This window comes from Accumulibacter sp. (assembly GCF_023806625.1).
GTDB lineage: Bacteria > Pseudomonadota > Gammaproteobacteria > Burkholderiales > Rhodocyclaceae > Accumulibacter.
This window is the reverse complement of record NZ_JAMTDX010000012.1, coordinates 1-41,448: the sequence shown is the minus strand read 5'-3', so window position 1 is coordinate 41,448 and position 41,448 is coordinate 1. Positions and strand designations below refer to the sequence as shown.

The 41,448-nt window shown below is 68.0% G+C and carries 23 protein-coding genes and 2 pseudogenes; 8 read left to right on the top strand and 17 right to left on the bottom strand.

Features of this window, described 5'->3' with window-relative positions; genetic code table 11:
• Window positions 1-19: 19 nt before the first annotated feature.
• From NFW05_RS03770 to NFW05_RS03750, 5 genes and pseudogenes are all read right to left on the bottom strand, one after another.
• Window positions 20-1,828: a hypothetical protein gene (locus NFW05_RS03770; protein ID WP_295302901.1), complete on the bottom strand. Its 1,809-nt coding sequence runs from the start codon at window positions 1,826-1,828 to the stop codon at window positions 20-22.
• Window positions 1,729-4,278 (bottom strand): AAA family ATPase, encoded by a 2,550-nt coding sequence (locus NFW05_RS03765; RefSeq protein ID WP_295302900.1) that lies wholly within the window; start codon window positions 4,276-4,278, stop codon window positions 1,729-1,731. Before NFW05_RS03765 ends, NFW05_RS03770 begins: the two co-directional genes overlap by 100 nt.
• 817 nt (window positions 4,279-5,095) lie before the next feature.
• Entirely contained in the window at window positions 5,096-5,557 is a 462-nt protein-coding gene (locus NFW05_RS03760) for a putative toxin-antitoxin system toxin component, PIN family (protein WP_295302899.1), read from the bottom strand.
• Entirely contained in the window at window positions 5,521-5,760 is a 240-nt protein-coding gene (locus NFW05_RS03755) for an AbrB/MazE/SpoVT family DNA-binding domain-containing protein (RefSeq protein ID WP_295302898.1), read from the bottom strand. Before NFW05_RS03755 ends, NFW05_RS03760 begins: the two co-directional genes overlap by 37 nt.
• Window positions 5,761-5,927: 167 nt before the next feature.
• A pseudogene (locus NFW05_RS03750) lies at window positions 5,928-6,194 on the bottom strand (type II toxin-antitoxin system RelE/ParE family toxin); the annotation flags it as partial.
• A gap of 47 nt (window positions 6,195-6,241) precedes the next feature.
• On the opposite strand from NFW05_RS03750, the gene NFW05_RS03745 reads away from it, so the two are divergent.
• From NFW05_RS03745 to NFW05_RS03735, 3 genes and pseudogenes are all read left to right on the top strand, one after another.
• On the top strand, window positions 6,242-6,472 hold the full coding sequence (locus tag NFW05_RS03745) for a DUF433 domain-containing protein (protein WP_295302897.1): 231 nt from the start codon (window positions 6,242-6,244) through the stop codon (window positions 6,470-6,472).
• Window positions 6,469-6,843: a DUF5615 family PIN-like protein gene (locus tag NFW05_RS03740; RefSeq protein WP_295302896.1), complete on the top strand. Its 375-nt coding sequence runs from the start codon at window positions 6,469-6,471 to the stop codon at window positions 6,841-6,843. The genes NFW05_RS03745 and NFW05_RS03740 overlap by 4 nt, the downstream gene beginning before the upstream one ends.
• Window positions 6,844-6,849: 6 nt before the next feature.
• A pseudogene (locus tag NFW05_RS03735) lies at window positions 6,850-7,371 on the top strand (recombinase family protein).
• 201 nt (window positions 7,372-7,572) lie between these two features.
• Here the strand turns inward: NFW05_RS03735 and NFW05_RS03730 are convergent.
• The 12 genes from NFW05_RS03730 to NFW05_RS03675 form a co-directional block, all read right to left on the bottom strand.
• Window positions 7,573-15,600: a DUF4062 domain-containing protein gene (locus NFW05_RS03730; protein ID WP_295302902.1), complete on the bottom strand. Its 8,028-nt coding sequence runs from the start codon at window positions 15,598-15,600 to the stop codon at window positions 7,573-7,575.
• 610 nt (window positions 15,601-16,210) lie between these two features.
• Window positions 16,211-16,705 (bottom strand): hypothetical protein, encoded by a 495-nt coding sequence (locus NFW05_RS03725; RefSeq protein ID WP_295302895.1) that lies wholly within the window; start codon window positions 16,703-16,705, stop codon window positions 16,211-16,213.
• Window positions 16,706-16,944: 239 nt separating this feature from the next.
• A complete protein-coding gene (locus NFW05_RS03720) occupies window positions 16,945-17,376 on the bottom strand; it encodes an NUDIX domain-containing protein (RefSeq protein ID WP_295302894.1) in 432 nt (143 codons plus the stop codon).
• 20 nt (window positions 17,377-17,396) lie between these two features.
• A complete protein-coding gene (locus NFW05_RS03715) occupies window positions 17,397-17,945 on the bottom strand; it encodes a YbjN domain-containing protein (RefSeq protein ID WP_295302893.1) in 549 nt (182 codons plus the stop codon).
• Window positions 17,946-17,962: 17 nt separating this feature from the next.
• On the bottom strand, window positions 17,963-20,224 hold the full coding sequence (locus NFW05_RS03710) for an AAA family ATPase (protein WP_295302892.1): 2,262 nt from the start codon (window positions 20,222-20,224) through the stop codon (window positions 17,963-17,965).
• Window positions 20,215-20,496, bottom strand: a complete 282-nt coding sequence (locus NFW05_RS03705; RefSeq protein ID WP_295302891.1) for a hypothetical protein — start codon at window positions 20,494-20,496, stop codon at window positions 20,215-20,217. The genes NFW05_RS03710 and NFW05_RS03705 overlap by 10 nt, the downstream gene beginning before the upstream one ends.
• On the bottom strand, window positions 20,493-21,950 hold the full coding sequence (locus tag NFW05_RS03700) for a transglutaminase domain-containing protein (protein WP_295302890.1): 1,458 nt from the start codon (window positions 21,948-21,950) through the stop codon (window positions 20,493-20,495). The genes NFW05_RS03705 and NFW05_RS03700 overlap by 4 nt, the downstream gene beginning before the upstream one ends.
• Before the next feature lie 336 nt (window positions 21,951-22,286).
• Window positions 22,287-24,185 (bottom strand): hypothetical protein, encoded by a 1,899-nt coding sequence (locus NFW05_RS03695; RefSeq protein WP_295302889.1) that lies wholly within the window; start codon window positions 24,183-24,185, stop codon window positions 22,287-22,289.
• 208 nt (window positions 24,186-24,393) lie between these two features.
• Complete coding sequence (locus tag NFW05_RS03690) at window positions 24,394-26,808, bottom strand: hypothetical protein (RefSeq protein WP_295302888.1); 2,415 nt, start codon at window positions 26,806-26,808, stop codon at window positions 24,394-24,396.
• A 43-nt stretch (window positions 26,809-26,851) separates the two neighbouring features.
• Window positions 26,852-29,860, bottom strand: a complete 3,009-nt coding sequence (locus tag NFW05_RS03685; protein ID WP_295302887.1) for a tubulin-like doman-containing protein — start codon at window positions 29,858-29,860, stop codon at window positions 26,852-26,854.
• Window positions 29,861-29,897: 37 nt separating this feature from the next.
• A complete protein-coding gene (locus NFW05_RS03680; protein WP_295302886.1) occupies window positions 29,898-32,123 on the bottom strand; it encodes a vWA domain-containing protein in 2,226 nt (741 codons plus the stop codon).
• A gap of 272 nt (window positions 32,124-32,395) precedes the next feature.
• Window positions 32,396-32,749: a hypothetical protein gene (locus tag NFW05_RS03675; protein ID WP_295302885.1), complete on the bottom strand. Its 354-nt coding sequence runs from the start codon at window positions 32,747-32,749 to the stop codon at window positions 32,396-32,398.
• 520 nt (window positions 32,750-33,269) lie between these two features.
• On the opposite strand from NFW05_RS03675, the gene NFW05_RS03670 reads away from it, so the two are divergent.
• The 5 genes from NFW05_RS03670 to NFW05_RS03650 all read left to right on the top strand — a co-directional run bounded on the left by NFW05_RS03670 (window position 33,270) and on the right by NFW05_RS03650 (window position 41,284).
• The gene (locus NFW05_RS03670) at window positions 33,270-33,782 is read left to right on the top strand and encodes a hypothetical protein (protein WP_295302884.1); all 513 of its coding nucleotides are present in this window, start codon (window positions 33,270-33,272) and stop codon (window positions 33,780-33,782) included.
• A complete protein-coding gene (locus NFW05_RS03665) occupies window positions 33,779-34,459 on the top strand; it encodes a hypothetical protein (protein ID WP_295302883.1) in 681 nt (226 codons plus the stop codon). Before NFW05_RS03670 ends, NFW05_RS03665 begins: the two co-directional genes overlap by 4 nt.
• 189 nt (window positions 34,460-34,648) lie before the next feature.
• On the top strand, window positions 34,649-36,460 hold the full coding sequence (locus NFW05_RS03660) for a MotA/TolQ/ExbB proton channel family protein (protein WP_295302882.1): 1,812 nt from the start codon (window positions 34,649-34,651) through the stop codon (window positions 36,458-36,460).
• Between the two features lie 60 nt (window positions 36,461-36,520).
• Entirely contained in the window at window positions 36,521-37,936 is a 1,416-nt protein-coding gene (locus NFW05_RS03655) for a tetratricopeptide repeat protein (RefSeq protein ID WP_295302881.1), read from the top strand.
• 39 nt (window positions 37,937-37,975) lie between these two features.
• Window positions 37,976-41,284, top strand: a complete 3,309-nt coding sequence (locus NFW05_RS03650; RefSeq protein WP_295302880.1) for a hypothetical protein — start codon at window positions 37,976-37,978, stop codon at window positions 41,282-41,284.
• Window positions 41,285-41,448 lie beyond the last annotated feature (164 nt).

Below are 41,448 nucleotides of genomic sequence, written 5' to 3'. Positions count from 1 at the left end.
CCTCGGCCAGAGCGCGTGATCAGGTTTGCTGAACATTGTGGCTAATCATGTGGACCATTGACGTCTGCCCACGCGGGACCCGGGGATGCGCGTAAACGCTGCAGCAGACCGCTTTGGCAGCATGGCCTTCGGGGACGGGGGGCGCCGGCCGCCGTGGAAGCATGCGAAGACGGTCGAACAAAGCTGCACGAACCCTCCGAATGGGAATGAAAATCGGGACTTCGGATGGCGTTGCGCGGCTGAAAAGCCGCCGAAGACGGCCGAACAATCCTTCTCGGGCGTTCCGGCCGGGCAAGTCTACGTCTTCAAGGTCGCGGTGATCCGACTCGCACGAGCGGCAGGCTGGAAGCACGATGGACGCACGGTACTCGATCGAATACAGGGGTCCCTCCTCTTCGCATTCACTCTCACTGCCCTCGGGATCGAGCCGCGCCAGGCGCTCGGCGATCGCGAGGCTCGCCCGGTACGCCGCGCCGGCGCCGGACAGATCCCCCTGCGCCGTCAGCAGGTCGCCGATCTTGTTGTGCGACACCGACAGGTCGCGCTGCCACAGGGCGTTCCCCGGGTCGGACGCCGCCAGGCGCTCGGCGATCGCGAGGCTCGCCCGGTACGCCGCGCCGGCGCCGGCCAGATCCCCCTGCGCCGTCAGCAGGTCGCCGATCTTGTTGTGCGACACCGACAGGTCGCGCTGCCAGCCGGCGTTCCCCGGGTCGGACGCCGCCAGGCGCTCGGCGATCGCGAGGCTCGCCCGGACCGCCGCGCCGGCGCCGGCGAGATCCCCCTGCGCCTGCAGCAGGTCGCCGATCTTGCTGTGCGACGCCGCCAGGTCGTGCTGCCACTCGGTGTTGGCCGGATCCATCGCCGCCAAGCGCTTGGCGATTGCGAGGCTCGCGTCGTACGCCGCGCCGGCGCCGGCGAGATCCCCCTGCGCCGTCAGCAGGTCGCCGATCTTCTCGTGCGACACCGACAGGTCGCGCTGCCAGTCGGCGTTCCCCGGGTCGGACGCCGCCAGGCGCTCGATGATCGCGAGGCTCGCCCGGTACGCCGCGCCGGCGCCGGCCAGATCCCCCTGCGCCGTCAGCAGGTCGCCGATCTTGTTGTGCGACACCGACAGGTCGCGCTGCCAGCCGGCGTTCCCCGGGTCGGACGCCGCCAGGCGCTCGGCGATCGCGAGGCTCGCCCGGTACGCCGCGCCGGCGCCGGCCAGATCCCCCTGCGCCGTCAGCAGGTCGCCGATCTTGTTGTGCGACACCGACAGGTCGCGCTGCCAGCCGGCGTTGCCCGGGTCGGACGCCGCCAGGCGCTCGCGGATCGCGAGGCTCGCCCGGAACGCCGCGCCGGCGCCGGCGAGATCCCCCTGCGCCGTCAGCAGGTCGCCGATCTTCTCGTGCGACACCGACAGGTCGCGCTGCCAGTCGGCGTTCCCCGGGTCGGACGCCGCCAGGCGCTCGATGATCGCGAGGCTCGCCCGGTACGCCGCGCCGGCGCCGGCGAGATCCCCCTGCGCCTGCAGCAGGTCGCCGATCTTGATGTGCGACACCGACAGGTCGCGCTGCCAGCCGGCGTTCCCCGGGTCGGACGCCGCCAGGCGCTCGGCGATCGCGAGGTCCGCCCGGTACGCCGCGCCGGCGCCGGCGAGATCCCCCTGCGCCGTCAGCAGGTCGCCGATCTGGTTGTGCGACACCGACAGGTCGCGCTGCCAGAGCGCGTTGCCCGGGTCGGACGCCGCTAGGCGCTCGCGGACCGCCAGGCTCGCCCGCAACGCCGCGCCGGCGCCGGCCAGATCCCCCTGCGCCTTGAGCAGGTCGCCGATCCTCTCGTGCGACACCGACAGGTCGCGCTGCCACAGGGCGTTGCCCGGGTCGGACGCCGCCAGGCGCTCGAACGCGCCGCGGCTCGCCTCGAGCACGCACCGGCGCCGGCCAGATCCCCCTGCGCCTGCAGCAGGTCGCCGATCCGGTTGTGCGACGCCGCCAGGTCGCGCTGCCAGACGGCGTTGGCCGGATCGGAGGCCGCCAGGCGCTCGAGCGCGCCGCGACTCGCTTCGAGCACCCGCCGGCGCGGCGCCAGCGGCGCCCGCGGTTCCAGCGCATCGCCGAGGTCGAAGATCAAGCGCTCGCCCAGCCGCGCCAGTGCCCAGGGCGCGAGCGGCTGCTCGCAGAGTCCCGCCACCCAGCCGGCGCCGGTCTCGCCCGCCTGCAGCACGTGTTCGGCGAGCGCCGCGGTCGCTCCGGCGAGTTCGCCGGCGGTGAGTTCGCCGCCATGGAGTGCCGCCGCGCCGGCCGGGTCGTCGGCGCCGATCAGGTGCGCCATCGTCTCGCTCTGGTGCAGCGGGTCGTCGGCGTCGAGGCCGCCGAAGTGCCGGGCGAGCTGCGCGTGCCCGGCTTGCCGCTGGCTCTCTTCGGGCAGGTAGCGCGTCCGCGCCGCCTCGCGCATCTGCGCGTGCGTGAAGTCCCACTGGCCATTCGCGCCGCGGGCGATGACGTGCGCGCGGAAGCTGCGGCGCAGCGCGGCGAAGGCGAGCGCTTGCAAGGGTTCACCGGTGAGCGTCGGCCAGAGGCCGGCGAAGTCGGCTTCGCGCAGGCCGCTGCGCGCCAGCGCCAGCGACGCGGCGAAGGCGCGGCAGCGCGCTTCGCCGTGGATGGCTTCGGCGCGCCGCAGCAGCCACTGGTACGCCGGGCCGACGGTCGCCGGGAGTTCCTCGGCGATACCGATCAGGAAGCGCGTCAGCCGCTCGGCGGCGGGCAGGGTCTGGTCGGGATGGAGGCGCTCGGCGCGGGCGAAGTCGGCGGCGTCGAGCAGGTTGAGTTCGTCGACGGCGAGCGTCAGCCACAGGGGGTTGCCATGGGCCGCGCGACCGTCGGGCAGGCGGCGGCCGAGGAGTGCCTGCACGATGCGCTCGTTGAGCGTGCGGTGATGGCGCGCGCAGAGCGCTTCGACGATGCGGCGGGCGGCGGCTTCGTCGATCGGTGCCAGTTCCTCGCCGGCGAAGCCGGCCTCCGTGGCGGCCGCGCTCGCGGCGCCGGGGAGCGCGCTGGCGATCAGCCGGACGTTGTCCGGCAGCCGCGCCGGCAGCCAGGCGAGCGTCGCGCGGGCGGCGCCGCTGCCACCGACGAACTGGTCGAGGGCATCGATCAGGAGAACGACGCGCCGCCCGGCGGCCGTTCGCCGCAGGAGGTCGTGGAAGGCGCGGCGCAGTTCGTCGCTGGCGGTGCGTTCGTCGATCGCTTCGGGGATGCCGAGCGCTTCGGCGAGTTCGCCGACCCAGCGGCGGACCATCGCGTCGGCCTGCCCGGCGCGCGGGCTGACGCCGGCGGCGTGCACCAGCAGCAGCGGCGATGCGGCCGCGAAACGGGCGCCGGCGGCGCTCTCCAGCCGCTGCGCGAGCGCGGCGAGGAGCGCGCTCTTGCCGGCGCCGGCTTCGCCGGTGAGGCACAGCGCTTGCCCGTCTGACCCGGGGTCGAGGCACAGGCGTTCGAGCCGTTCGAGTTCGGCCTGCCGTCCGATGAAGCCGCTGGCGCGCCAGTCGAGGAATTCCTGCAGCGTCTCGCGTTCGCTTTCCTGCCAGGTCGGCGCCGGGGCGCCGATGCGCTCGCGGGTCTCCCGATCGAGTTCGCGCCAGAGGTCTTCGAGGACCTGTTCGCCGAAGGCTTCAAGGCCGCTGACGGTCTCGCCGGTCCAGGTGGCGCGGTAGCTCCGCAGGCGGTCGGGGAGTTCTTCGGCGAGGCGCGCCTTGAGCGCGGCGAGTTTGTCGGCGCGCTCGGGCGCGCCGGCGTCGCAGGCGAAGGTCTCGGCGTAGTCGGCGGCGACCGCCGGGTCCATCTCGCCGCAGGGCAGCGCCTCGCGCAGGTAGAAGTAGGAACGCCGCTGCTGCGCCGGGCTGGCGAGGACGCCGTAGGCGATTTCGAGTTCGGTGACGCTCTTGCCGGCGACTTCGCCGGTGAAGCCGGCTTCGGCGGCGGCGGCCTGCATGCGCTCCGGCGGCGGGATCCAGCCGTAGCGTTCGCCGATCAGGCCGATCAGGAAGGGGCGGCTGCGCTCGATTTCGGCGAGGCACACCTGCAGGACCTGCAGCTCGCGTTGGCCTTCGTCGGCGATGGCGGCGGTGTCCACGCCGAGGCGCAGGTCGATCGGTTCGAGGATCACCCGCCGCCCGCGCAGCCGTTCCTGGAGTTCGGGGAAGACGTGTTCGCGCAGCCAGTCGCGCTCGGCCTGCAGATCGCGGAAGGTGCTGGTCAGGAAGATCGGCCGGCTGAGCCAGGTTCGCGCGGTGGTCATCGTGCTCTCCTGTGGGGCGGCTGGCCCGTGCTGGGGACGGGGCCGGACGTTGGCGGGCGCAGTGTGGGGCAGTGGGTGGTTTTGCCCGGGATGGACTGCATTATAGCCATACGGTGAGGGCGGTTAAGCCTTGCCAACTGAAAGCGCGGCGAACGTGCAGGCGTCTGCGCTGCGCCGTTGGGGCTGCGTCGGAGGCCGTCGCACAGGTCGTGTGTTCCGCAAGCGAGTCGCTTCATCGTCCAGCTCCGTTTTGACGTCGCCGCGACGCGCCCGGGACACTTCCGGGCGTGCGAGGCCCGTCGGGCCCGCGAGCAGGGTGAAGCACCTCCCCGCATGTGCCCAGGACAGGGAATCTGCGTGACTTCGCCGCAACGGGTTGTACAAGAACGGCTTCACCCTCTCGCTCGATCTCGGACGTTTCGGCACCCTGCTCGCCTCGCTGGTGGAGCAGGGCGACCGCAACCTCAGCCGGATGGCGCACGAGATCGGCGACCTGATCGCCAACAAGTTGAACACGGCTTCTGTAACCTCGCGCGCCTGCACGACGGCTGGCGCAACCGCTCGCGCAACCACGCCGGCAAGCCCTACAACCCGCTTCACACCATGGGGCCAACTGCGCACGGAAATGAACGAATGGGACCGTTCCGGCTTGCGCGCCGTCGGGAAGTTCCTGGCCAGCGGCCGGGCTCGATGTCTATCGACGTGGGGACGACGGAAAGGCGCCGGAATAGTGCCGTCCTTATCGACGCAGTTTCACTTCGGGGTTGCGACCGACCTCCCCATGCTGATGCCTGACTGCGCACACAAGGCGGTCGGCTCAGGTCGCTGCGAGCGACGCCAGGAAGGCACCTGGCGTGACGATCGGGCAAGGGAGTTCGAGTTCGAGACTCAATAGATCGCGGTCACCGGTTACCAGGAAATCCGCCTTGCCCGTCGCGGCAAGTTCCAGGAAGCGCACGTCGGCCGGATCGCGGCACGACGGAAATTTGGGCGGTCTGGCGGGCACGCGCACGGCAGCGCAATACGGCAGGTAGTCGGCGAGAAGTTCCCGCTGTTCGACGGTGGTGAGCCTGAACCTGGGGTAGGCGAGCGAGCGCATCAGTTCCGACATCGTCGCATTCGACACGAGCGGAACGAACAACGCGCTCTGCCAGGCGGAGCGGAGCGGGGCGACCCGGCCGTTGACGAAGACCAGCGCCGAGAGCACGACGTTGGTGTCGAGCACGACGCGCAGGGCCACGTTCAGGTGCTGGATTCGCCGGCGGACTGGCGCGCCCACGCCACCGCGTCGGCGACGTCCTGCTCGTCGAGATCGAGTTCGGCGAGCTTGGCCCGTACAGCGTCCCCGCGCTGGATGCGCACCGGGGTCAGGATGATCTGTCCGTCGCGCGCCTGGACGTCGAAGTACTCCGCCGGCCCGATGGCATTCGTGACCGCCTTGGGTAGCGTCAATTGGTTCTTGGCGGTGAGCTTGGCAAGCATGGGAAAATCAATGAATCGCACAGTAAGGAATCCTTACTATAGTCGTTCCGCTCCGGAACCTCAACTCGCCAGCGATCGGCGCTGAGGCCCTGCGGAAAGTCGCCCAGGCGGTCAAGCGAGAGATTGCCGTGTGCAAGGTCGTCGCAGACGCGCTCGGCCCAACGGACTGGCACTTGCTGCGCCGCGTGCTTCACTCTTAGGATCTGGACGGTTCGTGTCTCGGCGAGCACTCGGTAAAAGACGACGTAGTTCGGATGTGCCACCAGTTCGCGCGCGTCGGCAGGCAAACCCGGACGACCCGCGCGACCAAGCTCTGGATGTAGCGCAAGCTGCCTGGTCTTGTCGCGTATCTCCTGCCCGAAGTTTCGGGCGCGGGTTTCTCTCCCTCGCAAAAGGTAGTCCGACCTTTTTTCCCAGGTAGTTCTGGAAACCATATTCTCAAACGGCTACCATGACCAGAAGTTTCGCGAAGGAGCAGAGCATGGGACCACTGAATCGCATTACCCAGCAGCCCGACGTGATGGGCGGCAAGGCCTGCATTCGCGGCATGCGCGTCACAGTTGGCATGATCGTCGGTCAGATCGGTGCGGGGCACAGCGTCGATGAAGTGCTCGCCGACTACCCCTATCTTGAACGCGAGGACATCATGCAGGCGCTACGCTATGCCGCGTGGCGATCTGAAGAACGCGAGGTCATTCTGGTCAATGCATGAAGCTGATCGTCGACATGAACCTGTCGCCGCGCTGGGTGGGCTTTTTGGCTGGCGTCGGCATTGAGGCGGCTCACTGGTCGACCCTCGGCGCGAAGAACGCTCCGGACTCGGAGATCATGGCTTACGCCAGAGCGAACAACTATGTCGTACTCACCCACGATCTGGACTTCAGCGCAATCCTTGCTGCCGGTCAGGGCGAAAAGCCCAGCGTCGTGCAGATCCGGGCCGAGGATGTCAGCCCGGATGAAATTGGCAAGCAAGTGATCGCTGCTCTGCAACAGATGGCGTACGAGTTGGAAGAGGGTGCCTTACTCACCATTGATCCGACACGCACCCGCTTGCGCGTGCTGCCATTGCGGTCGAGGGGCTGAGCTGCCATGTTGATCGGCTACGCCCGCGTCTCGACGCAGGATCAGAACCTTGACCTCCAGATCGAAGCCTTGACCAAAGCGGGTTGCAGGAGGGTGTTCGACGACCAGATCAGCGGTAGTGGGGCCGAGCGCCCAGGGCTTGCCAGGGCGCAGGAAATGCTGCGAGAGGGTGACACGCTCGTCGTCTGGAAGCTGGATCGACTTGCCCCTGGTGTCAGGAACCTGATCGATCTGGTCGGCGAATTGCACGGGCAAGGCGTCGAGGTCATGAGCCTCAGCGAAGCGATCGATACCGGCACGCCGTCAGGCCGGTCTTTTTCGATGTCATGGCCAGCCTGGCCGAAATGGAGCGCGAACTGACGGTAGAGCGCACCCGTGCGGGACTTGAAACGGCCCGCAAGGGCGGGCGCAAGCGGTGGATGAGCGACAGCAAGACCGAGTCAGCAAGGAAACTGCTTGCCGACGGGGTACCGCCCCGTGAAGTTGGCCAAGAACCTTGGTGTGCCGGTGGCAACGCTGTACCGCTGAATTCCGGCATCCGATCATCCTTGACGTAGTTTGCCTGTCGTGGTCAAGTAATTTCTGGCGCCGCGATCGGTTGTTTTGCTGCGTGGAAATCACGCCCGGACAGATTGCCTGTTCTCTCCACCGCGGGTCTTCGCTGCCATTCGCTGCCGTCCGGCGATCAGGTGTTCGCAGATCAGTGGAAAAGTTGCTCTGACCCCGTTTTCACTCGATGAATCCGTCACTCTCCAGTTCGCTCAGTGCGCTTCGGGTCAGCGGTCCATTGCCGGTCGTCTCGCACAATTCGGCAACCGTGGCCCGGCCATCGACGAGGATCAGCACCATGCGCAGGGCTCTCGGGACTGTGCGCGTCCTGTGCAGCAATTCCTCCTCGCCGGCAGCAGTCCTGGCGAAAACCCGTTGCGGGTCGAACAGGGGATTCTCCGGATCCAGGAACAGGGGATCCCCCGAATCCAGCTGGCGACCCATGCTGGCCGCCTTCTCCCAATCCGCGCCGACGCCTCCGGTGGCCGTGAAGAGCTCCTGCGCCAGGGTCAGGAAGGGCTTCGCATCCCTGTGCGCGAGGTAGATCTCCAGCAGCTTGAGATGGATGGCGTGGCGTCCGGGGTGCTTCCGCTTGGCTTCGAGCAGGATCTCCTCGGCCTGGGCGTCTCGCCCGTAATGCAAATAGACATCGGCCTCAGCAACTGGGTCGACGTCATTGGTGTCGATGCTGCTCCGGTTGGCCGCCGACCTAGCCGACTCGCTGAACAGAGGATTGTCCGGATCCAGCTGGCGACCCATGCTGGCAGCCTTCTCCCAATCCGCGCCGACGCCTCCGGTGGCCGTGAAGAGCTCCTGCGCCAGGGTCAGGAAGGGCTTCGCATCCCTGTGCGCGAGGTAGATCTCCAGCAGCTTGAGATGGATGGCGTGGCGTCCGGGGTGCTTCCGCTTGGCTTCGAGCAGGATCTCCTCGGCCTGGGCGTCTCGCCCGTAAGCCAAATAGACATCGGCCTCAGCAACTGGGTCGACGTCGTCGGTGTCTGTAGCTTCCACGCCAGATCCAGTTGGCGGCTGAAACGTGGCGGTGGCCACTTTCTGCCTGAGGAACTCGAGCGCCGGCTGGTCCGAAGGGGCCATGATCCCTCGCCGCTTCATCCCGTCGAGCTGCTCGAAGGCCTTGTGCCACCAGACCAAAGCGGCCCGCGGATCGCTTGCCTCGGCCAGTTGCGCGAGTTGGGCGTAGCTGACCATCAGGTCGCGCTGCCAGCCGGCGTGGCCCGGATCAATCGCCGCCAGGCGCTCGAAGATCGCGAGGCTCGCCCGGTACGCCGCGCCGGCGCCGGCCAGATCCCCCTGCGCCGTCAGCAGGTCGCCGACCTGGTTGTGCGACGCCGCCAGGTCGCGCTGCCAGCCGGCGTGGCCCGGGTCGGACGCCGCCAGGCGCTCGAAGATCGCGAGGCTCGCCCGGTACGCCGCGCCGGCGCCGGCCAGATCCCCCTGCGCCGTCAGCAGGTCGCCGATCTTGTTGTGCGACACCGACAGGTCGCGCTGCCACTCGGCGTTCCCCGGGTCGGCCGCCGCCAGGCGCTCGGCGATCGTGAGGCTCGCCCGGTACGCCGCGCTGGCGCCGGCCAGATCCCCCTGCGCCTGCAGCAGGTCGCTGATCCTCTGGTGCGACACCGACAGGTCGCGCTGCCAGTCGGCGTTGTGCGGATCGATCGCCGCCAGGCGCTCGCGGATCGCCAGGCTCGCCTCGTACGCCTGCCCGGCGCCGGCAAGCTCGCCCTGCGCCGTCAGCAGGTCGCCGATCTTCTGGTGCGACGCCGCCGCGCATTGCTGCCAGAAGCTGACCGGATCGCTCACGCTCCTGAATTCCAGCCAGAGGGTGTTGGCCGGATCGATCGCCGCCAGGCGTTCGGCGATCGCCAGGCTCGCCTCGTACGCCTGCCCGGCGCCGGCGAACTCGCCCTGCGCCATGCGCAGGTCGCCGATCTTCTCGTGCGACACCGCCAGGTCACGCTGCCAGAGCGCGCTGCCCGGGTCGGCTGCCGCCAGGCGTTCGGCGATCGCCAGGCTCGCCTCGTACGCCTGCCCGGCGCCGGCGAACTCGCCCTGCGCCATGCGCAGGTCGCCGATCTTCTCGTGCGACACCGCCAGGTCACGCTGCCAGAGCGCGCTGCCCGGGTCGGCTGCCGCCAGGCGTTCGGCGATCGCCAGGCTCGCCTCGTACGCCTGCCCGGCGCCGGCGAACTCGCCCTGCGCCTTCAGCAGGTCGCCGCTCCATTGGTGCGAAGCCGACACCTCGCGCTGCCAGAGCGCGTTGGCCGCGTCGACCGCCGGCAGGCGCTCGGCGATCGCCAGGCTCGCCCCGTACGTTTGCCCGGCGCCGGCGAGATCGCCCTGCGTCCTCCGCAGGTTGCCGATCCTGTTGTGCAACAGCGACTTGTCGCGCTGCCAGTGGGCGTTGGCCGGGTCTAGCCTCGCCAAGTGCTTGATTATTTGAAGGCTCACCTCGTACGCCTGCCAAGTGCCGGGGAGGTCGCCCTGCGCCAACCGCAGGTCGCCGATCCTGGTGTGCGACACCGACAGGTCGCGCTGCCAGTCGGTGTTGGCCGGGTCGAGCCTCGCCAGGCGCTCGATTATCGCGAGGCTCGCCGCGTATGCCCTGCTGGCGCCGGCGAGATCGCCCTTCGCCATCCTAAGGTCGCCGATCTTCTCGTGCGACAGCGACAGGTTGCGCTGCCAGTTGGCGTTGGTTGGGTCGGCCGCAGCCAGGCGCTCGATGATCGCGAGGCTCTCCTCGTACGCCTGCCCGGCGCCGGCGGGATCGTTCAGCGCCATCCGCAGCACGCCGATCCTCTGGTGCGACGCGGCCAAGTCACGTTGCCGGTCGGCGTTGCCCGGGTCGGCCGCCGCCAGGCGCTGGATCAGCGCCTGGCTTGCCTGGTACGCCTGACCGGCGCTGGCGAGGTCGCCTAGCGCCCTACGCAGGTCACCGACCCTAATGAGCGAGGCCGCCAGGTCCCGCTGCCAGAGCACGTTGGCCGGGTCGGCCGGCACCAGGCGCTCGCGGATCGCCAGGCTCTCCTCGTACGCCTCCGCGGCGCCGGCGAGATCGCCCAGGGCGGTCTGCAGGTCGCCTATCTTGTCGTGCGACACCGAAAGGTCGCGCTGCCAATCGGCGTTGGTCGGGTCGGAAGCCGCCAGGCGCTCGGCGATCGCGAGGCTTGCCTCGTACGCCTGCCCGGCGCCAGCGAGATCCCCCTGCGCCTTCCGCAGGTCGCCAATCCTCTCGTGCGACACCGACAGGTCGCGCTGAAAGAGCACGTTGGCCGGGTCGGCCGCCGCCAGGCGCTTGGCGATCGCGAAGCTCGCCTCGTATGCCTGCCCGGCGCCTGCGAGATCGCCCAGCACCGTCCGCAGGTCGCCGATCCTCTCGTGCAGCACTGATAGATTTCGCTGCCACAGCGCGTTACCCGGCTCGACTGCCGCCAGGCGCTTGATGACCTCCAGGCTCGCGTCGTACGTCGTGCCAGCGCCCGCACTATCCCTCTGCCCCAGCAGCAGGTCGCCTTTCTCAGTGCCGACGATCGCCAGGCTCGCCACGTACGCCTGCCCGGCTCCGGCGAGATCGCCCTGCGCCTGCCGCAGGTCGCCGATTTTGTTGTGCGACACCGACAGGTCGTGCTGCCAGCCAGCGTTGGCCGGGTCGGCCGCCGCCAGGCGCTCGCGGATCGCGAGGCTTGCCGCGTACGCCTGCCCGGCGCCGGAAAAATCGCCCAGCTTCATGCGCAGGTCGCCCATGCTCGCGTGCGCCACCGCCAAGTCGCGCTGCCCGAGGGCGTTGCCCGGATCGATCGCCGCCAAGCGCTCGAAGATTGCTAGGCTCGCCTCGTACGCCTGCCCGGCACCGGTGAGATTGTTCTCCCCCAGCAGCAGCAAGCCCATGCTCGCGTGCGACACCGCCAAGTCGTGCTGCCCGAGAGGGTTGCCGGGGTCGGACGCCGCTAGGCGCTCGGCTATCGCGAGGCTCATGCGGTACGCGGGGCCGGCGCCGGCACGATCCCCCTGCGCCAGTAGCAGGTCGCCGATCTTCTGTTGCGACGCCACCAAGTCGTGCTGCCACTCGGCGTTGCCCGGGTAGGACGCGGTGAGGTGCTCGGAGATCTGCAGGCTTGCCCGGTACGCCGCGCTGGCGCCGGCACGATCCCCCTGCGCCAGCAGAAGATCGCCTGTCTCCCCACCGAGGATCGCGAGTCTCCCCCGGTACGCGGCGCCGCCGCCGGGACGATCCCCCTGGCCTCGCCACAGCTTGCCGACCTCGCTGTGCGATATCGACCGGCCGGTCGGCCAGCGGTACTCGCGCTTGCGGCGGACACCCGCGATGCGATGCTCGATGATCGCTGGGCTTGTCTCGTACGCCCGCCCAGCGCCGGCGAGATCGCTCTGCGCCTTCCGCAGGTCGTCGACCCTGTCCCGCAACATCTCTCGGTCGCTGAGCCTCTTGATTCCCAGGCCAGCCGAGTCCTTGCCGCTTTGCGTTTGGTCCTGGATCCAGCACCCAACGTTCTGGCTCGCCCGGTACGCCTGCCCGGCGCCGGCGAGATCGCCCTGCGCCATCCGAAGGTCTCCGATCTTGAGGTGCGACACCAACAGGTCGCGCTGCCAGCAGGTGTTCTCCGGGGAGGCCGCAGCCAGCCGCTCGCGGATCGCTAGGCTCGCCTCGTACGCCTGCCCGGCATCGGCTAGTTCGCCCTGCGCCATCCGCAGGTCGCCGATCCTCTCGTGCGACACCGACAGGTCGCGCTGCCACTCGGCGTTGCCCGGGTCGGACGCCGCCAGGCACTCGATGATCGCCAGTCCCGCCTCGTACGCCTGCCCGGCATCGGCTAGTTCGCCCTGCGCCATCCGCAGGTCGCCGATCCTCTCGTGCGACACCGACAGGTCGCGCTGCCACTCGGCGTTGCCCGGGTCGGACGCCGCCAGGCACTCGATGATCGCCAGTCCCGCCTCGTACGCCTGCGCGGCGCCGGAAAGATCGCCCAGCGCCATTCGCAGGTCGCCCATCTTCTGGTGCGCCACCGCCAAGTCGCGTTGCCAGCTGGCGTTACCCGGGTCGGCCGCCGCAAGGCGCTCGATGATCGCCAGGCTTGCCTCTTCCAGCTGATTGCCACTGCCGATGCGGGCCCATGGGTCCTCAACGTCCGCCAGCTTGAGGATCGACACGCACAGGTCGCGTTGCCAGTCGGCGTTTGCCGGGTCAAGCCGCACCAGGCACTCGATGATCGCCAGGCTCGCCCGGTAGGCCGCTTGGGCGCCGGCGAGATCCCCCCGCACCATCCGCAGGTCGCCGATCCTCTCGTGCGACACCGACAGGTCGCGCTGCCAGTCGGCGTTGCCCGGATCGATCGCCGCCAGGCGCTCGAAGATCGCGAGGCTCGCCGCATACGCCTGCCCGGCGCCGGCGAGATCGCCCCGCTCCTTCAGCAGGTCGCCGATCCTGCTGTGCGACAGCGACAGGTCGCGCTGCCAGTCGGCGTTGCCCGGATCGATCGCCGCCAGGAGCTCGCGGATCGCCAGGCTCGCCGCGTACGCCTGCCCGGCGCCGGCGAGATCGCCCTGCGCCGTCAGCAGGTCGCCGATCCTCTCGTGCGACACCGACAGGTCGCGCTGCCAGACGGCGTCCAGGCCGTGCTGCCAGCCGGCGTTGCCCGGATCCATGGCCCCCAGGCGCTCTCGGATCGCTAGGCTCGCCGTGTACGCCTGCCCGGCGCCGGCGAGATCCCCCTGCGCCGTCAGCAGGTCGCCGATCTTGTTGTGCGACGCCGCCAGGGTGTGCTGCCAGAGGACGTTCCCCGGGTCGATCGCCGCCAGGCGCTCGAGGGCGACCCGCGGCGCCGCCAGTAGCGGCGCGCGGATCGCCAGCGCGGCGACCGGGCCGAGCGCGTCGTCGAGGGGAAAGACGAAGTTCTGCGCCAGGCGGTGGATCTCTTCCGGGGTCAGCCCGCCCACGTCGAACCAGCCGCCGAGCCAGGCGATCCGGGCGTCGCGGTCGGCAGCACCGGCGAGCAGCCACTCGACGAGCGTGCCGGTCGCGCCGCGGTGCGCGGGCGCAGCGGTCGCCTCGGCGTCGGCTTCGAGCGTCGCGTAATAGCGCGCGGCGCGCAGCGCGTCGTGTTCGCCGATCAGCTGGTGCATGCGCTCGACCGGCAGCAGCGGGTCGCTGTCGGGCAGCGTCTCGAGGTAGTCGCTGAGTTCCCGGTGCAGCGCCCGGCGCGCGGCTTCGTCGCGAAGATAGCGGGCGAGCACCGCCGGGCGCAGCTGGGCATGGAAGAAGTCGACCTGCTGCAGCGTGCCGCGGCGGATCACGTGCGCGCGAAACGCGCGGCGCAGGCCGGCGAGCGCCAGTTCGTCGAAGCGGCCCGGAGCGCTCTCTTCGCCAGGAATGGCTGCGCCGTTCGCGCCGGCGCGGCTGCGCATCAGCCGCGGGACGAGGTCGAGCAGATCGGCTTCGCGCCAGCCCTGGCGCGAGAGCGCGATGGCCAGCGCGAAGGCGGCGCTCGCCGCGCGTCCGTGCACCTTCTCGCTGTGCGCGAGCAGCGTGCCGTAGAGTTCTCCGAGCTCTTCGGGCAGCTGCCGGGCGGTGTCGAGCAGCAGGGCGAGCAGCCGCTGTTCGGCGGTTCCGGTGTACTGGCGTTCGGCGCGGGCGAAGTCGTCGGCGTCGAGCAGGTTGAGCTGCTCGAGGGCGAGGGTGAACCACAGCGGGTGGCCGCAGGCGGCGTCGCCGCGGGCGGTGGTCTTGGCGAGCAGCGTCTCGAGGACCTGCGGGTTCAGTTGCCGGTGGCTGCGTTGCCAGACCTGTGGGCCGAGGACGCGGGCGTCGGCGACGGAGAGCGGCGCGAGGGCGATCGCGCGCACGCCGGGGCGCGCCTGCAGGACGGCCGCCGGAGTGGCACTCTCCGCTCCTGCCGCGGGCTGGGCGGTGGCGATCAGCCGGACGCCCTTCGGCCAGGCGCCCGGACGCAGCCAGCCGAGCCCGCGTGCGGGGGCTTCGAGCTGGTCGAGGGCGTCGAGCAGGACGACGACGCGCTGGCCGGACTGGACGGCGCGGTGGAGCGCGCGGTGATAGAGGTTTTCGAGGTCGGTCGGGGAGATGCCTTCGGGGATCTCGCTGTGCTGGCCGGTGGCGCGGTCGATCTCGAAGACGAAGCGGCGCAGCATGGCGTCGATGGCGTGGCCGCGCGGCGTGCCGCCGGCGCTGTTGGCGAGCACCAGCGGCGCCGTCGGGGCCGCCTGCAGCCGGCGCCAGAGGCTGGCGAAGACGGCGCTCTTGCCGAGTCCGGGGGCGCCGGTGAGACACAGCCCCCAGGGGCCTTCGGGATCGTCGAGGACGGCCTGCAGTTCGTCGAGCAGCGTTTCGCGGCCGACGACGAGGCGGCTGCGGTGTTCGATGAATTCGAGCAGCTCCTGGTGTTCCTGTTCCTGCCAGGTGGCCGGGGCCCTGGCCTGGCGTTCGCGGGTCTCTTCGTCGAGCAGCCTGCCGAGTTCGCGGTAGACGAGTTCGCCGAAGGCTTCGAGCCCGGCGACGCTCTGCCGCTCGGCGTCCCAGCTGGCGCGGTAGGCGAAGACCCGGCCGGCGAGCTCGGGATCGTCGGGCAGGCGCTGCCGCAGCGCCTGCAGGCGCTGCCAACCGGCACGCACGACGGGGTCGGGGGAAGCGGCGTCGCTGTAGTCGGACCGCCGCTCTTCGGGGATCGCGGCGAGGTCGAGCGGCTGGCGCAGGAAGAAGAGGCAACGCTGACGCTGTTCGGGGTCTTCGCGGAACAGGCCGTACTCGATCTCCAGCGCGGTGACGCTCTTGCCGGCCACCTCGGTGGCGAAGCCCTGTTCGCGGGCGGCGGCTTCGCTCCGCTCGGCCGGGGGGATCCAGCCGTAGCGCTCGCCGAGCAGGACGATCAGGAACGGCCGGCTGTGCCGGATCTCGTCGAGGCAGACCTTGAGCACGAGCAGTTCGCGCGCGCCTTCGTCGACCGCGCTGCTGGTGTCGACGCCGACGCGCAGGTCGATCGGCTCGAGGTGCACCTGCCGCTGCCGGTAGTCTTCTTCGAGCCGCGGGAAGACGTGCTCGCGCAGCCAGTCGCGTTCGGCCTGCAGATCGCGGAAGGTGCTGCTGACGAAGATCGGCCGGGCGAGCCAGGGGCGGCCGCTGGGACTCTGGGCGGGGGGTCCGGCGACGGGTGATGCCGCCAACGCAGGGGCGGGTGGTTCGGCGGCGGGTGGTCCGGCAGCAGCAGCCGGATCGCCGCGGGATGTGCTTCCCGGCGCGGGTGGTGGGTCTGCCGCGGCTGCAGGTGGCTGCTCGCCCAAGGCCTCCGTCGCGGGCTTTGCGCGGCGAAACCATCTGCTGAACCAATTGCCCATGCGCCCTCCCCTCGCGAGACCCACGTTGCCGGCCTGCCCTGGCGGACACGCGGGTCCGATCGCCAGGCTGGCCCCTCCGTTCCGGCATCGCGACAACCCTCACATTGTAGGGGTCACGAGCCCTCTCGGGAAAATGGTCAGGAGCCCGGCGTTTCCGGTCGTCTCGTGAAACCGGACGTCACAGAGGCGGCGATCTCCTTCCGGGATGTTGCAGTCGCAGTCAGCCGTAGCGTTCGCCGATCACGCCGATCAGGAACCGCCGGTCGCGGCACCGGCCCCGCTCGCGGCAGACTTCGAGCGCGAGGAGGTCGGGCGCTTTCGCGGGCGACATCGTCACCGCCCCCTCCGACACGCCGATTGATCCATCGAAGGTGCGCCTGGAGCATCGACAGCTCGATGCTGCCCGCCCTGATCGGCACCCGGAGCGCAGCGGTGCGGCTCACGACCCGGCGAGCTGGTAGCTGCGCCGGTCCAGAATCGCCGCTTCGCGCACCTCGGCCTGACGAATGCCCGGGTAGCGACCGGTCCGCCGGCCCTCGCCGAGCCAAGCCTCGAACGCGGCCGACGGCGCATCCGGCACATCGATCAGCAGGACCTCGAAGCGGCCACCGGGCGGGCGGCCGCCCTCATTCACCCAGCCCGTCCAGCGGCCCTTGACCGGCGACAGCTTCGGCTCCTTCGGCCAGTACAGATCACCGACGCGCACGACCAGCCACAGGTTGCGGTAGGTCCCGTTGACCACTCCGTCGACGGCAAAGCGCCGCGCAACCCTCGCATCGCCCGGCGGCGACTGGATACTCGCGGTCAACGGAGCCAGCGACGCCGGCTCGGCGGCGGACGTCTGCGCCCCGGCCGGGGCGAGGCCGGCGACGCCGACGAATAGCGAAACAAGGACAGAGGCGAGCAAGGAAAGAGCACGGCGATTCGCGTTCATCGATTTCTCCTTTCGGCAACACGAACGAGGGAACCCCACAAGCGGCAGGACCGGGCCGCGCCCGGCCGCCTGCGGTAGTTTATTCAGAAGGGCGGATTTTTCGGCGCTGGCACCGGCCGCCTGCGGCCGCCCGAACTGACCAGCGCCCATCAGTAGCGTCCGCACGCGCGCGATGCACGGGCCGCCCGCAGCCGCGGCGTCCGCGAGGCGCTGCCACCGCCTGGCCGTGAACCCCGGCGCTACGCGATCCCCGCCCAGTAGCGCCGCAATCCCTCATCGTTGCGGAAGGCGAGCGCGCGATTGGCCAGATCTTCGCGGGCCATCCAGGCGAAGGCGGTCGACTCGTCGTTGAGAGTGACCGTGCCGCTGACCGAGCATTCGAAGTAGAAGTTGATGCAGTGCATGCCTCCCGGGAGCATCGGCAGGCTGTCCTGGTAGAACAGAAAACGCGCCGAAGAGCAGGCGAGACCCGTCTCCTCGCGCAGTTCCTTGCTGACCGTCTGCTCGACCGTCTCGCCGTAGTCGACCTTGCCGCCCGGAAGGCACCACTCGCCGTCGGCGTACGCCGCGCTCCGGCGGCGCAGGACCAGGATGCGGCCTTCCCCGTCGGCAATGATCAGCCGCACGGCAGGAACGGGATAAGGCGGGGGTGCCGCGCCCTGGTGCGCCATCGTAGACCCGCGTGCGCCGGCTAGATCCGGCTGAGGTCGTCGCCGGATGGCCGGCGAGGACCCGTGCCGCCGCCCCCCGGGGGAACCGGAACGCCCTGCTCGCGAAGTATGCGCATGATGTCCTCCGGACCGAGTTCCCCGGGATCCTTTCCGGTTTCGAGGACCTGGCGCAGCCGGCGATGCGTCGAGTCGAGGACCGAGAAGTAGAGGCGCAGCACCTGTCCGAACTGCGCCTGCGTCAGCGTGTTGTCTTCGATCCACACGTCGAGATAGGCGGTGATCTCGCCGTCGTCTGCGTCCCATCCGATCTTGAACATGCGCTTGAGGTAGTTGACCTCGGCGAGCAATCTCAGGACCGGGGCCAGCTGCGGATGCTGCTGCACACAATGGGCGTAGGCCAGCGAGCGAAACTGCAGGAAGGTGCCGTTCATCTCCAGCAGGATGACGCACTGATAGACACCGAACATCCCGCCTCCGCTGAGCATCACGGCATCGCGCCTCGGGTCCAGGAAGTAGCGCAGCCCCTCGTTGTCGAGCAGGCGCTTGAGTTGGTCCATGCTGATGGCCATGCGGGCTTACTCCTTTCTCAGGTCAGTTCAATGATCAGGGTGTCGTCCTCGCGGCGGCGCGTCACCCGGCTGGCGACATCGACGCCGCGCAGGTCGGGTGGCAGGATGCCCACCCGAATGCGCCGGACACCGCAGAGCTCGTCTTGCGCCTCGGCGAGGCTCAGTTGCTCGACGATGCGGATGCGTAGCAGCGCGGTCAGGTGCCGCACGCCAAAACGCGGCTGCCACTGCGCGGCAAGATGTTCGATCAGTTCCGTATCCCACGACAGCTTGTAGCCTTTGAGTTCGGCGCTTTCCCTGAGCCTGCGGAGCTGCCTCTCGAGTACCCTGCGCATCGTGCCCCGATCGAGGCTGTGAAAGACGATCGTGTGGCCGATCCTCCCGAGAAACTCGTCAGCGTAGCCGAGCCCGCGTAGCGCGTCCTTGACCGCATCCGCTTCATTTCGCGCCCTGTCGGCGGCGTCATCGGCCGCAAAGCCGATCGGTCGCTGGCCTTGCCCGGACCCGGCGTTGGTGGTGAACACGATGACGCTGCGCCGGAAATCGAGCGGATTGCCTTCGTGGTCCTCGATCCGCCCTTCGTCGAGAATCTGCAGCAGAATCCTGCTGACGCCCGGGTCGGCCTTTTCGATCTCGTCGAACAGGACGACACTGGCGGGATGATCGCGGATCTTCGACAGCGCGCCACCCTGGCCACGGACGAAGCCCACGTAACCCGGCGGGGCGCCGAGCAGGACGTTGATCACCGGACCGATGTCGCGGCCAGACCCCTGTAGCGTGTTGCAGTTGACGCGCAGCAGCCAGTCGCCGAGCAGTTCGCTGAGCAGCACCGCCGTCTCGGTCTTGCCGACCCCCGTCGGTCCGGCGAAGAGCATCACGGCGCGCGGGCCATGGCGATTCACCCAGTCACCATGGCCGGCGATCACCGCACGGGTGATCGCGTCCAGGGCCGGGTCCTGGCCAACGATCCGCTTGCGAAGACGATCGAGGAGTTCCCGCTCGCGGAAAGGCTCGCGCCTTCTGCTCTGGCCGGTGATGTCGCCGAGCGCCTGCCAGAGCGCGTCCTCGCTGACTTCCGCCAGCGGCGGCCGGGCGGTCGCACAGTAGGCACACGCTTCGTCGAGGAGACGCAGCGACTTCTCCGGCTGGAAGCGGCTGGGCATGTACTCCTCGGTCAGCTTGACGGTCTGCTCGATGATCGTGTCGGGGATCACCAGCGGGGCGAAGTACGCCTGCATCTGCGGCCGCCTGGCCTTGAGGATGTCGACGGCGGCGGCGGGTCCGGGCGGCTCGAGGCGAATCTCGGTAAAGCGGCGCGCCAGGGCCCTGTCGGGCTCGATGCTGTGCCGGTATTCGGCGAGCGTCGTGCAGCCAATGCAGGTGATCTCGCCGCGGCCGAGTTTGCCCTTGAACGTCTCGTTGGCGTCGCTGAACGGTCCGCGTTCGTGGATCCCGCTCTGAAACAGCGAGTGGATCTCGTCGACGAACAGGACGATCTGCGGATGCGCCTCGAGAATCGTCAGCAGGGCCTTGACGCGATGGTCGTACTCGCCGACGACCGACGCTCCGGCGCGCAGGAATGCGGGCGACAACTCGAAGATGTCGAGTTCGCGGAGTTTCGGGGGAATCGAGTCGTCGCCAGCGACCAGCCGGCGAGCGAACTCGTAGATCACCGCGGACTTGCCCGTTCCCGGCTGACCGGTGACGATCGCGTTGCGGCTGCGCATCCGGCTGAGTGTGCGCACGAGCGACGCGATGACCGGCTCCAGACCCCAGACCTGCTGTGTCGGCAGCGCCACCGCGGTCAGCATCCGGCCATAGGGAGTCAGCGCTTCGATGGCCTGGCGCCGCTCCGCGGAGCCGCGCCAGCCAGCCGGCGCAGCCGGCTGAACGACCGCTCCGGCGAGCTTGGCGAGACTGCTACTGAGGGCCGTCCGCTCGTTCTCGGCCATCCCCCGGGCAAGCCACCACTGCTGCCCGGCCTGGCTGTCGAGCAGAGCCTGGCAAAGAATCGCCGGAGTCAGGGGACGCGACTGGCGGCTCAGTTCAGCAAGCACCGGCTGCAGGGTCGGCGCAACCGCGACGGTTCCCGGAGGACCGACATTCGTGTTGAGCGGCGGAAAAGCGACAGCCAGATCAGGCGGGACGAGATCCTTGAGCGTCGGACTGCGCAGCAGCGCGATCAGCAGAAGCCCGGCATCCAGCTCACCGCCTGGCGGAACGGCTCTCTTCGCCAGGTCGAGAGCGGCCTGCGCCTCTCCGTCGAGGTTCAGTCCCACGGCGCGTTGGCCGGTCTGAACCGTAACGTGTGGTCGGCGTGCAACTGTTCTGGCGAGAAGTTGTTGCCAGGCAGTTCGCCTTCGAGGGCCAGGGGTTTCCGGGCGTCGTTCGCGTACACCGTCGACGCCTGCCAGCCTGACCACAGGGCCTGGATCACGGAGAGCTTCATCGGCGAATTGTCGCTTGCCGCCCAACCAGGCCCGGCCGTCGTCGGTTCCGCTGTCGCCACCGCGGCAAACAGCGGGGCGAACGATGCAGTCGCGGTTTTCATGTCGATCCTCCCTTGATGAGCATGAATCGTGGCGTTGGATGCGCACACCCGTGCAGCGATTCTAGTAGCCGTCGGCTCATTCCACAATACGCCTCAAGCCGGACAAGACCTCGGGCGAGCGGACTGTTCGTTTCGACGACAGCCGCCGCGTCGGCCAGCGGCGTCGCAGCGCAGTCGGCCGCGGCGTGGATCGCCGCGACCTCTCGTGTCCAGAGGCTGCACATTGGCGGAGAGTAGCCGCCCTCGACCCCGTAAAGCGTCGCCGGGGTGAGCACCAGCGTTGCCCAGACCAAGGCACGCAAGGTTGTCGCGAAGCCGCTCCTGAGCACCCTGTAGTCAGCGATGAGTTCGTCCGCTACGCTGTCGCGAAATCGCGCGACCAGGCGACAACGACCTCGGCGCAAAGGCACCTCGCCAGAGAAGTAATCGCCTCGGCCGGTCAGACGAGTCCGCCGATCACCCTGGATCACCGACAACTCGACAGCCTGCGGCGCAACCAGCGCGAACGGGCGACGACCCTGGTACAGGCTTTGCCCACGCGGCAACAGGACGTTGACCTGGTGGCCCGCGGCAAGCGCCCGCGGAGCGGTAACCCCCGTTTTCGCCGCCCGCTCCGAGCCGACGACCGCGAGGTACTCGATGGCGCCTGTGTACAAGCCATCGTCGCCCCTCTTTCGTCCGAAGACGTCGATCGCGTATGCCCCGGCAGCCGGGAATCGACAATCGATTCGGAAACCCCTTGCGACGGGGGTCACCGCAGCGTCACGTTTGTCCCCGTTTATCGTTGCGATTACGGAAGTCCGTGCAGGCGCATCGATCTCGATGGTCAAGCTCTGGTCCGCCTCGATCATCGCTTCGTGATGACTGCGCAGGCCAAGGCCGAGTTCGAAGAACGCCGGTCGCACATGAGGCAGGCGCGCAAACTCGCTCCGTTCCAGCGGCGGGTCGAGCAACTGCCACGCCGCGTCGACCGGCAAGTGACTGTAGATCAACTGCTCGGGGGGCACGAGAAAATAGAACTCGGAAAACCGGCTGACAGATCTCCCGAGGTCATCCAGATGACCCGACCCCCAGGTCGCGTCGACCAGGTACCAGTGGCCGTCGATCCGCACGGCGTTCCAGTCATGGTTCGGCTCGTTGCCGAGAGGCTCGCCGACCGCGTACCGGTACCCCTTGGCGAAGCCCGCGACGACCTCCACCTGCAATCCCATCGCCCGCGCCAGCGCCGCGAAGAGATTCGCATATCCGGCGCAAACGGCGCTGCGGCGAGACAGGACCGAAGCAGGATCCATCGGCGGAAACTGGCCGCTGAAATATGCCACGCTGTCGTACTGGATGTTTGCAGTCAGCCAGCGGTAGATGACCCGGGCCTTTTCCAGATCGCTCGATGCCAGTGACGCCAGATGAAGCGCGAGCCGCTCCACGCCCTTCGTCGCCGAACGGGGCACCGCCATCGCCCGTGCGTCGATCGCAGGAAATCGCAGAGAATCCGCTCCCGCCAGGCCACAGAGAGGGCCTGAACGACGCTTCGCGGCAGCCATTCCTTGCCTGATGATCACCCCCCGTGATCGGATCGAAGCGAACGCTGGGCGCGGACCGCAATCCGGCCCGGACACGGAGCCCTGCCGGCAGCGGTCGACTTGCCGGCTTCGGACGAGTCTCGCCGCCGAACAGGTTGCGTACACGATCGGGGCAGCGCTTGTCGCTGGCCACCGTGCGCGGTGTCCCCGGCGAGGCAGATTGATCGATCGCGCCTTCCCGGTCGCGACCGGTGTGCCCGGTCTTCTCCCCTACGTCGCACCGTCGCCAACCGCGAGGAACTCCCGCAGCGCTCTGCCTTCCGCAGGGAGCTTGCGCAGCAGCGCCGGTTGTCGGGCCCAGCACTGGTCGGCCAGCAGCTTCGCCGGTTGTCCTCCCGCATCGGGGACGACACCAACCGGCACGCCAAGAGCAAGCGCGATGACGCACTCGGCAGCAGCAACGTTGCCGCCGCCGATGGCGATGAGCTTCGTCCTCGGCAGCAGGCCGGCTGCGTCTATGTCCCGCCAGTAATCCAACGCTTCGACCGGGGAAAACTCGGCGCCCGCGCTCCGACGCAGTTCCCCGTAGCGATCGTCCGCTTCGACACCGACCGGCAGTTCGCGCGGCAAGTAGCCGATCGTTCGCAGCGTGTCGGGGTGCGCCGCCTGCAGCTCGCCCACCAGTTCGCACACACCGGCCCTGGTGCCGCCGGAAACGATCGTACCCCGATAGTCAGCAAGCCCTTCGGCCAGCAAGACACGGAGCACGTCGCTCGCCACCGCACCGCCATAGCCGGCAACGACGAGCACCGGGCCATCGGGCAGCGCTGCCGCACTGTCGATCGGCTGTTCGCTCTCGGGGAAGCGGATCCGGCGAGCGCATTCGAGAAATCCCTTGATCCAGTCAAAGCCGGCCAGATGCCCCCGAGCAGGTTGCAGTTCGACGAACGAGCGCAGCGCTGAGGCGACGGAAGAGCCCGCTGAACTGTTGATCACACCGAGCGCGTAGGCCGCGAGGGCCGCGTAAGGCTCGCAGAGCATCATCTGGAACTTGCCCAGATCGAAATGCGCCCAGGGCATGTTGATCCCCACTTCGGCCTGGGCGCGGCAACGGCGCGCCGCCCGCACCAGCTGGGGACGAAAGTAGGGAATCAGGTCAACATCGGGATGCGCCGCCAGTTCGTACTCTATGAAGTTGCCCAGAGCGTAAGGGTCCGAGGAGTCCAGCTCGAAGGCCTGCCGATACAGGGCGCGTGCTTTCCCTCGATACTCGTCCGCCTTCGCGCAGTCGTCAATTGCATGTTGGCGCGTGCGCCACGTACCGGCCAGCGACGCCCACGCATCGACATTCGCGGGATCGGCTTCGGTCGCGCGCCGGAGCAGGTCCTGCCCGCCAGAGAAAGCTTCCCCCTCGGGATCGTCTGCATGACGCTTGCACAGACTCACGCCCAGGTCGCGCAGCATGGCCGGCCTGCCGGTCCCGGCAAATGGCATCAAGGCGGCAATCGCCCGGTCCCATTCGTCGAGGCTCATCGCCATGCCGGCAAGACGGTGCGTCACCGCCTCGTTGTGCGGGTCGAATTCGAGCGTGATCTCCGCCTCGCCGATCCGACGCCGCAGTTCGGACCGGTCGCAATACGCGCCGTAGCTTGCGGCGTACTCCTTCAGGCCGCTCTGCAGATGGTCGAACGCCACGTCGGCAGCTTCGAGGACCGCCGCAAGTCGATGGAGATCACGCTTCCAGTGCTTCGGCAAGGTGAAACTGTTCTTGTAAACTGTGTCATGGGCGATGTCGGCCCAGGCGTGCTGCAGGATCGTGCGCACCTGCACCTCGGCCTTCAGGTGCCGGGCGACCAGGTCCGGCGGAACGATGCCTTCCGGGAAGACGCCCGGTTTGAAACGCACTTCGTAATGACGCGAGAGGTAGCCGAACTCGACTTCCGTGAGCCGCTCGCCCTTATTGTCGGATTCGTCGGGCAGCACCTCGAAATGCTGTTCCACATAGCGGCAGACGATGTCCACGTCGGCAAGCGTGCGCGCAATGACGCGCACGCCGCACAGGTCCGACATCTCGTTCAGCGGGTCACCATAACGCTTCCGCTGGATCTTCTCGGCAAAGTTCGCCACACCCTTGGCCCTGCTCTGCACGATCAGCAACAGGTCGTGCACCCTTGCCGGCTCCTGCAGCACCCTCTCCAGACAGCGTGCCATCTGCTCGTAGTACGGCCTGATTTCGGAGAAGGTCCTGACCTGCCGCCGGTACCCTGACCTGTCGAGCACTTCGGTTACCTGGCTCATTCCGGCCTGCCTCCCGGATGTTCGGTGGCCGCGCCGCTGTCGCGCGCTTCGAGCCCCTCGCAACGCCAGCCTGGAGCGCTCATTCGCGTGGCCACAGGTCTGCACGGGGATCGCCGTTCTCTGCCAGCGCGAGCCGCCGCCCCTCATGCAACGCGTGGATCAGAAAAGCCGGGAAGCCGACCGTCAGAGTGATGAATTCGATGACGCAGCGGTTCCTGGTATCGATGTCGAGAATCTCCGACCCGGAAAGGGGACGATAGTGCTCAGCCAGGCTCTTCGCTACCGGCTTGGCGGTGCGCACGATGACGAGCCCGCGCAACCGTCCCTCGGCCTCCGCACGCGGACGCATTCCGGGCGAGAGTTGAAGGAAGCGCCGGCTCCGGTCGATCGCTTCGGCCAGAAAAGCCTTCGCCAGCTCGTCGCCCTCGCACTCGATCACCTGCAGTGCGTCGAGCGCCAGGACCCAGGACGATGCGTCGTGCGCATAGTCGGCCATGCGATCGAGCAGGCTTCGTGCACCGCGAAGGTAGTGATCCCGGAGGCCACGACAGTCGCGATACGAACTGCCCTGTTCGGCCGACGAATCGTCCTCTGGCGGGACGAAGGCCAGCATGTCCTCGACCGCCCCGGGAAACACGAGGCGGCGGCGCTCGAGCGTCTTCCGGTACAGCGCCTCGAGGTGCCGGCTGTCGAGGAGCATCATGCCGGTGTTCGTGCGCTGGCCACCCCTCGCCGATTTGCCGTCTGCATCGCCTCCGGCAACGCCGCCGTGCAGCGAAGCGACGAATGTCCGCAGTTCGTCCGACGCCTGCTCGGCATCGCGGCGCAGCAGGGAATCGCTGTCACGCCGCAGCAGCGATGGCACGACTTTCTGCAGCAGGATCTGCGTTAGCGAGGACATCTGCGCTCGCTGCCGCTGCAGCGACTCGCGCTCGCTGGCAAGTTCGGCCCGGCGCGCCGCCAGCCGCTCGAACTCGGCGCGATACGCCGACGCTTTCAGCAGTCGACGCAACAGACCCGAGTACCGGCTCTCCATCCGGCCGAACTCCTGCTCCACCTCTCTCGACTCGGCCTCATTCGCCGAAAGGCGATTCCTCAGCGGCACCACTTCACTGAGGTAAATCCTGCCGATGTCGACGACCAGCGAGCCCCCAGCGGTGGTCTCCGCTCCGCCGGGCGCCGACCAGTCACGAAGCTGCCGCAACAGGCCTGCCAGCAGGCGCAGCGGGGCCACCGGAGCAGCCGGCGCTTCTGCTTCCTGCGCCAATCCTTCGACCGTCTGCAAGAGCGCTGCGAAGCCGACCGATTCGGGCAATTGGCCGGGCAGGCTGGAGGCGCAGCCCAGGCAGTCAAACAGTTCGCGCAGCGCACCCGTCGGCGACCGGTCGGGAGGCTCGGCATGCAGCTTCTGCAGGATCCACTCGACTCCCGACGCACTGCCTTCGCCAGCGGCAGCGCGCTGGCCCCGCAAGGCGTCGACGAAGATGCGCGCGGTCGCCAGGTAGCTGCGCGCGGAGGGCAGAAAATCGAGCAGCGCCCGCCTGGTCCAGCCGTCGATCAGGTCGACCAGCGAATGAAACCGCGGCACGAGTGCTTTCACGGTGGCCTCGGCAACCAGCGGTGTTGCGGGCAGGGTACACTCCGTGCTGGCCGCGTCGGCGGCGGCAGCCGAGCCACCGCCCGGGAGTAGCAGCGACTGCCGGAAGTGCTCGATCAACGCAGCCAGTCGTTCCCGGGTGAGTTCGTCGGCACACGCCTGAACCGCCGCGCGCACCCGCTTGTCGAGCGGCTCTTCCGGGATCAGCCCGCGATCGAGCAGATCGCGCTGGAGTCGATGGGACAGAATCGCCAGTGCCTCGGCCGGCACGTACTCGAGCCGGTAGCATCCAAGGGTCGAATAGCACGCCTTGCGCCCGGCGACACGCATCCGCCAGTTGACTGTCGTCTGACCGAGGCTGGCAATGACCGGGCGCAGTTCTGGATCGAGCAGCTGGTAGGCGAGCAGGGTCTTCAACTCTTCGCCGACTCCGTCCTCTGCCAGCCGCTCGCTGCCGCCGACCAGCTGGTTCACGAAAACGGTGTCGAGAAAAGGCAGCTCGCCGACCACGTCTTCGAGCGCGCCGAAGAAACGGAACGCCGAGGCCTTGGCGGCGTCATCGGCACTGGCCGGCGGCAGCAGCACCACCAGCGAGACCGCCTGGTTGCCGGCGACGAGGCTCTGCAGCATCGTGCACGTGTCTCGCAGGGCAGCGAGACTGCCGATCGCCTCCGGAGCAGCCGCGCAGACCAGACAGCCCAGGCGAGGTTCAAACGATTCCCCATGCGCCTGCGCCGAGTCGATCAACTCGGCGACGAAGGCACGCAGCTCGGTCACCGGATCGTCGCCGGCCGGCTCGAAGACCAGCACTGGCAGTTCAGGCTGCTGGCTGGTCGCCTCTGTGGCCAGCACCCGTGCCACGCGCTCCGCGAACGGGTCAAACCCGAGAACGATCATGATCGGCTCTGCGCGCCAGCGTCAGAGTTCTCGGCCAGGCGATCTAGAGTCTTCCATCGAGGTAGCGATCGAGGTCCATCGCGTAAGCCTTCGGCGAGAGGAAGTCCTCGAGCAGTTTGACTTCCCGGTAGGTCAGGCGCGCGCTGTAGAGCTTGCTGAAGTCGCGTTCAGCGAGCTTGCGCTTCAGCTTCGTGATGTGCTCGCCGATCAGCCGCCGCAGTTCATCCCGAGGAATCTTCGCCAGCCTTTCGCGCAGCGCCGCGGTGATCGGGTCGAGCAGATTGCGCTTTTCCCCCAGAGTGTAGGACTGGGTCACCTCGAGATACATGTCACGGAACGGCGTCCCCGTCGGACCTTTTCCGGTGGGTGCCCAGACCACCGGGTCACCGAAGTTGAGCTCTTTCACCGCAGGGATGGAGCAGGTGAACTTGTGGCTCCTGATCAGCCTTTCGTCGACGACCACGTCGATGCCCTTGACGATCGCCATCGCCAATACCCGGAGCGTCCGGTTGGCAACGTCGTCGACCGGGAACAGGTCCGGAACGTTCATCTCGAAGTACGGGTCGAGGTGGTAAGTCGGGGTGATCTCCCCTTCGTAGCGTTCCCTGCTCTGATCGAGGTCACTCAGGAAATACACCGGCAGCGCGGCCGCGTAGGCGAGCAACCAGATCCGGTAGGGATCGCCGGTCGTCGAGAAGGTGTGGTCCGACCTCAGGTGATACCTGGCCTTAACGGCACGGACATGGCCATCGTACTGCTGTCTGCCGGTCTCCTGCTCCAGGACGCCGAGGTTCACGATCCGGTCGTATTCGAGGGCCATCAGCTCGTTGAGGCTGCTGCGGTTGAAACTCCACATCGGCGACGCCAGACGGAACAGATCGTCGATCCGTTTACGCGTATACGCATCCGCATCACCCCGGTGGGCGCCGATGGCTTCCAGCGCCTGCTGGACGCCGACCTCGGTGATGAAGGCGAGCTTGTGCTCGCAATGGTCGCTGAGGAACGCTGCGACGCCGCCCGGATGCTCGCGCGCGATCTGCAGGTAACGGTCGGGCGTATGCACTTCGCGCTCGGCCAGGAACTCGTCGTAGTCCACCCGCTGGGACTCGGCGAGCGCGATGCTCCTTCCTTCCGGCAAGACGACGATGTCCCCGTAACCGAGCAGCACCTGCGTCGGCAAGCCCTTGATCTCCTCGAAGTTCTCTTTCGCAATGCGCAGCCGCTCGCGCAATTCCCGAGCGGTCGCCTGCAGTTCGGCCCCGACGTCGGCCGCCTTCACCGGCGGCGCCATCTGGCGCTGCACGAGGCTGATGACGGCCGCGTGAAACAGTCGCTCGTGCTCGAGCCGCTGCCGCGTCACGTTTGCCCGTAGCCACCCCAGGACCACGCTGGCCCAATGCTCGGCAGCGCTCTTGCGCGGACCACCAAAGACCGGGAAGTAGTGCGCCTTCTCGACCACCTCCAGCTGTGCGTCGGCCTGCGCGCCGAGGTCGTTGACCTGCATCGTCGCGGCACTCAGTTCGCGCGCTGCCTCGGCATCCCACGCGCCGAAGCATTCGATCGCCGCCTGACACCACGCGCGCCGCGCCGCCGAGGAAAGCGTCGTGTCACGGGCGAGGTCCGAAAGCTTCCGCTCGATCACCTCGAGCTTCGCTTCGTGGAAGGCCTTGCCGTCACCGGCCGCAGCGTCGTCGACCTGTGTCTGGCACTGCGCCAGCGCGCCCTCCTTCTTGGGCCTGAGCAGGCTCATATCGGCAAGCTCGAAGCGTTCGACGGCAAAGCCGACCTCCGACGCGGGCGGGCACACGCCATTGCGGATCGTTTCTCGCCGGTCGATGCCGTGCCGAACGAGAAAGTCCTTGAGCCCCTGCTGAGTGTGCGTATCCGAGGCGGGCGCAGTCGCTCCGCCTACGCTGATTGCACCCTTTTCGAGGTCGCCGATCGCCGCCATACACAGTTGCAACGCGCTGTCGGCGGCGAGCAGCCGGTGCAGCTCGCGAGCCGGGTAGTAGATCGAGCTGACACCGAGACTCGAGTAACGCGCGCTGCGCCCGTTCCACACCCTCGGCTGACCGACGTTGATGTGCGCCAGCAGGTTGTCGACGACACTCCTGACGCGGTCGGCCATCCTGCTGACCGACAGGAAGACGGCTGTCGCGACCGTCTCACAGATTTGGCTGACATTGTCGATGTTCTGGCCGTGCTCGTTGCGGCCATCGATCAGGTGAAAAAGGCTGTACGGGGGTTCGCGCACCTCGATCGTCCTGTCCGCATAGTGGACGGTATAGTGGGAAACATGCTGCGCGGCCCCGAAGACGATGCTCTGCAGATGGTCGATCTCGGCCAGTGCCGCGTAGGCATTGCCGCGCACGCGCGTGGCGTGCGGCTTGTTGCGATACGGCCAGTCGAGCACGAAGCAGCCGTGGATCAGCGCTTGCGGCATCAACGCGCGGAGCAGGATGCCCATATCGACGAAGGTGCCGCTACCGGTACCGCCGGCCAGCGAGCCACAGACGAACACCTCGACGTCTCGGTTGGAAAGCTCGAAATCAGTCGATGCGCCAAGGCCCGCGCGGGCATTGCCCATCCTGGCCGCGAGCTGCGCATCCTGCAGGTCGGTAACCAGCCGGTCAAGGCGCGCCTTGATCTCGACGATATGGTAGAACAGCGCCAGGCGGCCATTCTGGCGAATGCCGCCGGCTCCATGGACCATTGCGCTCACGGAAACCGGCCTGGTGTACCAGTCGGCAACTGGCGAGCGACTCTCTTCGACGTACTGCCGTGGCGCTGGCACCTTGAGATGGAGGAACTCGTCCGCGTCGAGGCCGTACTCGCGGTCGCTGACGCGCGAGCGGAGTCTCTCCTGCCCGACGTCGGTATCCATGCACAGGATCCTGATCGACGGCGGCAACACGCCATAGGTGTCGAAAAAGAGGCGCTTGACGTTCATGACCATCAGTTCTCCGGCGCCTCCAAGACCGATCAGCAATGTCCTGCCGAACTCCGGCGTGTGGGTTGGCTGCATCTGACGATGTTCCCCCTGCGTATCCATGCTCGCCTCCTAAAGGCCAGTTGCTGCCGGCGCCCCGTCAGGCGACGCGCAGACCAATCATCACGACCACGGTGGACCCGTCGTCGCGCCGCAACGACAACTGCTTCTGACGCGGCGGAAACGACGTCACCGCTCCCGCGCCCAGCGGCCTGCCGTCGAGCGTGCCCTGACCAGCCAGCATGGTCAGCCGGACGCGCTTGCCGGCAACGAACAACAGGCGACGCGCTTCGAGCCGGAAGCGTGCGCCGCCAAACTGTGCCTTCTGGTTCATTGCCGCCAGCTGTTCGCTGTCGATGACTCTTCCCGGCCGGTAGCTGAGTGCGTACTGCCGGCCGCCGACGCTCGCGGCAAGCTGCCCCTGGAGCCTGGCAGTCCGCCGCGACACGATTTCAAGAACGACCAGCACGAGCACCGCGGCAGCGCCCAGATACATCCACGCGTACCCCAGCCGCAACCCGTACCACGGGCTGTCCAGCGCGAAAGGACCGTCCGGGGTGTTGCCGGCGAGTCGGTAGCGGTAGCGATAGTCGCCGTTCGTCGACAGCGCGTGCTGCAGCCGGTACCGGGTCTGCTGGGCGTCCGGCGTACTGGCCAGAACTTCGCGCAGCACCGTCTCGTAAGTGGCGCCGTCGTCCTTGCGCTGCTCGACCTCCACCGTCAGACGAGGCGGAGTCTCGAAGGCAGGCGTTGTCGCCTTGTCCAGGTGCAGATCGGCACCGAGCACGAGCTGCAGGCTGCTGAACGGCAGTCGCAGCAGTGTCCGACCTTCGCCGACCAGATTGATCGCCCGATCGAACGCGCTCGCCAGCAGCCTGTCGCCAATCATGAAATCGACGAAGGGCTCGCGCAACTCGACCGTGAAGCCACCCGAACGGCGAACGAACCAGGGATCGACGTCGCTGCCCCCGGCCGTTGTGCGCCGCTGGGCGATCACCTCCATCTCCACCGCTCCCGCTTCCGGCTGCTTGCCGAGCGCCACGGCGACGGCGCCGGGCATCGCCAGCAGATACTGGTGTCCGGCGGAGTCGCTGCTGAAGGTGGCAAAGCGCTTCGAGTCCTTCAACGGCGTACCGGCGGCCACCTTCGCCTGCAGCACGAAGTCCCCCCGGTCCACCGCGCCGGTGTCCCGATTTTGCAGGAATGCGGCGAGCATCCCCGCCTCGTTCAGGAAGTAGAACGGACGGCGTTCGACGCGCAGCGTGACCGGAGTGACGATCTTGCTGATCACCTCCACCGGCCGGTCGCTGCTCAGTCGGATCGCCCATTTGCCGGGTGGGGGCCGGCGAACGATGATCAGGTCGAAGTGGTGGTACTGGCTCCAGTAGGCAGCGTTGCCGAGCACCTGTCGGTGGTTCGCCAGCGTGATCGGCGTCTCGCTGACGGCGCGCGGCGCGACGATCTCGATCTCGCTCGAATCGGCGAGCGGCGTACCGCTGTCCACCGAGCGCTTGCGGACGATGAAACTCATCCACTCGACGGTGTCGTCCACGAGGAACTCGCGCGCCCCTTCTTCGCCGAGCGAGCTGACGCCCTTGGCGCGGTTGAGGATCCCGACAGCAATCGGCAGCACCTCGTCGAACTTTCTGGCTTGGAAATAGCGGTCGGGAACACGTGCCACGTGCTCGCGCATCAGCGCCAGGCCGTTGACCGGCCCGCCGTCGACTCGCGGCAGAGGGTCGAGACTGGCTTTGTCGCCGAGGGCCAGCGCGTACAGCCCGGTGTCCGCCAATGGTCCCTGGACATCGGCGCGCATTTCCCGGAACGCCTCGGCGAACTTCCTGTCCTGCGGCTCGAGCTTGCCGTCCGAGAGCACGATCGGTACGCGAACCGAAGTACCGGGGGCGCCGAACAACTCGTTCTGTTTCTCGACCAGGAGACGGATGCAGCGCCGGATGTCGGAGTACCTGCCGCGGAAATCGACCCTGTCGCGGACCGCTCGCTGGAACGTGCGCCGGTCGTCGTCGCCGCGCACCTGCACGGCCTTCACCTCACGGGCGTCCTCGTCGAAGGTCAGGACGGCGATCCGGTCGCCAGGATCGGCGAGGTCGGCAAGCAGCATCGCCGTCTCGCGCAGCAGGTCCTGCTCCTGACGACCGATGCTCGCCGAATTGTCGATGCACAGGACGAAGTCCGCCGGCAGTGCCGCCCGTTTTGCTGGCGGCGGTGCTGTCGGCATCGGCGCGGGCGCTCCCCCGTCACTGCAGGCGACTACCAGCAGCGCCAGCAGAATGTACGAGACCAGGAACACAAGGCGGTCGGTCATCGCCCCCCTCTTCGGCCGAGCCACATCCCCACGTGCGAGACAGGCGCACCTCCCGAGCATCGCCCGATCCCCGAGTGCGCGAAGTTCACGTCCAGCTACAACAAAAGCATAGCACACGTCAACCGCGCCGGGCAAAAAGAACTGCAAGCCGTCCCCGGCCCTCGGCCCACCCTCCTGGCGACGAAGCCAGGAAGGCCGGATGAGCACCCCGGACGCCCCCGTGACCGGGCCAACCGGCAGCGCCGGCCGTTGGCCAGCACGCCACGTCGCGCTCAGAGCGAACTGCGTCCCCTGCGAGTCACGTTGCCAGGCCCCCGGACGACACGAATCGAACTCTGGTATGCCCGGCTGTCCTCGAACTGGCGAACCGGAGTCACACTCACCGACTCCGCGTTGCCAATGGCCATGAAGTACGAACCCGCACACAGCTTCGGGAAGTACACGGTACCGCCGTGGCTTTGCTGACTGGCCACGACCTTCGAACTCCCCGGAGTCCCCTGGCGCAACTCGACCGTCACGCCCTCGCCGAACGTCTCCAGCTGCACGGTCAGGCTGGCCGAACAGGCACCGGCCGCACTGGCGAACGAAGCCCCAACCAACCACAGCAAGCACAGAACAGTCTTCATCAGATCCTCCGTCTCAATCCGCCGGGCCTCACCGCCGAGCCGAGCAGAAGCCAGCGAGGCCGCCTGGTCTTCCCCCGGACCGAGGAAGAACCGCAATCACCCGGGCCCGACGAATTATTGGTCAGGAAGCCTGGTTTTCCGGGGCATGCATCGGGGGGACGGCGCAACGGCGGAGCGCGCCAGCGCCCTCTCGCCGCTGCCGTGCGCTCGCCAGGACCCCACCCTCCGGCGGCCGACGGCACCTACAGGCGCTGCGGCGACTGTCCGGATGCCCGGTCACGCTCACAGCAACGTGCTCGTCAGCCGGGCCGTGTCGGCCGGGACACGAGCAGCCGAACCTGCGGGCGAGTCGCCAGCGGGGATGCGCTACGGAAAATCCGGCAGCCCAAACCATAAATTGTGAACGGTCGCTGCACGGCAGCAGACGTTCCCTTCCGCTGGAGTCTGCCCGCGGCAGGGGTCCGCAGCGGCGCCACCGCTGCGCGGGTGGCAGACGCAGAGAAACAGGAAGGAGATCACCGTGGCGACAGCCGCTGCAAGCTCGGGGCAGGACCAGTTCGACCTGCTCCCGTATGTCTCGATTCTGATGTGTGTGCTCGGCACGCTGTTGCTGGTCACGCTCGGCTTCGCCGCGCTGAGCCTCGGCCCCGGCGCCGGCGAGGGCTGGATCGTCTCGCCGGCGGAGGGTGTCCGCGCGAAGACCCCGCTGCTGGTCGAATGGGACGGCCAGTTCGCCACGTTCCACGGCCAGGGCGGCCCGACGCGCGTGGCCTGGCTCGAGGAGACCGCTGCCGGCGTTTCCCGAGAGGTTCCGCTGAGCAAGAGGACCCGCACGACCGATTTCTCGCGCCTGATCGCCGAGCTCGAAGGCCGCCGCTCGACCGACTACGCGCTGTTCGCCGTCCGGCCAAGCGGCTTCCAGTCTTTCGATCGCTTCGCCGACGACTTTCGCGGCAAGGGAATCAATGTCGGCTACGAGCCGATCGCCCAGACTCGTCCGGTGAAGCTGATCATGAAGGGAGAAACGCGATGAAAACGGTCTTTCCGCGCGCACGCCAGGAACTCACCCTCGTACCGCTGGCGGACATGCTGACCAATGTCGTCGGCATCGCGATCTTCATCCTGATCTTTACCGTGCTCGCTGCCGGGGGCGCGGTCGTCGCCAAGCGACTGCCCTATGAACGCGCGACGAGTGCCAGGCCGGTGTTCGTCCTCTGTGCCGCCGACCGCGTCTATCTGCTCGACTCGGGGCCGGCGGAGAAGCTGATCGAACGCGTCGGCCAGCCTGGCTCCTCCAGCAACCGCGACAACTGGATCAAGCGCTTCAACGGCGAGAGGATCGAGTCTTCAGGTGTCGCCGTGACCGGCAAGGCGCAAATGGTCGCGAAGACGTTCGGACCCTTCACGCTCGTCAGACTCCAGGTCAGCGTCACCTACACGCCGCTGGCCGCCGGTGGCGAGAGCATCGCCGACGTGGCCGGCGCAGGATCCAGGTTGTTGGCGCACTTCCGCGCACTCGACCGCGACCGGTTCTTCGTCCGCTTTCTGGTCAGCGCCGATGGCATCGAAGCCTTCAACGCGGCGCGCGCGAGAGCGGAAAGCGTCGGCCTGCGCAGTGGCTGGTCGCCGACGGATGAAGGGTCGGCGGTCACTTTCTCGCTCACCCGTGGCCCGGATCCGGGCCAGCCGGGCAAGGACAACATCCTGTGATGTCCATGCCCATCATGCGAGCGACCGACCCCGTGCGGCGAGCCGGCGCCGCCGACGCCGCGCGGGGATGATCCTCGAACACCCGGACGATGAACGTTCTGCCCAAGCCCTGTCGCGCTCCGCCCACTTGCCCATGGAGCGCGGCGGTACCCGACTTGCCAACCCGATTTTCACCACCAGGAGCCTGCGATGTCCGAGCCCATCCCCCTGCCCACCCTCGCTTACGCCGCGAACGGTCCCATGCCGGTCACTGCGCCCGAAGCCGTTGCCCAACCCGCGCCCACCCGCGCTACCGCCGCAGCCAGCACTGCTTTCGTTTCCGCCGGGAACACCGGCCAACAGCGGGATGAAGCCGCCGCGGAGCCCGAAGACGAGCCGACGGAAGCGGCCGTTCCAGCGCTGCCGGAGCTGCCGCCGGTTCCCGCCTTCCTGTTGCTTTCCGAGCGGTCGAGCAGGATCGTCGGGACCGTCGCCGGCCTCGGCCTTGGCGTCGTCACGTCGTTCGCCGCTTACCACCTGTCTCCGTCCGGCAGCGTTCTGGAAAGGATTTTCGATCCATCGAGCGCGGCGACGCTGATTCCGCTGGCCATCGTGTCGCTGTTCTTAGTAGGTTGTGTTCTCGTCCTCCTGCGCGCGCAACGCCTGCGGGCAGGCAGCCGGATCGCTCACGACCGGCTGTCGCTGACCATCGCCCAGGCGATCGAGGCGCACGGACCCGCCGCCGTCGCGAGTTGGCTCGAAGCCCCGGTGAGCCAGGCGAGTCCCTTGCTGCGCCGCGTGCAGTCAGTCGTCGGCCAGTGGCTGCTGAGCCCCGGTCTGGCCGAAGCCGACCTGGCCCTCCAGCATCACGTCGTCGCCGACGCCGAGAACCTGCAGGCCGCGTACAGCCTGCCGCGAACGATCGTCTGGGCGCTGCCGGTGCTCGGACTGATCGGCACGGTGATCGGCATCGCCGCAGCGGTCGGTGGCTTTGCCGACTTCCTCGGCGGCAGCGTCGACGACATCGTCGTGGTCAAGCGCAACCTCGTCGGCGTCACCGGCGGACTGTCGTTCGCCTTCCTCATCACCCTGCTCGGTCTGGCCACAGCGCTGGTCCTGATGTTCCTCACTTCGGCTGTGCAGGCGCGTGAGGAGTCCTTCCTCACCAGGCTGCAAGGCTGCATTTCGGAGCGCATCCTGCCGGCGCTGCAGCGCGCCCATCCGGTGCCGCTACCCACGATGCCTGCCTTCGGTGGCGACGGATTCCTCGCGGCCTTACGGCAGGAGATGCGCAATGGTGCGCGGTTCATGGGGCAGATCTTTTCCCGCACTGGTGAGGAAGTCACCCAACTGCTGGCGAACGACCGCCACGTGCGTGAGACGGCTGTCGAGATTGGCGCTGCCTTGCTGCGCCGCGAACTGACAGCGGCCGCGGCCGAGGTCGCGCAGTCCGGCGAGCGTGCCGCACAGCACATGGCGGACGCCACCATCAGGTTGGTGGCGGAGTCCGAGGCCGTGCTGCGCACGGTCGCGGGGCAGACCGACGAGCTGCGCGCCATGCTTGCCACCCTGGCGGCGGGGATCGCCACGCAAACATCCACCTTGGCAGAGATCAGCTACACGCTGCCGGAGGCGTTGAATGCTCAGGTCGATGCCTTGCGCGAGGCGGGCGCGAGTGCCACTGCGCTGGCTGGCAGCGTGCGTGAGTCGATCGCCGCAGTGCAGGAGATGCATATCGGGCCGGCTCTCGACAACGTCGCCGATCAGGTTGCCACCCAGTGCCGCGAAACGCAGTCGGCAGCAACCACCATCAAGAACCTCACCGAAGCGACCCTTGCCCTCGCTGCCTGCCACACCGCGGTCCAGGAGGGCATCCAGTCCCTGCGCGAACTGCGACTCAACGAAGCCTTGAGCGAAGTCGGCCAGGGTCTCGAGAAGATTGGTCCCGTGCTGGAGCGGTTCCAGCAGCCCTTCGTTCTCACCGCCGTACCGGTGCAGATGCCTGCGCAGCACGCCGGCTGACAAGCGACTAGCCCGGGCCCCTGAGTGGCGCTGGCCACACCCTTCAAGGAGATATCCACCATGTGCAACGAACATCGAATATTCCGGACCGGGCGCCTGGTCGGGCTCCATACGCTGCGCGCCCTCCTGCTGGCAGTCGGCCTTGCCTGCAGTGCGTCGCTGCGTGCCGGGCCGGGTATCACACCGCAGACCGAGGAGGCACTGTTGCGTGGCGACTGGGCAGCCGTCGCCACGCAAACCGCGGCGGCTGCCAGCAGCGACTCCGTGGTCCGCCTCGTCAGGGGACACGCTCTCCTGGCACAGAACCAGAACGACGAATCTGCCTGCACTTTCGTCAGCGCCGACCAGGCGACGATCGAGGCCTGGGACCGCTGGACGGCAGCGCTGCTGTCCGCGCACGGCAGCCAGGCACTGGCCTGGTACTTCCGGGGCGACGCTCTGGCGCGCCGGGCACGGTGGACCGAGGCAATCGAGGCGTTCACCAAGGGTCTCGAGCGTGACCGTCGCAATGCCCTACTCCTCAACGCTCGCGGAGTGAGTTTGGCGCGGACGCGGCAGTGGGACGCGGCGGTCGTCGATCTCGACGCTGCCGCGCGCGCCCGGCGCGACTTCGCCGACGCCTACGCCAACCGGGGCGTCGTCACCCTGCTGCGCGGCCTCGACCCGCGCAGTGCCATCACCGCCTACGATCAGGCACTGAAGCATTCGCCGAATTTCGCGCTGGCCGAGGCGGGTCGCGCTTCGGCGAAGGCGGTGCTGAAGGACAGGGCAGCGGACCAGGAGCTCAAGGCCTCCGGTGGGGGCACGGAGTGCCGCGCGCGACTGCTCGGGGAAGAAGCGAGGAACGCCCTCGCTGCCTTGCAGGAACGAGAGAAGACCAGAGTCGCAGCGTTCAAGGGTGATCCCGGAACAACCCTGCACACGATGCTGGCCGACGTCGCTGGCGGCAACGTGGGCAAGATGCGCGACGTCATATCGCTGGTTGCCCAGCACCCCGAGCTCAGGGATGGCGCCATGCGGCAAATCGATGCGATTGGCAAGGCCAGACCCGATCTGGGCATGCGAATCGATCGAGAGGTGCGACTTGAGAGCGAAAGATCGTCGGCAAAGGGAGCAGGCCGCTTGTTCGTGGAGGCGCTCGCGGGGGTATCCGGTCTATTGGCGGTACACGTGCCAGTGTCTACTGGAACCTCACCGCCGGCAAACGTCGGCAAGCTCACCGGCGCGCGCGGCACGGAGACAGGGGCGTCCGTAAACACGACGATGGGTTTCTCGGGGAGCCCTTTGGCGCAGCAGCTCGTTCGCCAGCTCGAGGCACGCCACGCCGCGGCCGCGTCGCTTACGGGACCAAACGCAGCTCGCGAGGTCGGCGGCGCAGACACGGATCAGGACTCGACCATCGTCTCTCTCGGCGACTTCCCGGTCGTGGCCCAGTTCGGGCTGCTCTATCGAGCCGCTGGGAGCCCAAGCCGGTAGCGCGACTCCTCGCCAGTTTCCTGCACGGAGGCCACTGACATGATCCCGAGAATTCCCTTCCTGGTTGCTCTTCTGTGCCCGCTGCTGGCGCTGCTGTGCCCCACCGCGGGCGCCGAGGACATCATTGCCTTTTCGCTGCGCGAGGCCGAACGGCAGCTCAAGGCGGGCAACAGCGGCGGCGAGACGATCAAACGCCTCGGCGGAATGACCCGAGTGATCGGCGGCGTGGTCGACGAGAGTTCGGCAGATGTGATCCTGATGGGCGGGCGTGAAGCGGGCAAACCGCCGGTCTCGCTCGACGACCTCGTCGTCGCGCTGCGTGCCCGCCTCGTCCATCACGCGTGGCCATTGGTCAGCATCGACAGAACCGCGGAGACCGCCACGACCGGGCAGCAGAAGGTGCGCTTCGATGGCGGCGACGAACTCGCCAGGAGCGCCTTCGGAAAAACCCTGCTCGATGCCGACGTCGTCCTCAAGAAACTCGGACTGAGACTTCTCTCCGCGGAGATCTGGGGTGTGCGCTCGTACTTCGACTTGTGCGCCGAGGCGGCTCGAAGCGGCGCGCTGGAAGAGCATGTCGGCTCGCGTTTCTGGTTCCGGCCGCCCGACAGCAACCGCGTCCTGGTCGGCAAGGGTGTGATCGTCGTGCACAGCCTGCGAGTCGGGGTACAGACCGAGGTCATGAGCGTCAATGGCCAGCCGCCGACCGCCGGCTTTCGCGACAGGATGGGCGACCGCTTTGCGGAAGCCCTTTCGGCTAAGCTCGCAGATGTCGGAGCCTACCACCGCGAGGTCGCCAGGTTGAACCCACTCTACGGATTTGTTGTGCTGGCCAAGGGACTGGAGTCGCAGGCCGCGCTGCCGGACATGAGCTACTGGCTCAAGACCTATCGGGTCCCGCCGGTCGACACGCCGACCACCTATCCGTTGTTGCGACAGCGAGCCGAGGTCTCCACCAAGGGTGGAGCAAAGATCCTCGATGTGGACGGCGGCATCGAACTCCAGGCGGCGGCGATTCGCCTGCGTGACGGTGACGCGACTGCTCTGCGCGAAGTCGTCCTGCGTACGCGACCGTCGCCGGGAACGCTGACCTGGAAGCTTCCGGTCTCGGTCGCCAGGGTCGAAGGCCTCGGGCCCCAGTTCGATCTGAACGAAGCTGCGATCGTCCCAGCGCGGCCTGGGGCCGGCTCCGCCGGCGGCACCTACATCACCCGGACGTGGCTGGCCCCGACGGCGAATGGCACGCAAGCGCCGCGCTGGCAGTCGGCGCCACCGACCCTCGGACCGCTGCCCCAGCCAAGCATCGGGATCCGTGACCGTCTGCCCTCTCAGGCTATCTCTACGCATGTGGGGGGCGTCATGCTCGCCGGTCCCGCCGCCATTCAGGGCGCTGCCAACGCCGCTCCGGACCTCTCCGACGGCGGCTTCGGGCTGATCGTCGACGGCGCCACCGCGCGCCTCGCGCCCGATGCCTACCGCCGCTTCATCACCGCCCTGTGGGCGGTCTACTTCTCGAAGCAGGCCCCGGGCGTGTCGATCGACCCGATCGGCCGTGGCGTCAGCAAGCATCTGGTCCGTTATATCGGTAACGTGATCAACACCGATCTCGCCCGTGTCATGCGCGACGCCGACTACCGTATGAAACAGGCCGCCGTAGGCACCCATCCACTCGAGGTGCCGGGCTTCCAGGACGTCGATCAGCTCACCGCGCGGCATGGCATGCCACTCATTGGGGCGAGCCGGCGCTTCTGGTTCGTGCCCGAGAACATGGTGTTCCGCCGGGATGGCAGCTCGCTGCTGTTCGACAGCGGGCACATGCGTCTCCATACCGAGTTCATCGGGGCCGGTGGCAGCGGCCGGTCGGCCCCCGCCGATCGCGCCTTCGCGGCGTTCTATAGCAAGGCCTATGCGCAAATCGCCAAACGCTACCCTGTGTACGACGAACTGTTCGAGTACGCCAAGCTGGTCGGTCTCGCCACCTACCTCAAGGAGCGCAAGATCCCCCTGCTCTGGTTCCTGCTGGCGAACAAGGACCTCGTCCTCACCGAGGATTCGCCGGGGACCGTCGACGCTCTGGCCAAAGGGTCACGCCAGCACGAGGGTGTGACCATCGAGGGTGGCGTCGACCTGGCGCCACGGGCGCGTTACGTCGCCGACGCGGGCATGGCCCAGGCGCTGGCCGAAGCGGCATCGCGTAGCACAGCCCCCAGCCCCACGCGCGCCGATCGCTCCGCCACCAGCACGACACAAGATCCTGCCGGCAGGCCGGCAGCGAACGCGACGAGCGAGTCCTACACAATCCTCCCCGACCAACTGCTGACGGGTGGCGAGAGCCGCCGCGGCCTCCGCTTCCAGACCGACCTCGCGCTGCACCGTGGCAACACGCCGGGGCTGGAACTCGTGCGCTCCTTCGATCCCGCCGAGTCCGTGGGAGAGTTCGGCGCCGGCTGGCGGGTACTCGTGCCTTACCGCGTTCGCCCCGCCGACGACGAGAAGGTGAGCTTCCGCAACGCCCGGCTGCCAAAACGCATGGTCGTCGAAAACCGCCTGACGGGGCGCCATGAAACGCTGACCTTCAGTACCGACCGCTACGCCATCGCCGGCTATGTTCCGGATGCCCTCGCGGGGAGCGAGCACGTCGGGCTGTTTGTCATGTCGAATGGCTCGTTCCGACTGGCGGACAAGCTGGGCAGCGAGTTCTGGTTCGACCCAGCGGGCGTCCTCACCGACATGATTCTCCCGGAGGAGTACCGAATCCACTTCGACTACCTTTCGGGTCCAGTGCAGGCCGGCGGGGAAAGTGGCTTGCGGCTCGAACCCGTCTCGGAGGACAAAGTCTCTTTCGGCGGCGCAAGGCTGCCTGCACGCCTGCGGCTGAAGGGCGGCTCGGGTAAGGACGAGATCCTGCGTTTCAGCGACAAGGGGCGGATCATCGGCTACGAGCCCGAGGCCAAAACGGGAGGTCGCACGAAGTTCGCCGCCCTCCTCACGAATGGATCATTCCGCCTGCTGGATACGAGCGGTCATGAACTGGTGTTCGACACGGCGGGAATCCATCGCGCCACCGTGCCCAATGTCGAGGACCGCCTGGTGCGCGCGATCACCCTCGGCAAGCAGACCGTGACCCTCGAATATGAACTCGACGCCCAGGGACGGCCGCGGGTCGCGCGCGCCGAAGTAGGCGGCGGCGACGACCCGAGCGCCTCGCGGCGCACGCTTGCCTACTCCTACGACGAGTCCGGCCGCCTGGCGCGCGTCGCCGCTCCCCGCCCGGCAGTCGCGGCGGCCACCAAGACCCCAGCCCCGCGGACAAATCCCGGACTGACGAAACGGGCGGCACGCGTATGACCTGGAAAGAGCAGCAGCGAGCGTCCGAGCGCGCCGGTGCAGGCGAGCACGGTCGACAGCAACGCGCCTGGCGCTCATCGCTGATCGCAATGCGCGACTGGACGCTGGGGCGTAACCGGTAACCAGCCGGCGTTCTTCCATGCGCGCGTCGCCCCGACGAGAAT

Coding starts and splice junctions, on each gene's coding strand:
- NFW05_RS03765 (WP_295302900.1), bottom strand. CDS start 4,278: ATGACCACCGCGCGAACCTGGCTCAGCCGGCCGATCTTCCTGACCAGC.
- NFW05_RS03755 (WP_295302898.1), bottom strand. CDS start 5,760: ATGCTTGCCAAGCTCACCGCCAAGAACCAATTGACGCTACCCAAGGCG.
- NFW05_RS03745 (WP_295302897.1), top strand. CDS start 6,242: ATGGGACCACTGAATCGCATTACCCAGCAGCCCGACGTGATGGGCGGC.
- NFW05_RS03740 (WP_295302896.1), top strand. CDS start 6,469: ATGAAGCTGATCGTCGACATGAACCTGTCGCCGCGCTGGGTGGGCTTT.
- NFW05_RS03725 (WP_295302895.1), bottom strand. CDS start 16,705: ATGAACGCGAATCGCCGTGCTCTTTCCTTGCTCGCCTCTGTCCTTGTT.
- NFW05_RS03720 (WP_295302894.1), bottom strand. CDS start 17,376: ATGGCGCACCAGGGCGCGGCACCCCCGCCTTATCCCGTTCCTGCCGTG.
- NFW05_RS03715 (WP_295302893.1), bottom strand. CDS start 17,945: ATGGCCATCAGCATGGACCAACTCAAGCGCCTGCTCGACAACGAGGGG.
- NFW05_RS03705 (WP_295302891.1), bottom strand. CDS start 20,496: ATGAAAACCGCGACTGCATCGTTCGCCCCGCTGTTTGCCGCGGTGGCG.
- NFW05_RS03700 (WP_295302890.1), bottom strand. CDS start 21,950: ATGGCGGTGCCCCGTTCGGCGACGAAGGGCGTGGAGCGGCTCGCGCTT.
- NFW05_RS03690 (WP_295302888.1), bottom strand. CDS start 26,808: ATGATCGTTCTCGGGTTTGACCCGTTCGCGGAGCGCGTGGCACGGGTG.
- NFW05_RS03685 (WP_295302887.1), bottom strand. CDS start 29,860: ATGGATACGCAGGGGGAACATCGTCAGATGCAGCCAACCCACACGCCG.
- NFW05_RS03680 (WP_295302886.1), bottom strand. CDS start 32,123: ATGACCGACCGCCTTGTGTTCCTGGTCTCGTACATTCTGCTGGCGCTG.
- NFW05_RS03675 (WP_295302885.1), bottom strand. CDS start 32,749: ATGAAGACTGTTCTGTGCTTGCTGTGGTTGGTTGGGGCTTCGTTCGCC.
- NFW05_RS03665 (WP_295302883.1), top strand. CDS start 33,779: ATGAAAACGGTCTTTCCGCGCGCACGCCAGGAACTCACCCTCGTACCG.
- NFW05_RS03660 (WP_295302882.1), top strand. CDS start 34,649: ATGTCCGAGCCCATCCCCCTGCCCACCCTCGCTTACGCCGCGAACGGT.
- NFW05_RS03655 (WP_295302881.1), top strand. CDS start 36,521: ATGTGCAACGAACATCGAATATTCCGGACCGGGCGCCTGGTCGGGCTC.
- NFW05_RS03650 (WP_295302880.1), top strand. CDS start 37,976: ATGATCCCGAGAATTCCCTTCCTGGTTGCTCTTCTGTGCCCGCTGCTG.